The organism is Pseudomonas sp. SJZ103, assembly GCF_007828335.1.
Taxonomy (GTDB): domain Bacteria; phylum Pseudomonadota; class Gammaproteobacteria; order Pseudomonadales; family Pseudomonadaceae; genus Aquipseudomonas.
In genome coordinates this window covers 1-57,096 of sequence record NZ_VIUN01000003.1, presented here as the reverse complement: position 1 = coordinate 57,096, position 57,096 = coordinate 1, and the positions used below count along the sequence as shown (strand labels likewise).

48 protein-coding genes (1 of these 48 only partly in view) are annotated in these 57,096 nt (G+C 61.9%); 19 read left to right on the top strand and 29 right to left on the bottom strand.

The window, feature by feature from the left end:
- The 12 genes from FBY10_RS08425 to FBY10_RS08360 all read right to left on the bottom strand — a co-directional run.
- Positions 1-2,727, bottom strand: the 5' portion of a protein-coding gene (locus FBY10_RS08425) for a hybrid sensor histidine kinase/response regulator (protein ID WP_131696715.1). 45 nt of this gene lie to the left of the window's left edge; only the first 2,727 of its 2,772 coding nucleotides appear in the window; its start codon is at positions 2,725-2,727; its stop codon lies beyond the left edge, outside the window.
- 102 nt (positions 2,728-2,829) lie between these two features.
- Positions 2,830-4,122 carry a phosphoribosylamine--glycine ligase gene (gene purD / locus FBY10_RS08420; RefSeq protein WP_053134606.1) on the bottom strand — a complete coding sequence of 431 codons (1,293 nt, stop codon included), beginning with the start codon at positions 4,120-4,122 and terminating at the stop codon, positions 2,830-2,832.
- Between the two features lie 163 nt (positions 4,123-4,285).
- Entirely contained in the window at positions 4,286-5,893 is a 1,608-nt protein-coding gene (gene purH / locus FBY10_RS08410; RefSeq protein WP_131696714.1) for a bifunctional phosphoribosylaminoimidazolecarboxamide formyltransferase/IMP cyclohydrolase, read from the bottom strand.
- 81 nt (positions 5,894-5,974) lie between these two features.
- A complete protein-coding gene (fis, locus tag FBY10_RS08405; protein ID WP_002555375.1) occupies positions 5,975-6,295 on the bottom strand; it encodes a DNA-binding transcriptional regulator Fis in 321 nt (106 codons plus the stop codon).
- A complete protein-coding gene (gene dusB, locus FBY10_RS08400; protein WP_131696713.1) occupies positions 6,292-7,305 on the bottom strand; it encodes a tRNA dihydrouridine synthase DusB in 1,014 nt (337 codons plus the stop codon). The genes fis and dusB overlap by 4 nt, the downstream gene beginning before the upstream one ends.
- 185 nt (positions 7,306-7,490) lie before the next feature.
- Positions 7,491-8,738 carry a DUF3426 domain-containing protein gene (locus FBY10_RS08390; RefSeq protein ID WP_145336073.1) on the bottom strand — a complete coding sequence of 416 codons (1,248 nt, stop codon included), beginning with the start codon at positions 8,736-8,738 and terminating at the stop codon, positions 7,491-7,493.
- A 30-nt stretch (positions 8,739-8,768) separates the two neighbouring features.
- Positions 8,769-9,647: a 50S ribosomal protein L11 methyltransferase gene (gene prmA / locus FBY10_RS08385; protein ID WP_131696711.1), complete on the bottom strand. Its 879-nt coding sequence runs from the start codon at positions 9,645-9,647 to the stop codon at positions 8,769-8,771.
- A 278-nt stretch (positions 9,648-9,925) separates the two neighbouring features.
- Positions 9,926-11,287 (bottom strand): acetyl-CoA carboxylase biotin carboxylase subunit, encoded by a 1,362-nt coding sequence (gene accC, locus FBY10_RS08380; RefSeq protein WP_131696710.1) that lies wholly within the window; start codon positions 11,285-11,287, stop codon positions 9,926-9,928.
- 17 nt (positions 11,288-11,304) lie between these two features.
- Positions 11,305-11,766 (bottom strand): acetyl-CoA carboxylase biotin carboxyl carrier protein, encoded by a 462-nt coding sequence (accB, locus tag FBY10_RS08375; protein WP_145336075.1) that lies wholly within the window; start codon positions 11,764-11,766, stop codon positions 11,305-11,307.
- A gap of 24 nt (positions 11,767-11,790) precedes the next feature.
- Positions 11,791-12,246 carry a type II 3-dehydroquinate dehydratase gene (aroQ, locus tag FBY10_RS08370; RefSeq protein WP_003171482.1) on the bottom strand — a complete coding sequence of 152 codons (456 nt, stop codon included), beginning with the start codon at positions 12,244-12,246 and terminating at the stop codon, positions 11,791-11,793.
- Positions 12,247-12,483: 237 nt separating this feature from the next.
- Positions 12,484-14,445 (bottom strand): methyl-accepting chemotaxis protein, encoded by a 1,962-nt coding sequence (locus tag FBY10_RS08365; RefSeq protein WP_145336077.1) that lies wholly within the window; start codon positions 14,443-14,445, stop codon positions 12,484-12,486.
- Positions 14,446-14,498: 53 nt separating this feature from the next.
- Positions 14,499-16,169 (bottom strand): PleD family two-component system response regulator, encoded by a 1,671-nt coding sequence (locus FBY10_RS08360; RefSeq protein ID WP_131696708.1) that lies wholly within the window; start codon positions 16,167-16,169, stop codon positions 14,499-14,501.
- A 389-nt stretch (positions 16,170-16,558) separates the two neighbouring features.
- Between FBY10_RS08360 and FBY10_RS08355 the strand changes: the two genes are divergently transcribed.
- The 4 genes from FBY10_RS08355 (at position 16,559) to speA (ending at position 20,685) form a co-directional block, all read left to right on the top strand.
- Entirely contained in the window at positions 16,559-17,536 is a 978-nt protein-coding gene (locus FBY10_RS08355; RefSeq protein WP_371920967.1) for a DUF2333 family protein, read from the top strand.
- Between the two features lie 2 nt (positions 17,537-17,538).
- Positions 17,539-18,075 carry an NUDIX hydrolase gene (locus tag FBY10_RS08350; RefSeq protein ID WP_145336081.1) on the top strand — a complete coding sequence of 179 codons (537 nt, stop codon included), beginning with the start codon at positions 17,539-17,541 and terminating at the stop codon, positions 18,073-18,075.
- Positions 18,076-18,256: 181 nt separating this feature from the next.
- Positions 18,257-18,628, top strand: a complete 372-nt coding sequence (locus FBY10_RS08345; RefSeq protein ID WP_005784408.1) for a translation initiation factor Sui1 — start codon at positions 18,257-18,259, stop codon at positions 18,626-18,628.
- 143 nt (positions 18,629-18,771) lie between these two features.
- Positions 18,772-20,685: an arginine decarboxylase gene (gene speA, locus FBY10_RS08340; RefSeq protein WP_131696705.1), complete on the top strand. Its 1,914-nt coding sequence runs from the start codon at positions 18,772-18,774 to the stop codon at positions 20,683-20,685.
- 49 nt (positions 20,686-20,734) lie between these two features.
- Here speA and FBY10_RS08335 read toward each other — a convergent pair whose 3' ends face one another.
- The gene (locus tag FBY10_RS08335) at positions 20,735-22,078 is read right to left on the bottom strand and encodes an MATE family efflux transporter (protein WP_145336083.1); all 1,344 of its coding nucleotides are present in this window, start codon (positions 22,076-22,078) and stop codon (positions 20,735-20,737) included.
- Between the two features lie 233 nt (positions 22,079-22,311).
- Here FBY10_RS08335 and FBY10_RS08330 point away from each other — a divergent pair, with 233 nt between their 5' ends.
- Positions 22,312-27,207: an alpha-2-macroglobulin gene (locus FBY10_RS08330; RefSeq protein WP_145336085.1), complete on the top strand. Its 4,896-nt coding sequence runs from the start codon at positions 22,312-22,314 to the stop codon at positions 27,205-27,207.
- A 138-nt stretch (positions 27,208-27,345) separates the two neighbouring features.
- On the opposite strand, the gene FBY10_RS08325 is transcribed toward FBY10_RS08330, so the two are convergent.
- On the bottom strand, positions 27,346-27,639 hold the full coding sequence (locus tag FBY10_RS08325) for a hypothetical protein (protein WP_027607987.1): 294 nt from the start codon (positions 27,637-27,639) through the stop codon (positions 27,346-27,348).
- Positions 27,640-27,729: 90 nt separating this feature from the next.
- Between FBY10_RS08325 and pbpC the strand changes: the two genes are divergently transcribed.
- The 5 genes from pbpC to FBY10_RS08300 all read left to right on the top strand — a co-directional run bounded on the left by pbpC (position 27,730) and on the right by FBY10_RS08300 (position 32,430).
- The gene (gene pbpC / locus FBY10_RS08320; RefSeq protein ID WP_145336087.1) at positions 27,730-30,060 is read left to right on the top strand and encodes a peptidoglycan glycosyltransferase PbpC; all 2,331 of its coding nucleotides are present in this window, start codon (positions 27,730-27,732) and stop codon (positions 30,058-30,060) included.
- A gap of 90 nt (positions 30,061-30,150) precedes the next feature.
- On the top strand, positions 30,151-30,459 hold the full coding sequence (locus FBY10_RS08315) for a MazG-like family protein (RefSeq protein ID WP_131696700.1): 309 nt from the start codon (positions 30,151-30,153) through the stop codon (positions 30,457-30,459).
- Entirely contained in the window at positions 30,452-31,201 is a 750-nt protein-coding gene (locus FBY10_RS08310; protein ID WP_145336089.1) for a methyltransferase domain-containing protein, read from the top strand. The genes FBY10_RS08315 and FBY10_RS08310 overlap by 8 nt, the downstream gene beginning before the upstream one ends.
- 24 nt (positions 31,202-31,225) lie before the next feature.
- Positions 31,226-31,828, top strand: coding sequence for a DUF4136 domain-containing protein (locus tag FBY10_RS08305; protein WP_027607983.1), 603 nt, complete (start codon positions 31,226-31,228; stop codon positions 31,826-31,828).
- A gap of 44 nt (positions 31,829-31,872) precedes the next feature.
- Entirely contained in the window at positions 31,873-32,430 is a 558-nt protein-coding gene (locus tag FBY10_RS08300; protein ID WP_145336091.1) for a DUF4136 domain-containing protein, read from the top strand.
- Positions 32,431-32,433: 3 nt separating this feature from the next.
- Here FBY10_RS08300 and FBY10_RS08295 read toward each other — a convergent pair whose 3' ends face one another.
- Positions 32,434-33,312 carry a MaoC family dehydratase gene (locus FBY10_RS08295; protein WP_145336093.1) on the bottom strand — a complete coding sequence of 293 codons (879 nt, stop codon included), beginning with the start codon at positions 33,310-33,312 and terminating at the stop codon, positions 32,434-32,436.
- 2 nt (positions 33,313-33,314) lie between these two features.
- Positions 33,315-34,658 (bottom strand): 3-oxoacyl-ACP reductase, encoded by a 1,344-nt coding sequence (locus FBY10_RS08290; RefSeq protein WP_145336095.1) that lies wholly within the window; start codon positions 34,656-34,658, stop codon positions 33,315-33,317.
- A gap of 103 nt (positions 34,659-34,761) precedes the next feature.
- On the opposite strand from FBY10_RS08290, the gene FBY10_RS08285 reads away from it, so the two are divergent.
- Positions 34,762-36,039 carry an acetyl-CoA C-acetyltransferase gene (locus tag FBY10_RS08285; RefSeq protein WP_145336097.1) on the top strand — a complete coding sequence of 426 codons (1,278 nt, stop codon included), beginning with the start codon at positions 34,762-34,764 and terminating at the stop codon, positions 36,037-36,039.
- A 133-nt stretch (positions 36,040-36,172) separates the two neighbouring features.
- Positions 36,173-37,072 carry a PA4780 family RIO1-like protein kinase gene (locus FBY10_RS08280; RefSeq protein WP_131696677.1) on the top strand — a complete coding sequence of 300 codons (900 nt, stop codon included), beginning with the start codon at positions 36,173-36,175 and terminating at the stop codon, positions 37,070-37,072.
- Between the two features lie 80 nt (positions 37,073-37,152).
- Here the strand turns inward: FBY10_RS08280 and cueR are convergent, their stop codons facing one another.
- The 3 genes from cueR to FBY10_RS08265 all read right to left on the bottom strand — a co-directional run bounded on the left by cueR (position 37,153) and on the right by FBY10_RS08265 (position 40,213).
- Complete coding sequence (gene cueR, locus FBY10_RS08275; protein WP_131696676.1) at positions 37,153-37,554, bottom strand: Cu(I)-responsive transcriptional regulator; 402 nt, start codon at positions 37,552-37,554, stop codon at positions 37,153-37,155.
- Positions 37,551-39,767 (bottom strand): cation-translocating P-type ATPase, encoded by a 2,217-nt coding sequence (locus FBY10_RS08270; RefSeq protein WP_145336099.1) that lies wholly within the window; start codon positions 39,765-39,767, stop codon positions 37,551-37,553. Before FBY10_RS08270 ends, cueR begins: the two co-directional genes overlap by 4 nt.
- Before the next feature lie 65 nt (positions 39,768-39,832).
- Positions 39,833-40,213 (bottom strand): hypothetical protein, encoded by a 381-nt coding sequence (locus FBY10_RS08265; protein ID WP_145336101.1) that lies wholly within the window; start codon positions 40,211-40,213, stop codon positions 39,833-39,835.
- A gap of 147 nt (positions 40,214-40,360) precedes the next feature.
- On the opposite strand from FBY10_RS08265, the gene FBY10_RS08260 reads away from it, so the two are divergent.
- Both FBY10_RS08260 and FBY10_RS08255 read left to right on the top strand, forming a co-directional pair.
- Positions 40,361-40,558: a heavy-metal-associated domain-containing protein gene (locus FBY10_RS08260; RefSeq protein ID WP_053134724.1), complete on the top strand. Its 198-nt coding sequence runs from the start codon at positions 40,361-40,363 to the stop codon at positions 40,556-40,558.
- A gap of 85 nt (positions 40,559-40,643) precedes the next feature.
- Entirely contained in the window at positions 40,644-41,837 is a 1,194-nt protein-coding gene (locus FBY10_RS08255; protein WP_131696674.1) for a multidrug effflux MFS transporter, read from the top strand.
- An 8-nt stretch (positions 41,838-41,845) separates the two neighbouring features.
- Here the strand turns inward: FBY10_RS08255 and FBY10_RS08250 are convergent, their stop codons facing one another.
- The 3 genes from FBY10_RS08250 to FBY10_RS08240 all read right to left on the bottom strand — a co-directional run bounded on the left by FBY10_RS08250 (position 41,846) and on the right by FBY10_RS08240 (position 43,507).
- Complete coding sequence (locus tag FBY10_RS08250) at positions 41,846-42,028, bottom strand: hypothetical protein (RefSeq protein ID WP_131696673.1); 183 nt, start codon at positions 42,026-42,028, stop codon at positions 41,846-41,848.
- A gap of 147 nt (positions 42,029-42,175) precedes the next feature.
- Positions 42,176-43,189, bottom strand: coding sequence for a zinc-binding alcohol dehydrogenase family protein (locus FBY10_RS08245; protein ID WP_131696672.1), 1,014 nt, complete (start codon positions 43,187-43,189; stop codon positions 42,176-42,178).
- A gap of 24 nt (positions 43,190-43,213) precedes the next feature.
- Entirely contained in the window at positions 43,214-43,507 is a 294-nt protein-coding gene (locus tag FBY10_RS08240) for a putative quinol monooxygenase (protein WP_131696671.1), read from the bottom strand.
- A gap of 115 nt (positions 43,508-43,622) precedes the next feature.
- Here FBY10_RS08240 and FBY10_RS08235 point away from each other — a divergent pair, with 115 nt between their 5' ends.
- Positions 43,623-44,549: a LysR family transcriptional regulator gene (locus FBY10_RS08235; RefSeq protein ID WP_145336103.1), complete on the top strand. Its 927-nt coding sequence runs from the start codon at positions 43,623-43,625 to the stop codon at positions 44,547-44,549.
- Positions 44,550-44,686: 137 nt separating this feature from the next.
- Positions 44,687-45,382 (top strand): helix-turn-helix transcriptional regulator, encoded by a 696-nt coding sequence (locus tag FBY10_RS08230; protein ID WP_131696669.1) that lies wholly within the window; start codon positions 44,687-44,689, stop codon positions 45,380-45,382.
- 89 nt (positions 45,383-45,471) lie between these two features.
- Here the strand turns inward: FBY10_RS08230 and FBY10_RS08225 are convergent, their stop codons facing one another.
- Complete coding sequence (locus tag FBY10_RS08225; RefSeq protein WP_043051475.1) at positions 45,472-46,425, bottom strand: adenosine deaminase; 954 nt, start codon at positions 46,423-46,425, stop codon at positions 45,472-45,474.
- Positions 46,426-46,619: 194 nt separating this feature from the next.
- On the opposite strand from FBY10_RS08225, the gene FBY10_RS08220 reads away from it, so the two are divergent.
- Positions 46,620-47,711 (top strand): calcium:proton antiporter, encoded by a 1,092-nt coding sequence (locus tag FBY10_RS08220; RefSeq protein ID WP_145336105.1) that lies wholly within the window; start codon positions 46,620-46,622, stop codon positions 47,709-47,711.
- A 62-nt stretch (positions 47,712-47,773) separates the two neighbouring features.
- Here FBY10_RS08220 and FBY10_RS08215 read toward each other — a convergent pair whose 3' ends face one another.
- The 6 genes from FBY10_RS08215 to FBY10_RS08190 form a co-directional block, all read right to left on the bottom strand.
- The gene (locus FBY10_RS08215; RefSeq protein WP_145336107.1) at positions 47,774-49,132 is read right to left on the bottom strand and encodes an 8-oxoguanine deaminase; all 1,359 of its coding nucleotides are present in this window, start codon (positions 49,130-49,132) and stop codon (positions 47,774-47,776) included.
- A gap of 146 nt (positions 49,133-49,278) precedes the next feature.
- The gene (locus FBY10_RS08210; protein WP_131696666.1) at positions 49,279-49,965 is read right to left on the bottom strand and encodes an SDR family oxidoreductase; all 687 of its coding nucleotides are present in this window, start codon (positions 49,963-49,965) and stop codon (positions 49,279-49,281) included.
- A 56-nt stretch (positions 49,966-50,021) separates the two neighbouring features.
- A complete protein-coding gene (locus FBY10_RS08205) occupies positions 50,022-50,603 on the bottom strand; it encodes a YigZ family protein (protein WP_145336109.1) in 582 nt (193 codons plus the stop codon).
- 12 nt (positions 50,604-50,615) lie between these two features.
- Positions 50,616-51,275 carry a TetR/AcrR family transcriptional regulator gene (locus FBY10_RS08200; protein WP_027607945.1) on the bottom strand — a complete coding sequence of 220 codons (660 nt, stop codon included), beginning with the start codon at positions 51,273-51,275 and terminating at the stop codon, positions 50,616-50,618.
- Between the two features lie 87 nt (positions 51,276-51,362).
- A complete protein-coding gene (locus FBY10_RS08195) occupies positions 51,363-52,757 on the bottom strand; it encodes a uracil-xanthine permease family protein (protein WP_131696663.1) in 1,395 nt (464 codons plus the stop codon).
- Positions 52,758-52,845: 88 nt separating this feature from the next.
- Entirely contained in the window at positions 52,846-53,766 is a 921-nt protein-coding gene (locus FBY10_RS08190) for a LysR family transcriptional regulator (protein ID WP_027607943.1), read from the bottom strand.
- A 126-nt stretch (positions 53,767-53,892) separates the two neighbouring features.
- Here FBY10_RS08190 and FBY10_RS08185 point away from each other — a divergent pair, with 126 nt between their 5' ends.
- Together FBY10_RS08185 and FBY10_RS08180 are read left to right on the top strand one after the other, a co-directional pair.
- A complete protein-coding gene (locus FBY10_RS08185) occupies positions 53,893-55,242 on the top strand; it encodes an aspartate aminotransferase family protein (protein ID WP_027607942.1) in 1,350 nt (449 codons plus the stop codon).
- Between the two features lie 39 nt (positions 55,243-55,281).
- The gene (locus tag FBY10_RS08180) at positions 55,282-56,775 is read left to right on the top strand and encodes a CoA-acylating methylmalonate-semialdehyde dehydrogenase (protein ID WP_131696661.1); all 1,494 of its coding nucleotides are present in this window, start codon (positions 55,282-55,284) and stop codon (positions 56,773-56,775) included.
- Positions 56,776-57,096 lie beyond the last annotated feature (321 nt).

Genomic DNA, 57,096 nt, shown 5'->3' with positions numbered 1-57,096 from the left:
GAATTCCACCAGCTCACGCAACTGCGACAACTCCACCGGCTTGGCCATATGTCCGTCCATGCCGGCCTGGCGTGCGCGCTCTTTGTGCTCCGAGAGAATATGCGCCGTGAGCGCTACCACGGGTGTGCGAATGCGCTGGTGGCTGACTTCCCACGCCCGCAGTTGCTGGGTGGCCGAGAAACCATCGAGAACCGGCATCTCACAGTCCATCAACACCAGGTCATAACGCTGGGCCTTCATCGCCTCCAGCGCTTCTTCACCATTGCTGGCCGTGTCCGGGTTGAGGTTGAGCTTGCCGAGCATGCCGCGAATCACTTTGGTGGAGATGCTGTTGTCTTCGGCCACCAGGATCCTGAAATCGCTGGGCACGGTCACCGCCGCCGGAACACTGAGGGGCGGACGGGGCTGCGCGCCACCTTTGCTGCGCTGGGTCAACTCGTCGGCCAGGGTGGTCTTGAGGGTGTAACCGGCAACCGGCTTGGCAAGGATGCGTTTGATCCCGCAGTTCCGCGCGATGATCTTGCTCGGCGCATTGCTGATGCCGGTGAGCATGATCAGCAGGATGTCGTGGTTCAGGCTCGGGTCTTCCTTGATCTTCGCCGCCAGTTGCATGCCGGTCATGCCGGGCATGTTCTGGTCCAGCAGCACCACATCGAAGTAATCGCGCAGGTGCGCCTTGGTGCGCAGCAAGGCCAAGGCCTCTTTACCCGACGGTACGGCGCTGACATTCAGGCCCCAGGCCGAGCACTGCTGCACCAGCACTTTGCGGCACGTATCGTTGTCGTCCACGACCAGCACGCGCGCGCCTTTGAGCGGGCCGTCAAGGTCCGAGGTGGGGCGTTCCAGGCGTTCCGGGTCCAGCGGCAGGGTCAGCCATAACGTGCTGCCCTGATGGCTGCCGCTCTTGATGCCGAACTCGCCGTTCATCAACAGGATCAACTGGCGCGCGATCACCAGGCCCAGGTGGCCGCTCAAACGGGTGGCCGAGAGGAAGTTCTTGCTGTGCAGTTCGCTGTGCAGCAGTGCCTCGCGTTCGGTGGCCTCCATTGGCAGGCCGCTGTCCTGCACGGCTATGCGCAGGCGTGGATTGGTGGTGCGGTCGTCCAGGGCGACGACGATCAGCACTTCGCCTTCGTCGGTTTTGTGCAGGGCGTTTTCCAGCAGGCTCAGCAGCGCCTGGCGCAGGCGTGTCGGGTCGCCGCTGATGACGCGGGGTACCTGGGGCTGGATGAAGCTGATCAACTCGACGTTCTGCTGCTCGGCCTTGGCGCGGAAGATGCTCAGGCAATCCTCGATGAGTGCATTGAGGTCGAATTGCACGTCATCCAACTCGATCTGCCCGGATTCGAGCTTGGAGATGTCGAGGATCTCGTTGATCAATGTCAGCAGTTCGTTCCCGGCGCTGTGGATGGTTTGTACGTAGTCGCGCTGCTTCACCGACAGCGGCGTACCCAGCAGCAGTTCGGTCATCCCCAGCACGCCGTTCATGGGGGTGCGGATTTCATGGCTGATCTTGGCCAGGAATTCGGCCTTGGCAGCGATCTCGGCATTGCTGGCGGCCAGGTCGCGGCTGAGGCTGAAGCGGGCCTCGACAATCGCGCGCTGGCGCTCGCCCAGGGCCAGGCTCATCAACAGGCCGCTCAGACAGATAAAGGCCAGCAATGTGACGATCAAATCTTGGGGCGACACCATCGTCAGCCCCAGCAAGGCCGGGAGAATGATCAGCGTGCCGATGTTGAACACCACCATGCCCGCCACGAACAAGCGCGCCGGGCGGTAGCCTTTCTGCCAGTGATACGCCGAGACAAACAGCATGCTCAGGCCCGCCAAGGCCACCAGCGCGTAGGTGATGATGTTCAGCGGCAGGGTACTGACGAACAACAACAGCAGGCCGCACAGCACGATAAACAGGATGTCGGCCATCAATAGTTTGTTCAACGGGTGCGGACCCAGGGGCATGAAGAAGCGATAGGCAAACATCAGCCCGCACGGGGCGGTCAGCAGCAGGGCCAGGTAGGCGCCTGGGGTCTGGACCGCGTGCCAGTTCGGCAGCCATGGGCCTACCAGGTTGAGCAGCAGCGCCAGGCTGAGCATCAGCAGCAGTTCGCAGGCCGCCAGCCACAGGCTGCTGCGCGAGCGGTGGTAAGCGAAGCGCGTGAGGTTGTGCAGGATCAGCATCAGCAGGCAGCCGAACAGCAGGCCGTAGATCAACGTCTGGGTCTGATCGGCGGCGGCCAGCACGGCCGATTCCAAGGTGATATAGGGGCGCAGTTCGTGTTCCGAAACCAGGCGCAGGTAGACGTCGAGGGTCTTTTGGCTCTGGGGCATCGGCAGCATGAAGTCGTTGCTGGGCAGCGGGCGTTCCGCCTGGGGCTGGCGGGTGCCGCTGCTTTGTTGTTCGACCAGGGTGTCGCCGTCCAGCACATAGAGGCTCAGGTGCGCCAGGTCCGGTGCGAATACCCGCAGCACTTGCTCGTGCTTGCCGGGTTGCAGCTTGAAACGTACCCACAACGCGCCGTCCGGTTCCGCGGCGGTAATGCGGTCCAGCTCGATGGGGCTGAATTGATTGGTGTAGCGTGAGGAGCGGATGTCGCTCAGCTGCAGGTCGGCCTGTTCATCAAGCAATACTGCCCAGCCACTGCCTTGCGCGGCGGCCTGGGCCGGGAACAGGCAGAGCAGCGTCAGCAGACTGACAGTGAAACCTATGGCGATCCTGAGCCAGCGCACGGCGAAATCCCTTCGTAGGTTGATGCACGGTTAACTATGCGCGGGGAGGCCTGTATACGGCAAGGGCCAGAAGCCCTTGCCTAACCGAACGGATAGCTAGCGTTACTGGCTTTCGCCACGTTCACGGGCAATGGCGCGGTAGCCGATGTCCGTGCGGTAGAAGCAGCCTTTCCAGTCGATTTTCGCGGCCAGCTTGTACGCCTGTTGCTGTGCAGCGTCGACGCTGGCCCCCATTGCGGTGGCGCACAGCACACGGCCGCCGGCGGTCACGACCTTGCCGTCCTTGAGCGCGGTGCCCGCATGGAACACCTTGCCTTCCAGGGTGGCCGCCGCGTCCAGGCCTTCAATCACATCGCCCTTGGCGTAGTCGGCAGGGTAACCGCCGGCTGCCAGCACGATGCCAACGCTCGGACGTGGATCCCACTGCGCTTCAACCTTGTCCAGGGCCTGGGCGAGGGCGGCTTCCACCAGCAGCACCAGGCTCGATTGCAGGCGCAGCATCACCGGTTGGGTTTCCGGGTCGCCGAAGCGGCAGTTGAACTCGATGACTTTCGGGTTGCCGGCTTTGTCGATCATCAGGCCGGCGTACAGGAAGCCGGTGTACACATTGCCTTCGTCGGCCATGCCGCGCACGGTCGGCCAGATCACCAGGTCCATCACGCGCTGATGCACGTCGGCAGTGACCACCGGGGCCGGGGAGTAGGCACCCATGCCGCCCGTGTTCGGGCCGCTGTCGCCGTCGCCGACGCGTTTGTGGTCCTGGCTGGTGGCCATCGGCAGGACGTTCTTGCCGTCGACCATCACGATAAAGCTGGCTTCCTCGCCGTCGAGGAATTCTTCGATGACCACACGCGACCCGGCGTCACCAAAGGCATTGCCGGCGAGCATGTCACGCACGGCGTCTTCGGCTTCCTGCAAGGTCATGGCGACAATCACGCCTTTACCGGCGGCCAGGCCATCGGCCTTGATCACGATCGGCGCACCTTTTTCACGCAGGTAGGCCAGGGCCGGCTCGATCTCGGTGAAGTTCTGGTAGTCGGCCGTCGGGATCTTGTGGCGCGCCAGGAAATCCTTGGTGAAGGCTTTCGAGCCTTCCAGCTGGGCAGCGCCGGCGGTAGGGCCGAAGCAATCCAGGCCGCGGCTGCGGAACAGGTCCACAACACCCGCCACCAATGGCACTTCCGGACCGACGATGGTCAGGGAGACGTTTTTCTCGGCGAAGTCGGCCAGTTGCTCAAGGGCCAGTACGTCGATGGCGACGTTTTCGCACTTGGCTTCGATGGCGGTACCGGCGTTGCCGGGGGCGACGAAGACTTTCTGGACCCGTGGGTCCTGGGCAACTTTCCAGGCCAGGGCGTGTTCACGGCCACCGCTGCCAATGATCAAAACATTCATTTCAAAAACCTCTGTGAAACGCTGTGCTTTCTGTAGGAGCGAGGGGGACGCCTAGTTCTTGCTCGCGAGGATCGTCAACGATAACGGGGGGTATCTGACTCCCCGTGGCGTTCTCGGGCTTTTCGCGAGCAAGCTCGCTCCTACAGTAGGAAAGCAGGGGTGTTTAGTGACGGAAGTGGCGCATACCGGTGAAGACCATGGCGATGCCGGCTTCATCAGCAGCGGCAATCACCTCGGCATCACGCATCGAGCCGCCCGGTTGGATCACGGCAGTCACGCCCGCTTTGGCGGCGTTGTCCAGGCCATCACGGAACGGGAAGAATGCATCGGACGCCATCACCGAACCGGCCACCTGCAAACCGGCGTGCTCAGCCTTGATCGCGGCGATACGCGCCGAGTTCACGCGGCTCATCTGGCCAGCGCCGACACCGATGGTCTGGCGGTTCTTGGCGTAGACGATGGCGTTGGATTTAACGTACTTGGCCACTTTCCAGGCGAAGATCAGGTCGTTGATCTCTTGCTCGGTCGGGGCGCGCTTGGTCACCACTTTGAGGTCTGCGCTGCCGATCATGCCGATGTCGCGGCTCTGTACCAGCAAGCCGCCATTGACGCGCTTGTAGTCCCAGGCAGCGGCACGTTCAGCCGACCACTCGCCGCAGGCCAGCAGGCGCACGTTGGCTTTAGCCGCCACGATGGCGCGGGCTTCCTCGCTCACGGAAGGGGCGATGATCACTTCGACGAACTGACGCTCGACGATGGCCTTGGCGGTCTCGGCATCCAATTCACGGTTGAACGCGATGATGCCGCCGAAGGCCGATTCGGTGTCGGTGGCGTAGGCCAGTTCGTATGCCTGGCGGATGCCGCCTTCAGCATCCGGGCTCACGGCCACGCCGCACGGGTTGGCGTGCTTGACGATCACGCAGGCCGGCTTGACGAAGCTCTTCACGCATTCCAGCGCGGCGTCGGTGTCGGCCACGTTGTTGTAGGACAGTTCTTTGCCTTGCAACTGGGTCGCGGTGGCGATGCCCACTTCGGCAGGCTTGGCTTCCACGTAGAACGCCGCGCTCTGGTGCGGGTTCTCGCCGTAGCGCATTTCCTGGGCCTTGATGAACTGGCTGTTGAAGGTGCGCGGGAATTGGCTACGCCCTTCAGTGCTCAGGGTTTCGGCGGCCTGGTTCACGGTGCCCATGTAGTTGGCGATCATGCCGTCATAGGCGGCGGTGTGTTCGAACGCCTTGAGCATCAGGTCGAAACGCTGGGCGTAGGTCAGGCCGCCGGCTTTCAGGCTTTCCAGCACTTGGGCGTAGTCGCCGGCGTTGACCACGATGGCCACGTCTTTGTGGTTCTTGGCCGCCGAGCGAACCATGGTCGGGCCGCCGATATCGATGTTTTCGATGGCGGTCGGCAGGTCGCAGCCTGGCTTGTTGATGGTGGCTTCGAACGGGTAGAGGTTAACGGCCACCAGATCGATCGGCTTGATGCCGTGCTCGGTCATGATGGCGTCGTCGATGCCGCGACGACCGAGGATGCCGCCGTGGATTTTCGGGTGCAGGGTCTTGACGCGACCGTCCATCATTTCTGCGAAGCCGGTGTAGTCCGCCACTTCCACTGCGGCCACGCCGTTGTCCTGCAGCAGTTTGAAGGTCCCGCCCGTGGAGAGGATTTCCACACCCAGGGCTTCCAGCTCCCGGGCAAATTCGAGGATCCCGGTCTTGTCGGAGACACTGATCAAGGCGCGGCGGATCGGCAGGCGGGTAGTCTGGTCGGTCATTTCAATTTCCATCAAAAGCAAAGGAGTCAGCAAAAAAGGCGACCGGTTTTACGCGGGCGCCTTTCTGGTTTGATTGAATGCTTACAGCAAATCGTATTGCTTGAGCTTTTTGCGCAAGGTGCCACGGTTGAGGCCCAGCAGCTCACTGGCTTTGGTCTGGTTGCCCTTGACGTAGTTCATCACGCTTTCGAGCAGGGGCGCCTCGACTTCGGAGAGCACCAGGTTGTACACGTCCGTGACGGAAGCGCCCTCAAGGTGGGCGAAATAATTATGCAGCGCCTTCTCGACACTCCCGCGAAGGGTCTGGCCTTCTTCGCTCGGCGTGTTGAGGTGCTGTTTTAAATTGACGTTGTCGCTCACGGGTGTTGTTCCACTCACTAAAGTCTCGGTCATCATCGTCATGCGGCCACCCATTCTCCGTCCCCTGCTCTCAGGCTCTTGTCTCGTTCGGCAAAAAACTCACGAACGGCGGTGACCTGTGCTTGCGTTTCATCCAAACGATTGAAGCCGGCGCGAAACTCCCTGGCGCCCGGCAGGGTTGCGAGATACCAACCCACATGCTTGCGAGCAATACGCACGCCCATCACCTCTCCATAGAAGGTGTGAAGTGCAGCCAGATGCTCTAGCAGAATACGTTCCACCTCGACCAGTTCCGGCGCCGGCAGGACTTCACCCGTACGCAGAAAATGCTCGATCTCACGAAAAATCCACGGTCGCCCCTGTGCGGCCCGGCCAATCAACACACCATCGGCACCGGTGGCTTGCAGCACGCGCCGGGCTTTTTCGGCTGAGTCGATGTCGCCATTGGCAAATACCGGCATCGACACCGCCTGCTTGATCGCGGCGATGGTGTCGTACTCGGCTTCACCGGTGTAAAGGTCGGCGCGGGTGCGGCCATGCACTGCCAGCGCTGTAATGCCTGCCTGTTCGGCGATCTTCGCCACCGTCAGGCCGTTCTTGTTGTCCCGGTCCCAGCCGGTACGAATCTTCAGGGTCACCGGCACATCCACTGCGGCAACAACGGCCTGCAGGATCTCGGCAACCAACTGCTCATCCTTCAACAGCGCGGAACCGGCGGCCTTGTTGCAGACCTTCTTGGCCGGGCAGCCCATGTTGATATCGATGATCTGTGCGCCCAACTCCACGTTGGCTCGGGCCGCATCCGCCAGCATTTGCGCATCACCGCCGGCGATCTGTACCGAGCGGGGCTCGGGATCACCTTCGTGGATCATGCGCATCCGCGATTTGCGGGTGTTCCACAAGCTCATGTCGCTGGTGACCATTTCCGAGACTACTAGACCCGCGCCCAAACGCTTGCACAGCTGACGAAAGGGCTGGTCGGTGACGCCCGCCATCGGGGCGAGAATCAAGCCGTTCTGCAATGTATATGGGCCGATGCGTACCGCCGACATAGGACTTCCCTGTTGTGGGGCCGGATCATTAGAGTTCGAAAAAGGGTTGGCATGATACCCGCTCTCGATGACTGGATAAAGGCTGAATTGGATAAAATCTGAACAGTTATTTCTTTATCGCCGCCGGTTTGGATGGGCGGCGCCCAGTCAATAATCCACCGTCAAGCTTCGGTGCGTGAGCCGATTCACTCGGGCGAGTGGAAGCTCAAGCTGTAATTCACGGCTTTATTGCCCGGATCGAGGATGTCCAGGGAGATATGGATCGGGGTCTGTGATGGCATTTCGCTCACCCCAGCCAACTCGCCACTCAGGTATTCGGCGGGCTTGAAGCGACGACTGGCAATCAGGTTGCCGTTGATGTCGGCGAAACGCAGCTCCAGCAGCGGAAAGGGCTGGGAGAACGTCGCGCGGTTATAGATGATCGCATCCACCACCAGCGCCCCGGCGAACTCGGGGTGGCTGCGTACCACCAGGTTGCTGCTCTTGATATGGGCGATATCGACCCGCGACGGCACCGTGCAGCCCAGTGTGGGGCACAGTTGCTGGAACCACGGGCGGTAAGCGTCCTGGCGGGCCAGATCGTCGAATTGATAGGCAATGTACTGCGCGGCCAGGCCGGCGGCGGCGATGAGTACCAGCAGCATCCAGATCAGGCGGCGTCCCAGGCCCTGCGGGCGTTTTTGCGCGTACAAGTGCAGAGGGTCGTCTTCCAGGTCCTGGAGCAGGTCGTCATGGACGCCGGCCTCGGGGCGTGGGCGCTTGCGACGGGATTGCGCGCGCTCTTCGGGCTGCGCTTCATCCGCTGCTGCTGTCAGGGGCGTGAACGGCGGGTCGGTGTGTTCATCGTCCGGGGTTGAGCGCAGCGCTGGCTCATCGTCGCTGTCGTCGATGTGCAACGACACGGATGGCTCGGTGCGTTGCCTGGTCGCAGGGGCTTTGCTCGGTTCAGGTTCTTCTTCGGAAGCGTTGGCGCGTTCTTCAGCCGGCTCGCTGAACAGGCTGGCGGCCCATTTTTCTTCTTCGGCCTTGACGGTTTCGCGGCTGGCGCTGAGGGCGTCTTCTTTCTGCCGACGGTCGGCGCCGGGCTGGCGGCGTTCCGCGCCTACGGGCTGGGTATGCTGAATCTCGCGGCGTTCCAGCTTGGCCAGTTCCTTGTCCAGGTCCAGGTTGTCCAGGTCCAGCTCTTCGGCGCTCCACTGCTTCTGGCTGATTGCCCGCTGTGGCTCAGGCGCTGCTTCGCGCGCGGGCTCGATCGCGGCCGGTTGCTCCGGCGCAGGCGCCTGGGCGCGCTGCTCCAGCAACTGGCGGGCAGCGTTGAAGACTTGCAGGCACGAGCCGCAGCGAACCACGCCGCGAGCCACGCTCAATTGGGCGTGATTGACGCGAAAGCGGGTTTGGCAATGCGGGCATTGGGTGACGAAACTGTCGGTCATGCGGCCATCCGATTCAGGCAAGCGCTCATTCTAGCGCCGACGTCCGCTGATGCGTACCCAGCCATCACGGTTAGCGATCGGATCCAGCTCGAAATCCTTGGCGTAGGCGGCGGCGACGTCTTCGCCTTGCTCGGCGAGGATGCCCGACAGCGCCAGGCGCCCACCCGGCTTGACCAGGCTCGACAGTTGCGGCGCCAGGGAAACCAGCGGGCCGGCGAGGATATTGGCGACCAGCACGTCGGCCTGCACCTGGGGCAAATCCTGCGGCAGGTAGAGCGGGAATTTACCTTCAGGAATGTTGTTGCGCCCGGCGTTATCGCGGGAGGCTTCCAGGGCCTGCACGTCGATGTCGGTGCCCACGGCTTCTTTGGCGCCCAGCAACAGGGCGGCAATCGCCAGGATCCCCGAGCCGCAGCCGAAATCCAGCACGTGGCTGTCAGTCAGGTCCTGGCCGTCCAGCCACTCCAGGCACAGCGCGGTGGTGGGGTGGGTACCGGTGCCGAATGCCAGGCCCGGATCCAGCAGCAGGTTGACCGCGTCCGGCTCCGGGGCGGCATGCCAGCTCGGCACGATCCACAGGCGCTGGCCGAAGCGCATCGGCTGGAAGTTGTCCATCCAGCTGCGTTCCCAGTCCTGGTCTTCGATGATTTCGCTGTGATGCTCAGGCAATGGGCTGCCGGTGAGCAACTCCATATGGGCCAGCACGGCGGCGGCATCGGCGCCGTCTTCGAACAGGGCCAGCAGGTGAGTGTGGGACCACAGCGGGGTGGTGTTCAGCTCGGGTTCGAAGATCGGCTGGTCTTCGGCGTCCATGAAGGTGACCGAGACGGCGCCCACTTCGAGGAAAGCGTCTTCGTAGGTTTCGGCTTGTTCTGGGCTGATGGCGAGACGGACTTGCAGCCAAGGCATGGCGGGCACCTTTGAAAAAATGAGTGTGCAGCCGGGTAGGCTGCGAAAGCGCGCAAGTTTACGCGAGCGGCGGGCAGAAGACGACACTACTGACTGCACGCCGGTCAAATGTGGGAGGGGGCTTGCCCCCGATTGCAGTGTGTCAGTCTCAGTATCTGTAACTGATCCACCGCTATCGGGGGGCAAGCCCCCTCCCACATTTGGACTGTGTACATCTTCAAAATAGAGGGCCCACAAACAACAAAGCCGCCCGAAGGCGGCTTTGTTGGGTGGAGCACTTACTGGTTGGCCAGCTTGTGTTCCAGGTAGTGAATGTTCACACCACCTTCGCAGAAGCCTTCATCACGAACCAGGTCCCGGTGCAGCGGGATGTTGGTCTTGATGCCGTCGACCACGATTTCGTCCAGGGCATTGCGCATACGGGCCATGGCCTCGTCGCGGGTGGCGCCCCAGGTGATCAGCTTGCCGATCAGCGAGTCGTAGTTGGACGGAACCTTGTAGCCGCTGTACAGGTGCGAATCGACGCGAACGCCGTTGCCGCCCGGAGCATGGAAGTGCTTGACCAGGCCTGGACTTGGGATAAAGGTCTTCGGGTCTTCGGCGTTGATCCGGCACTCCAGGGAGTGGCCATGGATCTTCACGTCGTCCTGGGTGAAGGACAGCACGTTACCGGCGGCGATGCTGAGCATCTCCTTGACGATGTCGATACCGGTGACCATCTCCGACACCGGGTGCTCTACCTGCACACGAGTGTTCATCTCGATGAAGTAGAAGCGGCCGTTCTCGTAGAGGAACTCGAAGGTGCCGGCGCCGCGGTAGTTGATGTCGATGCACGCCTTGACGCAGCGAGCCAGGACTTCCTGGCGAGCGGTTTCGTCCAGGCCCGGTGCCGGTGCTTCTTCCAACACCTTCTGGTGACGACGTTGCAGCGAGCAATCGCGGTCGCCCAGGTGGATGGCGTGACCCTGGCCGTCGGACAGTACCTGCACTTCCACGTGACGTGGGTTGGTCAGGTACTTCTCGAGGTAGACCATCGGGTTGCCGAACCAGGCAGCCGCTTCGGAGCGAGTCTGCTTGGCCGCTTCGATCAGCTCTTCTTCCTTGTGCACCACGCGCATGCCGCGACCACCACCGCCACCGGCGGCCTTGATGATCACTGGGTAACCGACTTCGCGACCAATGCGCAGTGCGGTTTCCTCGTCTTCAGGCAGTGGGCCGTCGGAGCCCGGAACGGTTGGCACGCCGGCGGCGATCATGGCGTCCTTGGCCGATACCTTGTCGCCCATCAGGCGAATGGTTTCGGCTTTCGGGCCGATGAAGGCAAACCCGGATTTTTCCACCTGTTCGGCGAAATCGGCGTTTTCCGCGAGGAAGCCGTAGCCCGGGTGGATGCCATCAGCGCCGGTCACTTCTGCTGCGGCGATGATGTTCGAGACTTTCAGGTACGAGTTCGTGGCCAGTGGCGGGCCAATGCAGATGCTTTCGTCCGCCAGTTTCACGTGCATCAATTCGGTATCGGCCGTCGAGTAAACAGCGACGGTCTTGATGCCCTCTTCCTTACAGGCGCGCAGGATACGCAGCGCGATCTCGCCGCGGTTGGCGATCAGGACTTTTTGCAGTTTCTTCGCAGGTTTCAACATCGAAGGCGCTCCGCGGTTCAAACGATGGTGAACAGCGGCTGGTCGTACTCAACCGGCTGACCGTTTTCTACCAGGATGGATTCGATGACGCCGGCTTTTTCGGCCGTGATGTGGTTCATCATCTTCATCGCTTCAACGATGCAGATGGTGTCGCCCACTTTCACGGTCTTGCCCACTTCAACGAAGGCTGGCGAGGTCGGTGCCGGGGTGCGGTAGAACGTACCGACCATTGGCGACTTGACCACGAAACCGTTCAGCGCAGGGGCTGCCGGTGCGGCAGGTGCAGCGGCAGCAGCAGGCGCGGCGACCGGAGCAGCAGCTGGTGCCGGTGCCTGCATCTGTGGCGCGTAGAACTGTTGGGCCGGGGTCTTGCTGTGGCGGCTGATCCGTACGGACTCTTCGCCTTCCTTGATTTCCAGCTCGTCGATACCGGATTCTTCCAGCAGTTCGATCAGTTTCTTAACTTTACGGATATCCATGAATCATCAACTCCCAAGGGTCGGTCAGGGGCGCTTGGCCTGTTCTTCAAGCTGTTCCAGGGCGGCCTCCAGGGCCAGTCGGTAACCGCTGGCGCCAAGGCCGCAGATCACTCCTACCGCAACGTCGGAGAAGTAGGAGTGATGGCGGAAAGGTTCGCGTTTGTGCACGTTCGATAAATGCACTTCGATGAATGGGATGCTCACCGCCAGCAGCGCGTCACGTAATGCAACACTTGTGTGCGTAAAAGCGGCGGGATTGATCAGGATAAAGTCCACGCCTTCGCCACGCGCGGCATGGATGCGATCAATCAATTCATACTCGGCATTGCTTTGCAGGTAGAGCAGATGGTGGCCGGCTTCACGTGCCCGTCGTTCCAGGTCAAGGTTGATCTGATCGAGGGTTACTGCCCCGTAGACGCCCGGTTCACGGGTGCCGAGCAGGTTCAGGTTGGGTCCGTGAAGAACCAGTAAGGTCGCCATCGGCTGTTCCTTGTTATTGATGTGGGCAAGGCAGAACCCGGCGACTATGCCGCAAAGCCTTTGTGACTGTCCAGTTCTATGCAGTAGGCGGCACGATTAGCGAGGATTGCGCAAAATTTGTGACTGGGGGTCGGGATCCGGTCATTGGTAATACGCCCTTGAATCCCGTGGAGATCAAATGTGGGAGGGAGCAAGCCCCCTCCCACATTATTTGATTTTGGATCTTCAGGGGGCAGGTCAGACACGGAACGCCTGCACAGCCGTATTAAGCTGCCCACCCAGCACCAGCAAATGCTCACCCTGGCTGCGGCCCTGGCCGATGCGCAGCAGGTTGTCCTCACCCAGCTGATGAATCCGTTCGCTGTTATCGCGAATCTCACTCACGGCGCCACTTTGCTGCGCCGTTACATCGGCAATGCGCACGGCGGTGGCGGAAATGGTCTGGATCGCGCCGACGATTTCATCCAGTGCGCCATCTGCCGCCTGGGCTTGCTGGGCGGTGGCCTCGGCGTGTTCGACCTGGGCGCGCATGCCCTGCACCGATTGGTGTGCAGCGGTTTGCAGGCCGGTGATCAAGCCCTGGATCTCGGCGGTGGCGCCAGCGGTGCGTTGGGCCAGGGTGCGCACTTCGTCGGCGACTACGGCAAAACCGCGCCCGGCCTCACCGGCGCGTGCGGCTTCGATGGCGGCGTTGAGCGCCAGCAGGTTGGTCTGGTCGGCAATCGAGCGAATCACGGTCAATACGCCGCCAATGGTGGCGGACTCTTCGGCAAGTTTCTCGATCATCTGCGCATTTTGCTGCACTTCACCCACCAGCGCGTGCAGGCCGGTCAGGCTCAGGCCGATCACGCGCTGACCTTGCTCGACCGCCTGGCCTGCGCTGCGGCTGGCACCGGCGGCCTGGCTGGCATCGCCGGCGACTTGCTGGATGGTGGCTTCCAGTTCGCCCAGGGAATCACGAATCTGCGCGGTATCCCCGGCCTGGCGTTCGGCTCCGTCGTGCAGGCCACTGCTCAGTTCGGCCAAGGCGCGGCTGCTGCCGGCCACTTCTTCGGCATTGCCACGGATGGTACCCACCAGGTCCACCAGATAGGCGCGCAAGCGGTTAAGGGATGCTTCGATGTCGCGCAGTTCGCGATTGGTCTTGCCCACGATAATCGGCTGGCTGAAATCGCCTTCGCCCCAGGTCGACAAGGCCGGGGCCAGGTTGGTCAGCACCCGCGCCAGGCGGCGTTGCAGGGTGTCGATCAGCAGGGCGATCAGCAGGATCAGGCCGATCATCACGCCTTGTATCAGGCGCACTTCGCCCTGGATCTTGCCGTGTTGCGCGCGCACCACCGGCTCCAGGCCGGCGATCGCCTGTTGAACGGCAGCGATTTTCAAATGGGTGGCAGCGGCCAGGTCGGCGCGTTGCTGGATCTGCGTGCGGGTGCGCTGGAGTTCGGCGGGGTAGCGGGCCAGCAGGCCGTTGAGTTCGCGCTTGAGGTCGACGCCGGTGTCCTGGACTTCGGCTTTTTGCGTATTTTCCAGGCCCATCAAGGCCGAAAAATCATCGGTGTTGGATTCTGCGCTGGCTTTTACCCCGAGCAGTGGCAGTTGTTCGAGCAGATCTGCCTGGCTGCGCATATTGCCGACTTCACGCTCTACATCGTCCGCCAGTTCCGCGCGACCGCTGCTCACCAGTTTGCCGCGGGCCAGGGACAGCTTGCCCAGGTGTTGCGAGGCGGCCAGCAGTGGTGGCAGGTAGCGCGCGGCTTCGGGGGTGTTGACGCCCATTGCGTACTGGCTCAGTTGCTCCAGATTGGCGCCCAGCTCCCGCTCGGCTTGCAGCAACAAGGCTTGCGGGTCGCCCGCCAACTTACCGGCCGCCAGCAGGTCGGTCTTGCTGAAGGTATCCAGGTCCGCGAGGCTGGGGCGCAGGTTTTGCGCGAGGTCGGTTGGCAGTTCATCCAGGTGCTGCAACAGGCTTTCCAGGCTCTGGCTGGCGCTGCTCAAGCGCAATGCATCACCGCTGGCCAGGTAGTCGTCGATATTGCGCGCGGCCTGGTTCTGAAAGGTCTGTGACAGACCGAGGTAGCGTTCCATCAGCAAATAAGGGCGTTCCAGCGCCCGTTGCGACCACCACAGCGTCGCTCCAAGCGCCAGGCAAACGGCCACCAGCAGGAGGGTATTGAGATTGGTCAGCAGCTTCAGGCGCATGCGGGATATCAACCGACGGCAAAAGGTAAGTGCCTGAAGTTATTGCGTTTTCATTACAGGGTTATGACGGAATCACTGGATTCTGGTGAAAAGATGGCACTTTGCCTTTGCGTGCGCGCCGCTTGCACGCGGTTACGCCCGGCATGCTTGGCGCGGTACAGCGCCTCGTCGGCCTGGGCGGCCATCATCAGGCTGTCGGAGTCGTCGCACAGCTCCACCACCCCGGCGCTGAAGGTGCACCACAAGTCCTGGGGCTGGGCCGGGTAGTGAATTTCGGCAAAGCGCCCACGAATTTCATCCAGCACCTTGCAGGCCGATTCCAGGTCGGTGTCGGGCATCACGATGGCGAACTCTTCACCGCCATAGCGGCCGATGTAATCGGTCTTGCGCAGGCGTTGCTTGAGAAACAGCGCCAGGCTCTTGATCACGCGGTCACCCATGGGGTGGCCGTGGCTGTCATTGACCCGCTTGAAGTGGTCGATGTCGAGCATGGCAAAGCTCAACGGCTTGTTCTCGCGGCGCGCGCGGAAGCTGCAGTCTTCGAGCAATTGCAGGATATGGGTGTGGTTGTACAGCCCGGTCAGGCTGTCGCGCACCATCCGCGCCTTGAGGTTACGCGCACGGGCGGCGCGGTTGCGCACCGTGGTGATCAGGTGGCGCGGCTTGATCGGTTTGGTGAGAAAGTCGTCGCCGCCTTCGCTCATGGCGTCCAGCTGCTTGTCCAGGTCGTCTTCGGCCGACAGGTAGATGATCGGCACACTGACGTAACGGTCATTGTGGCGAATGACCTTGGCCAGTTCGGTGCCGGTACAGGCCGGCATGTACATGTCGAGGATAATCAGGTCGGGCTGGAAGTCCGCCAGCTCGGCCATGGCCTGGATCGGCTCGATCAAGGTACGGGTGACGATGCCGGCACTGTTGAGCAACCGCTCAGTGTGCAGCGCCTGGGCCCGCGAGTCATCGATGATCAGCACTTTGTATGGTTCGTACTGGGCGACGCAGGTCAGCACTTCGATCTTTTCCAGCAGGCTGGAGGCTTCCAGCGTGCCGGTGAGGAATTCCTGGCCGCCGGCGCGCACGGCGGCGAGGCGAGTGGGGGTGTCGGTTTCATGCAGGCTGAAAAACAACAGCGGCAGCTTATGCTCCAGGCCTTCCTGGGCCTCGGCCGCGAGCCTGAGGCCCAGACCGGCGCCACAGAAATCCACGTCCATGACAATGACTGAGGGCAGGCGCTCGCTCATCGAGGTGCGAAACGCCGCCACGCTGTCCAGGGAGTGGGCGCTCATGCCAAAGAATTCCAGCTGCTTGGCCAGGCGCTCGGCGCGGTCGTGATCGGCCAGCATCACGTAGATCGGCTTGCGCATCGGCGGCAGGAAGGTTTGTTCCAACTGGTCGCCCTGGCGCAGGCCGGTGCGGGACAAGCGCTGCATCAAGCGGTTGAGTTCGGTGATCAAGTGGCTACTCAAGCGTCCGCGGTTTTCGTCCACCGCCTTGAGTGAGTCACCGATGTGCCGCGCCAACTGGCCGTGCTCGGGTTGTTCGAAGCGCTCGGCAAAGCGCAGCAGGCGCAGGTTGGCTTCGCTGAGTTCGGAGAGGTCGGCGCTTGACCATTCGCTGCGTTGCAGGCGCTGCCAGATCTCAAGAATTTGACGTGCCTGATGAATTACCCGCTGGGCAAAATGCTGCTTGAGACGCTCACGGCTGGGGTCTTCTGGCTCGGTCATATCCTGACTACTAGTTAGGGTGCATGCTGAGGTCGAACTGATGGCTCTATGCTAGCACCTCTTTTCAATGGGATGAGTGTCATATGTCAATTAACTGCGTGTCCCTGATATTCAGTGGGTGACCTGATGGTCGCGCAGCTTAAAAGGCGTGCATCCTTTATAGTCGAATGCTTCCCGTCTGCACGTTTGGTGAAAAGCCCCGCATGGGCGGGCACGATGGGGTAGGGTTGTGGTCGGAGTGTTTGAACGCACGCCCTCAATTCAAGTGCATGAACTCAAGTGATTGAAAGGATATCGCCATGCTGGACTGGAAAAACCGTGCGGGCAGTGCCAAAGGCCCTGCCCCTGAGCCCAAGTCGGCCAACCGCAGCTATTTTCGTACTTTGCTGATGAGCCGAGCCATGCTCAGCGTGCTCGGCCTGTATCTGTTGGTCACCGGCGCCCTGGGCTGGTACTGGAGCGAAGAGCCGGCGCTGTTCCCGGTCCAGCAGAATGCGCAGCTTGCCGCCGAGAAGGAAGGCAAGCAGATGGTGTTGGGCTATACCACCGTCGAAACCCTCAAGACCGTGGTCGGCACGTTGCTGAACAAGCCCGGTGGCTATATTTCCAACGACCGTTTCCCGCCGGGCCTGTGGATGGACAACATGCCGAGCTGGGAGTACGGCGTGCTGGTGCAGGTGCGCGACCTGACCCGCGCCCTGCGTAAAGACTTCGCCCGCTCCCAGTCGCAGTCGGCCGAAGACGCCGATCTGGCCAAGGCCGAGCCGCGTTTTAACTTCGACAACAAGAGCTGGGTGCTGCCCTCCAGTGAGTCGGAGTACCAGGAAGGCATCAACTCCCTGAACCGCTATGAAGCGCGCCTGTCCGACCCGAATCAGCGTGGCGCCTTGTTCTATGCCCGCGCCGACAACCTGAACAACTGGCTGGGCGATGTGGCCACCCGCCTGGGTTCGCTGTCGCAACGCCTGTCGGCCAGCGTGGGCCGGGTCAAATTGAACACCGCACTGAAAACCGAAGCCCTGGCGCCGGGTGAAGTGCCGCAGGTCGACGAAGAAGTGGTGGAAACCCCATGGATGCAGATCGATAACGTGTTCTACGAAGCCCGTGGCCAGGCCTGGGCGCTGTCCCACCTGTTGCGTGCCATCGAAGTCGACTTTGCCGACGTGCTGGCCAAGAAAAACGCCACCGTCAGCGTGCGCCAGATCATTCGTGAGCTGGAGGCTTCGCAAGAGCCGGTATGGAGTCCGATGATCCTCAACGGCAGCGGCTTTGGCGTGTTGGCTAACCATTCGCTGGTAATGGCCAACTACATTTCCCGGGCCAACGCGGCGGTGATCGATTTGCGTCAACTGCTCAACCAGGGTTAATGATGGACGCGACTCAAAAGGAGGCTGCGCACCGCGTAGCCTCCGATGCCGAACTGATCTGCTGGGTCGACGAGCAGGACAACCTGCTCGGCCACCTCGTCAGGTCAGACCTGCGCCAGCGCGGCCTGATCGGCCGTTGCACCTTTATCTTCCTGTTCAATTCCAAGGGTGAGCTGTGTGTGCATCGGCGCACCCTGAGCAAGGCCCTGTACCCGGGTTTCTGGGATACGGCGGCGGGCGGGATGGTCGCGGCGGGCGAATCCTACGCGTTGTCGGCTGCCCGCGAGCTCGAAGAGGAACTGGGTGTCGGCGGGGTGGAATTGATCGAACATGACCATTTCTATTTCGAAGATGGCGACAGCCGACTCTGGTGCAAATCCTATTCCGCGACCTGGCACGGGCCTCTGCGCCTGCAGCCTGAAGAAGTCATGGAAGCGCGCTTTTTGCCCGTTGAAACGGTCCTGCAGGAAGCGCAGCAAAAGCCTTACTGCCCGGACGCCCAAGAGGGGCTGCGGCGCTATCTGGCCTCACGTCGCTAAAGCTGCATAAATTGGCGCCATTTGGCTCTTAGCAAGTCGGCTTTTTGCCGTTACACTGCGCGACTTTTCACCCGAACCGCCTTGGCGGCTCGGTAGCGCTGCCCCTGCCTGAGTGGGGCTTCGCGGTCGGTCGTCCCTTAGCGGAGGCCGATCAGTCTTTGTCCTCCCGAGAGGATTGCCGGTGGCCAAAAAAGCCGCATCCTTCGCCGCCCTCGGCGGCCTGGTATTTTCCACCGACGCAGGTCGACACTGCCCGGACTGTCGTCAGCCCGTGGATTCGTGTACCTGCAAACAGACCCTGATCCCCGAAGGCGACGGTATTGCCCGCGTGCGCCGCGAAAGCAAAGGCCGTGGCGGCAAGACGGTGACCACTATCACCGGCGTGCCCCTGGCTGAAGACGCGCTCAAGGAATTGGCCACCACGCTGAAAAAGCGCTGTGGCACCGGTGGCGCGTTGAAAGACGGGGTTATCGAGATCCAGGGCGATCACGTCGAACTGCTGTTGGCCGAGCTGATCAAGCTCGGTTACAAGGCCAAGAAGTCCGGCGGCTGAAAGCCTCTTCCCAACCTGTGTCTAAACTCTGTCCTGCGAGTGGGGTCTACCTTGCTTACAGGCAAATCGTCATTTTCATTCTTTAGACTGCGCCAGCCTCGAACGCGAGGCGGCGCCTTCGCCTTCATTTATAGGGGACTTCGATGTCCGTACGACGCACACGCAAAGACGATGGCAGCCAATGGACAGTTGCGGACAGCCGCAGTGTTTACGGGATTCGCCATTGGGGGGCCGGGTATTTCGCGATCAATGATGCCGGTCGCGTTGAAGTCCGTCCGAACGGCCCGAACAGCACGCCTGTCGACCTGTACGAACAAGTCGACCAGTTGCGCAAGAGCGGCCTGTCGTTGCCATTGCTGGTGCGCTTCCCCGATATCCTGCAAGACCGTGTCCGCCAGTTGACCGGTGCCTTTGACGCCAACATCGAGCGCCTGGAATACCAGAGCAAGTACACCGCGCTGTACCCGATCAAAGTGAACCAGCAGGAAGCGGTGATCGAAAACATCATCGCCACCCAGAACGTGTCTATCGGTCTGGAAGCCGGTTCCAAGCCTGAGCTGCTGGCCGTACTGGCCCTGGCGCCGAAGGGCGGCACCATCGTCTGCAACGGTTATAAAGACCGCGAGTTCATCCGCCTGGCGCTGATGGGCCAAAAGCTCGGCCACAACGTATTTATCGTGATCGAGAAAGAATCCGAAGTTGAACTGGTGATCGAGGAGGCCGCCAGCCTCAAGGTCAAGCCACAGGTGGGCCTGCGTGTGCGGCTGTCGTCCCTGGCGTCGAGCAAGTGGGCGGACACCGGTGGCGAGAAGTCCAAGTTCGGTTTGTCGGCGGCGCAACTGCTGTCGGTGGTCGAGCGCTTCCGCGCGGCGGGCCTGGACCAGGGCATCCGCCTGCTGCACTTCCACATGGGTTCGCAGATCGCCAACCTGGCCGACTACCAGCATGGGTTCAAGGAAGCCATTCGTTACTACGGCGAATTGCGCAACCTCGGCCTGCCGGTGGACCACATCGACGTGGGCGGCGGCCTGGGCGTGGATTACGACGGTACTCACTCGCGTAACGCCAGCTCGATCAACTACGACATGGACGACTACGCCGGTGTGGTCGTGGGCATGCTCAAGGAATTCTGCGACGCGCAGAGCCTGCCGCACCCGAATATCTTCTCCGAAAGCGGCCGCTCCCTGACCGCCCACCACGCCATGCTGGTGGTGCAGGTGACCGACGTCGAGAAACACAACGACGAAATCCCGGTCATCGAAAACAAGGAAAGCCTGCCTGAAACCGTGCAATGGCTGGTAGACCTGCTCGGCCCGACCGACATCGAAATGGTCACCGAAACCTACTGGCGCGCCACTCACTACATGAGCGACGTGGCCACCCAGTATGCCGACGGCAAACTGACCCTGGCCGAGAAAGCCCTGGCCGAACAGTGCTACTTCGCCGTGTGCCGTCGCCTGCATAACTCGCTCAAAGCCCGCCAGCGCTCGCACCGCCAGGTGCTGGACGAACTCAACGACAAGCTGGCCGACAAGTACATCTGCAACTTCTCCGTGTTCCAGAGCCTGCCGGACACCTGGGCCATCGGCCAGGTCCTGCCGATTTTGCCGCTGCACCGCCTCGACGAAGAACCGCTGCGCCGCGCGGTGCTGCAAGACCTGACCTGCGACTCCGACGGCAAGATCAAGCAATACGTCGACGAGCAGAGCATCGAGACCAGCCTGCCGGTCCACGCCTTGAACGACGGTGAAGACTACCTGCTGGGTATCTTCCTGGTTGGCGCCTATCAGGAAATCCTTGGCGACATGCACAACCTGTTCGGCGACACCGACTCGGTGAACATCTATCAGCGCGAAGACGGCTCGGTGTACAGCGCCGGCATCGAGACCCACGACACCATCGAAGACATGCTGCGCTATGTGCACTTGTCGCCGGAGGAGTTGATGACTCACTACCGTGACAAGTGCGCCAGCGCGAAGATCAGTGCCAGTGAGCGTACGCAGTTCCTCGACGCGTTGCGTCTTGGCTTGACTCGTTCTTCCTACTTGTCCTCGTAAAAAATGTGGAAGGGGGCTTGCCCCCCTTCCACATTAGGATTGCATTTCTTCAGTTAACCCCCAGCCACAGCCCCTGCCGATTCAGACGCCAGGCTATCGCCCACAGCGTCAGGCTGCGCACTGCCATGAACAGCAGGAAGGTTATCCACAGCCCGTGGTTACCCAACCCCTGTAATGCCCAAGCGATTGGCAGCGTCAGCAATACCGTCAGCAACATTCCATCGCGCATCTCTCGTGCCCGAGTAGCGCCGATAAACAACCCATCCAACAGATAACTCCACACCGCAATCAACGGCAGTACCGCCAGGTATGGCAGGTAGATATCGGCGGTTTCGCGCACGCTGGGGATATCGGTCTGCATGGCGATAAACAGGTGGCCGGCGACAGTGAAGAGCAGGGCGAAGCCGACGCTGGCGATCAATGACCAGCCGCCGGCAACCACCAGGGAGCGGCGTAAGGATTGGCGATCATGGGCGCCGATGGCATGGCCGTATAGGGCCTCGACCGCATGGGCCAGACCGTCCAACGCATGAGCGGTCAGTAACAAGCCATTGAGCAATAGAGCATTGGCCGCCACGGTGGCATCGCCCAGGCGTGCGCCTTGCACCGTGATCATGAAAAACACCGACTGCAACGCCAGGCTGCGGATAAAAATGTCGCGGTTCACCGCGAGCAACGGGCGCCAGCTTTCCCAAAGCTTCAACGCGGCCCAGGCGATATGCCCGGGGTAGGCGCGCAGGGCTTTTCGCGTGAGGGCCAGACCGAGCAAGGCGCCGGTCCATTCGGCGATCACCGACGCGCGGGCGGAGCCGACCACACCCCAGTCCAGCCCGAGGACGAACCACAGGTTGAGGGCAATATTCACCAGGTTGGTGGTCAATAGAATCGCCAGCGGCGCGCGGGCGTTTTGCGTGCCCAGGAACCAGCCCACCAGCGCATAACTGGCCAGCGCGGCAGGCAGGCCGAACAGGCGGGTGTGGAAGAACTCGCGGGTCAGTTGGTTGAGTTCGGGGGAGGGCTGCATCCACTCCAGGGCTAGATGGCTCAGTGGAATGCCGACGGTGCCGAGCAGCATCGCCAACCCCAGCGCCAGCAACAGGCCTTGCAGCAGGATTTGCCGCAGTGCCGCACCATCACTGCGCCCGGCGGCCTGGGCGGCGAAACCGGTGGAGCCCATGCGCAGAAAACCCATGGCCCAGGCGAGGAAGGTATAGAGGCTGGCACCGACGGCTACGGCGCCCAGTTGGTGGGCGTGGGGCAGGTGGCCGATGACCATGCTGTCGACCAGTGCCACCAACGGCACGGAGATGTTCGAAAGAATCATCGGTGCAGCCAGAGCCCATACACGGCGATGGGTAGGGCGATCGCGCCAGTCGGTCAGTAAGGTGGACATGCAGGCTCCTTGGGGGAGCGGCATTGTAACCGTCCATTGGCACCGCAACAGGGTCAATGTGGAATGGGGCCCCTCCCACATATTAATCTCCAATGTCCGTGGGATTTGGCTGGAACGCGAAACACGCCCAGAACCAAACCACCCTCCGTCGGTCAATGTGACCAGCGCCACATCGGCTTTGCCGACGCTGATATATAGTTCATCCCTCGGTTCCCTCTGACGACGAGTGCCCCATGCTTAACAAAGGATTGTTCCTGGCCTGCGCGCTGGCCCTGCTGAGCGCCTGCGATTCCTCCGATAAACCGGCTGCACCGCCTGCGCCCACCGTGGCGGCAGCGCCGAAACCGGCCAAGGCGGCGGTGGATGTGGCGGCGCTGAAACATCGTTATGCCGGGCGTGAGCTGAGTGTGGTGGACGTGTCGGAGGTGCAGCTGGACGGGGCCAGTACCTTGTCGGTGAGCTTTTCCATTCCGTTGGATCCGGAGCAGAAGTTTGCCGACAAACTCCATCTGGTCGACAGCAAGTCCGGCAAGGTCGACGGCGCCTGGGAGCTGTCCGATAACCTCATGGAACTGCGCCTGCGCCACCTGGAGCCCCAGCGCAAACTGGTGCTGACGGTGGATGCCGGGGTGAAGGCGGTCAACGCCAACACGCTCGCCGCCGAGTACAGCGCGCGCCTTGAGACCCGCGACCTGCAAGCCACCGTCGGCTTCGCCAGCCGTGGCACGCTGTTGCCGACGCGCCTGGCCGAAGGCCTGCCGGTGATCGCGCTGAACGTCGACAAGATCGACGTTGAGTTCTTCCGGATCAAGCCCGAATCCCTGCCGTCGTTCCTGGCGCAGTGGGGGCGCAATACCAGCCTGCAAAGTTATGAGTCCCGCGAATTGCTGCCGCTGGCTGACCTGGTCTATGGCGGCCGTTTCGACCTGAACCCGGCGCGCAATACCCGCGAAACGCTGTTGCTGCCGATCGCCGGCCTCAAGCAATTGCAGCAGCCGGGCGTGTACCTGGCGGTGATGCGCGCCTCGGGCACCTACAACTATTCGCAACCGGCCACACTGTTTACCTTGAGCGATATTGGCCTGTCGGTGCACCGCTACGCCAATCGCCTGGATGTGTTTACCCAGGCGCTGGAAGGTGGCAAGGCATTGGATGGCGTCGACCTCGAAGTGCTCGATGCCGACGGCCGTGTTTTGGGCCAGGGCAAGACCGAGAAGGGCGGTCACGCTGAACTGCCATTGCCGAAAAAGGCCCAGGTGTTATTGGCCAAACAGGGCGAGCAGACCAGTTTGCTGCGCCTGGACAGCGCCGCCCTTGACCTGGCGGAGTTCGACATTGGCGGCCAACCTTCGCACCCCCTGCAGTTCTTTGTGTTCGGCCCGCGCGACCTGTATCGCCCCGGCGAAACCGTGTTGCTCAACGCCCTGCTGCGCGACAAGGACGGCAACGCCGTCAAGCCGCAACCGGTGAGCGTCGAAGTGCGTCGCCCGGATGAACAGGTGAGCCGCAAGTTTGTATGGGATGCCGACGCCTCCGGCCTCTATCAATATCAACTGCAACTGGCCGGTGAAGCCCCGACCGGGCGCTGGCAGTTGGTGTTCGACCTGGGTGATGGCAAGCCGCAGCTGTATGAATTCCTCGTCGAAGACTTCCTGCCCGAGCGCCTGGCGCTGGAACTCAAGGGCAGCGACACGGCATTGAGCCCGGCGGATAACCCGGTGATTAAGGTCAATGGTCGCTACCTCTATGGTGCGCCGGCGTCGGGCAACCGCGTCAGCGGGCAAGTCTATGTGCGACCGTTGCGCGAAGCGGTCAAGTCGCTGCCGGGCTATCAATTCGGCTCCGTCACCGAAGAAGAACTGAGCCAGGACTTCGAGCTGGACGAAAGCGTACTCGACGCCAAGGGCCAGGAAGAACTGACCCTGGAAAGCAAATGGGCCGACGCCAAATCCCCTCTGCAACTGATCGTGCAAGCCAGCCTGCAAGAGTCGGGTGGGCGGCCGATCACCCGGCGCCTGGTGCAGCCGATCTGGCCGGCCGAGCAATTGCCGGGCCTGCGCGGCCTGTTTGACGGCAAGGAAACCAATGGCGATGGCCCGGCGGAATTCGAAGTGCTGTTGGCCAACCAGGACGGGCAGAAACTCGCCACGCAAAACCTCAAGGTCCGCCTGGTGCGCGAGCGCCGTGACTACTACTGGAATTACTCGGACAGCGATGGCTGGAGCTATCACTACAACGAGAAATTCCTCAACCTCGACGAACAGACCCTGAACATCAAGGCCGGCGATACCGCCAAGGTCAGCTTCCAGGTGGAGTGGGGCCCGTACCGTGTCGAGGTCGAGGACCCGCAGACCGGGCTGGTCAGCAGCCTGCGTTTCTGGGCCGGTTACCAGGCCCAGGACAACACCGAAGGCGGCGCCGTGCGCCCCGACCAGGTCAAGCTGGCGCTGGATAAACCCGCGTATGGCGACGGCGACACCGCCAACGTCACGGTCACGCCGCCGGCTGCCGGTAAAGGTTACCTGCTGGTGGAATCCGCCGAAGGGCCGCTGTGGTGGCAGGAAATCGACGTGCCGGCCGAGGGCAAAAGTTTTGCCGTGAAGCTCGACCCGAAATGGTCGCGCCATGACCTGTACGTCAGCGCCCTGGTGATTCGCCCAGGTGAGCGCAAAGCCAATATCACCCCGAAACGCGCGGTGGGCCTGCTGCACCTGCCGCTGGATCGCACCCAGCGCAAGCTTGGCGTGACCCTGACCGCGCCGGAAAAAATGCGCCCCAAACAACCGCTGACGGTGAAGATTGCCGCCAAAAACGCCGATGGCAGCGTGCCGAAACAGGTGCACGTACTGGTGGCGGCGGTGGACGTGGGCATCCTCAATATCACCGAATACCCGACACCCGACCCTTACTCCAGCCTGTTCGGTCGCAAGGCTTACGGCGTGGACCAGTTCGACATCTACGGCCAATTGATCGAAGCCGGGCAGGGCCGCCTGGCCAGCCTGGCTTTTGGTGGTGACGCCGCGCTGGCCAAGGGTGGCAAGCGCCCGGACACCAGCGTGACCATCGTTGCCCTGCAAAGCGCGCCGGTGACCTTGAATGAGCAGGGCGAGGGTGAAGTCAGCGTCAATATCCCCGACTTCAACGGCGAGCTGCGCCTGATGGCCCAGGCCTGGAGCGATGACCGCTACGGCATGGCCGAAGGCAAGACCGTGATCGCAGCACCGCTGATCGCCGAGCTGTCGGCGCCGCGCTTCCTCGCTGGCGGTGACCAGACAACGTTGGCCCTGGACCTGTCCAACCTGTCGGGCAAGGCGCAGAAACTCGACGTGCAATTGAGTGCCGAAGGGCAGTTGGAGCTGGTCAACGGTGGTGCTCAAACCGTCGAACTCAAGCAAGGCCAGCGCACCACCCTGCGTATCCCGGTGAAAGCCTGGGGGGGCTTGGGTCAAGGCAAGGTGAAGGTCACCGTCAATGGCCTGGACCTGCCCGGTGAGAACCTCCCGCCGTTCAGCCGCGAATGGACCCTGGGTGTGCGCCCGGCGTATCCCGCGTTGCTCAAACATTACCGGGCAGTACTCAAAGGCGAGCCGTGGAGCCTGCCAGTGGGCACACTTGATCAGTTCGATGCCTCTGGGCGTGAGGCGCTGCTGAGCCTGTCGAGCCGGCCACCGCTGAACCTCGGCGCGCAGATCTCGGCACTCAAGGCCTACCCCTATGGTTGCCTGGAGCAGACTGCCAGTGGTCTGTACCCATCGCTGTATGCGGACGATGCGTTGCTCAAGCGCCTGAGTATCAAGGGTGAGCCGGATGCCGAGCGCAAACGCAAGATTGAGCTGGGCATCGAGCGCCTGCTGGGCATGCAACGCTACAACGGCAGCTTCGGTTTGTGGGGCGCGGATGGCGAAGAGGAATATTGGCTGACGGCCTATGTCACCGACTTCCTGTTGCGTGCCCGTGACCAGGGCTTCGCGGTACCGCCCGAAGCGTTGAAGAAAGCCAGCGAGCGCCTGCTGCGTTATGTGCAGGAACGCAACCTGATCGAAGTCGACTACAGCGACAACGCCGACCACACGCGCTTTGCCGTGCAGGCCTACGCTGGCATGGTGCTGGCGCGCAGTCAGCAGGCGCCGTTGGGCGCATTGCGCAGTATTTTCGAGCGACGCAGTGACGCGCGCTCCGGGTTGCCGTTGGTGCAACTGGCCATCGCCTTGCAGAAGATGGGTGACCAGCCGCGCGCGGATCAAGCCTTGCTGGCCGGCCTGGCGGCGCAACGCAGCGCCAAGGAATGGCTGGCCGACTACGGCAGCCCGCTGCGCGACCAGGCGATGATCCTGGCGTTGCTGGAAGAAAACGACTTGGCCAAGGGCAAGCGTGAGGAGCGTTTGTTTACCCTGTCGGACCAATTGGCAGCCAGCCCGTACCTGTCGACCCAGGAGCGCAATTCGCTGTTCCTGGCCGGGCGCCTCGGGTTTGCCAAGCCGGAGTCGGACTGGCAGGTGTCCCTGACCGGCAGTGGCGGTGTGCATGAGTTGAATAATCAGCAATCGACCCTGGAGCTCGAAGGCAAGCTGCTGTCCAGCGACCTGGCCTTGAGCAATCAGGGGGATACGCCGGTGTACCAGCAACTGACAATCTCGGGTTATCCACAGCTGCCGCCGGCGCCGGGCGGCGACAACCTGAGCATCCGCCGTGAATACCTGGGCATGAATGGCCAACCGCTGAACCTGCGCAACCTCAATAGCGGCGACCTGGTGCTGGTGCACCTTGCCGTGAGCGCCAAGCAGCGCGTGCCGGATGCCTTGGTGGTCGACCTGTTGCCTGCGGGCCTGGAGCTGGAAAACCAGAACCTGGCACAAAGCGCGGCCAGCCTGGAAAACGCCAGCAGTCAGGTGAAGGAGTGGCGCGAGTCGATGCAGAACGCGGCGCTCAAGCATCAGGAGTTTCGTGATGACCGTTACGTAGCGGCCATCAACCTTGACGGTGACGGCACCACGCACTTGCTGTATCTGGCCCGTGCCGTGACACCGGGTACTTACCGCGTGCCACCGCCGCAGGTGGAGTCGATGTACCGGCCGAACTGGCAGGCAGTGGGGGAGACGCCGGCAGATCTGGTGATCAAAGGGCGCTGATCTCTCAACTTGGAATCGAAACTAATGTGGGAGGGGGCTTGCTCCCGATAGCGGTGGGTCAGTTGCCAGGTGCATTGACTGAAACACTGCTATCGGGAGCAAGCCCCCTCCCACACAGGATTAGGGGCATTCTTGGGTTTAGTGGACGACCCAACTGAGCAGCCACAGGCCAAGTATCAGCCAGATCACCCCGAAGATGATCGAAGCGCGCATGAAGGCGCGTACGGCCGAGTACAGAAACAGCAGGCCGACGATCAGGGTGAGGATGCTGATGATCGAGGTGTCCATGCCCAACGTGCGTGACAGGCCTTCGACAAAGTTGCCGCCGGCGTGGGTCAAGGCTCCGAACAATCCGCTGAGCCCGTCGACGATAAAGCGGATGACGGAACCGAGCGCCTGGCCCAACCATTCGAAAAAGCTCTCTACCTGCATATGTGTGTCCTGATAAGAAGATGGGCGTATCTGTGCCTTTGGTTGTTATTGCAACAGGCTAGTTCCCTACAAGCATAGAGGTTTGCCCGTTTGAATTTGCGTTTAGTTGCCCGTTGGACCCTCGCGAGCCTGTTGCTGGTGATCGCCCTGCTGTGGCTGGCTGATCGCATCTGGCCCTTGCCGTTGCCCAAGGATGATCTGGCACGGGTAGTGCTGGCCGAGGATGGCACGCCGTTGTGGCGGTTTGCCGATGCCAACGGCGTGTGGCGTTACCCGGTGCAAACCAGCGAAGTGTCGCCGTATTACCTCGATGCACTGCTCACCTACGAAGACCGCTGGTTCTACCAGCACCCCGGTGTTAACCCGTTGGCGCTGGTGCGGGCGACGTGGCAGAACCTGACGGGCGCGCGGGTGGTGTCGGGCGGCAGTACGTTGTCGATGCAGGTGGCGCGCCTGCTCGACCCGCACTCGCGTACTTTCCACGGCAAGTTGCGCCAACTGTGGCGCACGGCGCAGTTGGAGTGGCACCTGTCCAAGGAACAGATTCTCAACCTGTACCTGAACCGCGCACCGTTTGGCGGCACATTGCAGGGCGTGGCGGCCGCCAGTTGGGCGTATCTGGGCAAGTCCCCGGCACACCTGACCCACGCCGAAGCGGCCTTGCTCGCGGTCTTGCCCCAGGCGCCGAGTCGCCTGCGTCCGGATCGGCACCCGCAGCGCGCCCAGGAAGCCCGCGACAAAGTCTTGCGTCGCCTCGCCGAGTTCCAGGTGTGGCCGCAGTCGGCGGTGGATGAAGCCCTCGAAGAACCATTGCTGCTCGCGCCGCGCCTGGAGCCCAGCCTGGCGCCGCTGCTCGCCCGCCGCCTGAACCGTCCCGACAGCCCGCCGCTGATTCGCACCACGCTGGATGCCACCCTGCAACGCCGTCTTGAAGACCTGTTGCTGGGCTGGCGTGCGCGGTTGCCGGAACACACCTCTGCCGCGATCCTGGTGGTGGAAGAAGAAAGCATGGCCGTGCGGGCTTATCTGGGGTCTGTGGACATCAACGACGCCAAGCGTTTTGGCCATGTGGACATGATCAGCGCGCTGCGTTCGCCGGGTTCTACCTTGAAGCCCTTCCTGTATGGCATGGCCCTGGACGAGGGCTTGATTCACTCCGAATCGCTGTTGCAGGACGTGCCCCGGCGTTATGGCGATTATCGGCCGGGCAACTTTTCCATGGGCTTTACCGGCGCAGTGCCAGCGAGCACGGCGCTGTCCAGTTCACTGAACCTGCCAGCGGTGCAGTTGTTGGAAGCCTACGGGCCGAAGCGCTTTGCCGCGCAGATGCGCATCGGTGGCGTGCCATTGGCCCTGCCGGCGTTGGCCGAACCCAATCTGGCGCTGATCCTCGGTGGTGCGGGCAGCCGGCTGGAAGATCTGGTCAGCGGTTACAGTGCCTTCGCCCGTGCCGGCAGGAGCGCAACGATTCGATTACAACCAGACGACACGCTGAGGGAACGGCCATTGCTGTCGCCAGGGGCCGCGTGGATTGTGCGGCGCATCCTCAGTGGCCAGGCGCGGCCTGATCGCGACCCGCGTGCCGAACTGGTGCAGCGCCCGGTCCTGGCCTGGAAAACCGGGACCAGCTACGGCTTTCGCGATGCCTGGGCGATTGGCGTGGGGCCGCGCTATTTGATCGGTGTGTGGATCGGTCGCCCGGACGGCACGCCGGTGCCGGGGCAGTTCGGTTTGGCCTCGGCGGCGCCGCTGATGTTGCAGGTGCACGACGTGCTGACCAATCGCGACAGCCAGCGCGGCATCAGCGCGCAGGTTTTACCGGTGCCGGCCAATGTCGGCGTGGCGGCGATCTGTTGGCCGCTGGGCCAGCCCATGAACCGCAGCGATCCGAATTGCCGCCGCCAGCGCTTTGCCTGGACCCTGGACAACACCACGCCACCGACCTTGCAGGCGCTGGATCAACCGTTGAGCGTCGGTTTGATGGAAAGTGTCTGGGTCAACGCCAAGGGCTTGAGGGTGGATGCTCATTGCCCGGGCGCCGTGCCCAGGAACATCGCCCTGTGGCCCGCACCGCTGGAACCGTGGCTGCCGAGGGTCGAGCGCCGGGAAGCGCGGATTCCCGCTGCCGACCCCGATTGCCCACCACCGGCGCTGGCGGCGTCTTCGCCGTTGTCGATTGTCGGCGTGCGCGAAGGCGACCAACTGCGCCTGCCTGCCGCCAGCCAGCAGACCCTGCGCGTGAAACTCTCAGCCCTGGGCGGCAGCGGCCGGCGCTGGTGGTTCCTCAATGGCGCACCGCTGGGCGACAGCGCCAACCAGGACTTTATCAACGCCAGCTTCGAACGCTTGGGCCGCTATCAGCTCAGTGTGTTGGATGAGGCCGGTCAAACCGCCAGGCTTGAATTCAGCGTGGTGGATTAGGGCCGCCGATGGCGTCGCTGGGCACACCACCGCTATTCACTTGCCTTCACTCTCCATCCCCCTGAAGCTATACCCCTTCAGGAGCCCCCTATGAACCTCGAACACCTCACCGAACGCCTGCACCGCATCCGCGATACCAACAACTGGAAGCAATTCCACAGCCCGAAAAACCTGGCCATGGCCGCCAGCGTGGAAATGGCCGAACTGGTGGAAATATTCCAGTGGCTCAGCGAAGACCAGTCCCGCCAGTTGCCCGCCGACAAACTCGCCCACGCCGGCCAGGAAGTGGGGGATATCGTGCTGTACCTGCTGTTGCTGTGCAGCGAGCTGGGCCTGGACATGAACGAGGTGGTGCGCGCGAAGCTGGCCGACAGCGAGCGGCGGTTTGCCCATGAGTGACCGGCATTTCGACCAGTTGGCCACGCGCTTCGCCGAGAAAATCTACGGTGGCGCAAAAGGTGCCATTCGCCTGGCGGTACTCCAGGCAGACCTGGCTGAGGCCCTGCCGGACCGGCCGTTGCGCGTGCTGGATATCGGCGCGGGCCTGGGGCATATGTCGCTGTGGCTGGCCGAGCGCGGCCATCAGGTGACCCTGGCCGAACCCGCCGAGCCGATGCTCGAAGGCGCGCGCCAGCGCTTCGCCGAGGCCGGACAGAGCGCCACCTTCATCCATGCGCCCTGGCAGGACCTGCTCGGCCAGATCACCGAGCCCTACGACCTGGTGCTGTGCCATGCCGTGCTGGAATGGCTGGCCGAACCCCACGCGATCCTGCCGGTACTGCACCAGCTCACGCTGCCCGGTGGCTGGTTGTCGCTGGCGTTCTACAACCGCGATGCGCTGATTTATCGCAACCTGCTCAAAGGCCACTTCCGCAAAATGCGCAAGAATGACATGGCTGGCGAAAAGCAGAGCCTGACCCCGCAACAGCCCCTCGACCCGCGCGAGTTGGCGGCGCAACTCGAAGGGCTTTGGCAGGTCGAAAGCCAAAGTGGCGTGCGGGTATTCCACGACTATATGCCGGTGGAATTCCAGGCCCGCGCGAACCTACCGGACCTTATCGAGATGGAACTCGCTCACCGTCGTCACCCAAGCTTTGCCGGACTTGGGCGTTATTTGCACTGGATCTGCCGTCCGGTATAAGCGGCCCAGTCTGCGGAGGTCGAAATGCGTCGTCTCTGTTTGATCCTGTTATCCCTCGGGCTGGGCGCCTGCTCCAGCCCTAACCCTTACGTGGCGGCGTCTGCGCCCATGCCGCCGGCGCCCGCGCAGGCGGCCACGACCTTCGACGCCAGCGCCTACCCGGCGCCGGTGCGCGACTATGGCGCCTACCGCAATTGGGCCTGGCGCAACGGCCAGTTGCCGGCAGGTACGGCCTGGGCGGATTCGGCGCAAGTCGCCGAAGCGGTCAGCGGTGCCCTTGACCAACGCGGCCTGCGCCCCTTGCACGACAACCGCCCGGCGGACCTGCTGGTGAGCGCCGATGTGCGCCTGGAGAAACGTCTCAAGCAAGTCCAGGACGATTACGGCTACGGATACGGCGGCTATAACCGCTACGGTCCGGGCTACGGGATGTACAACTCGGTGCCGATCGTGCGCACCTATGAAGTGCAAGTGGTGGTGGTGCGCGTCAACCTGTTCGACGCCCGCAGCGGCCAGCCGGTATGGAGCGCCAGCGCGGAAACCGGCAGCCAGGGCAGCCTCAGCGAGCGCGCCGATGCGTTGCGCCAGGCCGTGCAAAAGGCGATGACGGCGTATCCTCCGAGTTAACAGCTATTCTCATCTAAAGCCCGGTCGCTTGTTGGAGATAAACCATGTTTCGTCGTATCGCTACGCTAGCTTTTGTTGTGCTGCTGGGCGGTTGCCAGACCAGCCAGGTCAACCATGATTTTGATGCCAGCCGCGACTTCGGCGCCTACCGCAGTTGGGCCTGGAAAGACCCGGCCCTGCAATACCGCCCCGACGATCCGCGGATCAAGAGCGACCTTACCGAGCAACGCGTCCGCCAGGCGGTGGGCGAACAGCTTGATCAACGCGGCCTGCGCCCGGCATCCGCAGGCACCAAGGCTGACCTGAACGTGCAGGCCTACCTGATCGTCGAAGACCGCCAGCAACAAGTCACCACCAACTATGGCGGCGCCTGGGGCGGGCCGTGGAACGGCTACTGGGGCGGCCCGATGTACAACGAAACACGCAACGTCACCTACAAGGTGGCGACCCTCCAGATCGACCTGCTCGACGGCAAGGACGGCAAGCTGGTGTGGCGCGGCAGTGATGAACAGATGATGAGCAGCACGCCCAACCCGCAGGATCGTGATAACGCGATCCGCACGACGGTGACCCGCATCCTCTCCAGCTATCCCCCACGCTGACAATCAGTCCGCGCCCGCTTCAGGGGCGGCAAGCGCTGCTATCGGTTGCCATGTGCCTACCATGTGCTCAATATCGCCGGCCCCTTTCAATAACAGCTCTCCGCTGGAACCGGCGGCGCTGGCCAGCAATGTCACCTCACTGGGCAGGCGCACCGGTTTCCTGAATTCGACGTCTATTTCGATATTGGCGGCCGGCAAGTGTTCGCCCAAGGCGGCGAGGGTGTGCGCCTTGTTCCACAGTCCGTGGGCGATGGCCTGGGGGAAGCCGAACAGTCTGGCGGTCAGGGCGCTGAGGTGGATCGGGTTGTAGTCGCCGGATACTCTCGCGTAGCGGCGGCCGATATCGGCTGGGGCCTTCCAGCGAGTCAATTCGCTGATCTCGGCGGGGCTGGGACGGGCATCATCGGTCGCTTCGCCTTCGAGCTTTACACCCCGGCACAGCATACGGCTCTCGGCTTCCCACAGCAGGCCGAGAGAGTCTTCAACCGTGGTGACCACTTCAAAGGTCGCGCCCTTTGGGTGGGGCTTGAGGTTCTGCGTGTGCACGCCGATGGACAATTCGCTGACACCGCCCAGCGGGCGATGGATGCGGATGCGGTTGCTCAGGTGAATCAACCCCAGCAGCGGGAAGGGAAACTTTTTGTCGGTGAGCAACTGCATTTGCAGACCGAACGCGAGGATGTGCGGATAAGTTGCCGGCAGCAGGGGGCTCTCGGTAAACCCGCAGACTTTGCGGTACGCCGCCACCTGCTTGGGGTCGACGCTCACCCGGCAGCGCAACCCTTGCTCGGGCAGCGTGTTGCCGGTGATCTTGCGCTTGAGCGCCGCTCGCCAATACAACGGCGGCAGAAACGGCGTACTGCCTAAGGTTTGCCAATCCATGCTCATGCTCCCAACAGACTTTGGCCACACACCCGCAGCGCTTGGCCGCTGACCGCACCGGACCCCGGCTGGCCCAGCCAGGCCACGGCTTCGGCGACGTCCTGCGGCAAACCGCCCTGGCCCAGCGAGCTCATGCGGCGTCCGGCTTCACGCAGTGCAAATGGAATATGCGCGGTCATCTGGGTTTCGATAAAGCCTGGGGCTACGGCGTTGATACTGATCCCGCGTTCTTCCAATAACGGCGCCCATGCCTGCACCAGGCCGATCAAACCGGCCTTGCTCGCGGCATAGTTGGTTTGCCCACGGTTGCCGGCGATGCCGCTGATGGAGGCCAGCACCACCACGCGGGCGTTGTCGTGCAGGGTGCCGCTGTCGAGGAGTGCCTTGGTCAGCACTTGCGGGGCATTGAGATTGACCGCCAGCACCGCGTCCCAGTATTCCGGGGTCATGTTGGCCAGGGTTTTGTCACGGGTGATCCCGGCGTTGTGCACCAGGATGTCGAGGCCGTCGGGCAGGTGTTCGATCAACTGGCCGGCGGCGTCTGCGGCGCAGATGTCCAGCACGATTGTGCGCGCACCCAGGCGTGCGGCCAGGGCTTCGAGGTCGGACTTGGCCTGGGGCACGTCGAGCAGGATCACTTCGGCGCCGTCGCGGGCCAGGGTTTCGGCGATGGACGCGCCAATGCCACGGGCTGCGCCGGTGACCAATGCCTTGCGCCCGGCGAGGGGGCGGGTCCAGTCTTCGACGGGCGTGGCACAGGCCTTCAGGCGAATCACCTGGCCGGAGATATAGGCGCTTTTCGGTGACAGGAAAAAGCGCAGTGCGCCTTCCAGTTGGTCTTCGGCACCGTCGCCGACGTAGAGCAATTGCAACACGCCGCCGTTGCGCAGCTCCTTGGCCAGGGACCGGCTGAAACCTTCAAGGGCGCGCTGGGCGCTGGCGGCGAACGGGTCGCTGAGACTCTCGGGTGCACGGCCAAGAATCACCAGGTGGGCACTGTTATCCAGGTTTTTCAGCAACGGTTGGAAAAACTCACGCAGTTGCTTGAGCTGGTCGGTGTGGTGGAGGTCGCTGGCATCGAACACCACGGCCTTGAGCTTGGGGCCGTGGCCGGGAATCCACGTCGACGCCTCGGCGCCGTAGGTGTAAATGGCGTCGGTGAGCTTGTTGGCAAACGCCTGTACGTTGCTTGCCAGCGCGCCACCTCCCAGCAGCAATGCACCTTCCACCGGACGCAGGCGCCCGGCTTGCCAGCGTTCCAGGCGTACCGGTGACGGCAGGCCAAGGGCGGCGACCAGGCGATGGCCGAGGCTTGAGTTGGCGAAGTCGATATAACGGTCAGACATGGAACGCTCTCCGAAGGCTGGGGTTCAAAGGGTTGACCATCCCAGGGTAGCAGTCGTTCGACTAGGCTCAGTTATCCAGACCACAACCGACAGGGAGCTTTCCATGACTCAATTGCGCCGTGTAGCGATCATTGGCGGTAACCGCATTCCCTTCGCCCGCTCCAATGGCCCTTACGCCACGGCAAGCAATCAGGCGATGCTGACCGCGGCCTTGGAGGGCCTGATCGAACGCTACAACCTGCACGGCCTGCGCATGGGCGAGGTGGCCGCCGGCGCGGTGCTCAAGCATTCCCGTGACTTCAACCTCACCCGTGAATGCGTGCTGGGTTCACGCCTGTCGCCGCAAACCCCCGCCTATGACATTCAGCAGGCATGCGGCACGGGACTCGAGGCGGCGTTGCTGGTGGCCAACAAGATCGCCCTGGGCCAGATTGAATGCGGGATTGCCGGTGGGGTGGATACCACCTCCGACGCCCCTATCGGCGTGAATGAAGGGCTGCGCAAGATCCTGCTGCAAGCCAATCGCAGCAAATCCATGGCGGATAAGTTAAAAGTCTTGTTACAACTTCGCCCCCATCACCTCAAGCCCGAGCTGCCGCGTAACGGCGAGCCGCGCACCGGTTTGTCCATGGGCCAGCATTGCGAATTGATGGCGCAGAACTGGCAGATTCCCCGTGTCGAGCAGGATCAACTCGCCCTCGAGAGCCACCAGAAAATGGCCGCTGCCTATGCCGAAGGCTGGCATAACGATCTGCTCACGCCGTTTCTGGGCCTGACCCGCGACAACAACCTGCGCCCCGACCTGAGCCTGGAGAAACTCGCCGCACTCAAGCCCGCGTTCGAACGCAGCGAAAAGGGCACGCTCACGGCCGGCAATTCCACGCCGCTCACCGATGGCGCCTCTCTGGTGTTGCTCGGCAGTGAAGCCTGGGCCCAAGAGCGTGGTCTGCCGATCCTGGCCTACCTGCGCGATGGCGAGGCGGCGGCGGTGGATTTCGTCAACGGCGCCGAAGGCCTGCTGATGGCGCCGGTGTATGCGGTGCCACGTTTGCTGGCGAGGAATGGCCTGACGCTGCAGGACTTTGATTACTACGAGATTCATGAAGCCTTCGCTGCCCAGGTGTTGTGCACGCTCAAGGCGTGGGAGGATGCGGATTACTGCAAGACGCGCCTCGGGCTGGACGCACCGTTAGGGGCCATCGATCGCAGCCGCCTGAACGTCAAAGGCAGTTCGCTGGCGGCCGGTCACCCGTTTGCCGCCACCGGTGGGCGCATTGTCGCCAACCTGGCCAAGCTGCTCGACGCGGCGGGCAAGGGGCGCGGGCTGATTTCGATCTGCGCCGCCGGCGGGCAGGGCGTGACGGCGATCATCGAACGTTGAATTCGCCGAAATTGGCATATTGGATGCATTCTTGAGTGGTCAGAGGTCGGTAGCCCCTCCCACCGGCGAGCCGATTGCCGTATAACGAGTGCCATACGCGTATTTGGTAATAAAGGACCCACAATAAAAGCTGATGAAGACTCCTAAACGCATTGAACCCCTGATCGAAGACGGTCTGGTCGACGAAGTGCTGCGCCCACTCATGAGTGGTAAAGAAGCAGCTGTTTATGTGGTGCGCTGCGGCAATGAATTGCGTTGCGCCAAGGTTTACAAGGAGGCGAACAAACGAAGTTTTCGTCAAGCGTCCGAATACCAGGAAGGCCGTAAGGTCCGTAACAGCCGGCAGGCCCGGGCCATGGCCAAGGGCTCAAAATTCGGCAAGAAAGAAACCGAAGATGCCTGGCAGAACGCCGAAGTAGCGGCGTTGTTCCGTCTGGCCGGTGCGGGCGTTCGCGTGCCCAAGCCGTACGACTTCCTCGAAGGCGTGTTGTTGATGGAACTGGTGGCCGACGAGTACGGCGATGCGGCGCCACGCCTGAATGACGTGACGTTGGAGCCGGACCAGGCGCGTGAATACCACGCCTTCCTGATTTCCCAGATCGTGCTGATGCTGTGTACCGGCCTGGTGCACGGTGACCTGTCCGAGTTCAACGTACTGCTCACGCCGACCGGTCCGGTCATTATCGACCTGCCCCAGGCAGTGGATGCGGCGGGCAACAACCACGCGTTCAACATGCTGGAGCGGGATGTGGGCAACATGGCTTCCTACTTCGGGCGTTTTGCCCCGGAGTTGAAGAAGACCAAGTACGCCAAGGAAATGTGGGCGCTCTACGAAGCCGGCACCTTGCACCCGGCCAGCGTATTGACCGGCGAGTTCGACGAGCCGGAAGAGCTGGCGGACGTGGGCGGTGTGATCCGCGAGATCGAAGCGGCGCGGCTGGATGAAGAACGGCGCCAGGCTGTTCGGGCGGCGGATGATGCGCCACCGAGCAAAGCGTCGGAAGAACCACCGCCGCCGCCCTGGATGCAGTGATCTTCGGGTACATGAAGATCAAAATGTGGGAGGGAGCAAGCCCCCTCCCACATTGGTTTTGTAGTTAGTCAGTTAGAGCCTCACGCGCAGCAGCTTCCCGACGCCAACTCCTTGAGAATCGGACAATCCGGCCGGTGATCACCCTGGCAGTGTTCGACCAGGTCCTGCAACGTATCGCGCAGTTGCCCCAACTCCAGAATCTTCTGGTTCAGCTCATCGATATGTTGGCGCGCCAAGGCTTTCACATCGGCGCTGGCTCGCTGCCGGTCCTGCCACAGGGTCAGCAGTTTGCCGACCTCTTCCAATGAAAACCCCAGGTCCCGCGAGCGTTTGATAAACGCCAGGGTGTGCAGGTCATCGGCGCCGTAGATGCGGTAGCCGCTGTCGGTGCGATGGGCCGCTTTGAGCAGGCCGATGGATTCGTAGTAGCGAATCATTTTCGCGCTCAGCCCGCTTTGCCGGGCGGCTTGGCCGATGTTCATGGGCGTTGATCCTCCAAATCTGACGGTTTCCAAGTGCTTGGTTTCCAGGTTTTCAACAGCAAGGCATTGCTCACGACGCTGACGCTGGACAAGGCCATGGCCGCGCCCGCGAGCACCGGGTTGAGCAGGCCGAACGCGGCCAGGGGAATGCCGATCAAGTTATACACAAAGGCCCAGAACAGGTTCTGGCGGATTTTGGCGTAGGTCTTGCGGCTTATCTCCAGGGCGGCCGGGACCAGGCGTGGGTCGCCGCGCATCAGGGTGATACCGGCGGCATGCATGGCCACGTCGGTGCCGCCGCCCATGGCGATACCGATATCGGCGGCGGCCAGGGCCGGCGCGTCGTTGATGCCGTCGCCCACCATGGCTACCACGCCGGTTTTTTTCAGTTCGGCGACGGTGGCGGCTTTATCGGCTGGCAGGACTTCGGCGTGTACGTCGTCGATGCCCAACGCTTCGGCGACGACGCGGGCGCTGCCGCGATTGTCGCCGGTGAGCAAGTGACTGCTGATGTGTCGGGCCTTGAGTTGTGCCACCGCTTCCAGCGCGCCAGGCTTGAGCGTGTCACCAAAGGCAAACAGCCCGAGCACACGCGGTTGCGCGCCTTGCTCGATCAGCCAGGACAAGGTGCGGCCCTCGGCTTCCCAGGCCGTGGCGGAGTCGGCCAGCCCACCCGCGTCCAGGCCGCTTTCTTCCAGCAGGCGCCGATTTCCCAACGCCAGTTGGCGCCCGTCGAGGGTACCGGCAATGCCGCGCCCGGTCAGGGATTGGCTGGCACTTACATCCGCCACCGTCAGCCCTTGCTCGCTGCAAGCATCCAGCACGGCCTTGGCCAGCGGGTGTTCGCTGCCGCGTTGCAGCGCGCCGGCCTGTTGCAGCAGCAAGGCTTCATTGCCATCCACCGCGACCAAGTGGGCGATTTTTGGCGTGCCGGAGGTGAGGGTGCCGGTCTTGTCGAACACCACGGTGCTCACTTCATGGGCGCGCTCCAGCGCTTCGGCGTCCTTGATCAGGATGCCGTAGCGTGCGGCGACGCCGGTGCCGGCCATGATGGCGGTCGGTGTGGCCAGCCCGAGGGCGCAAGGGCAGGCGATCACCAGCACCGCCACGGCGTTGATGATCGCGGTCTCCAGCGGCGCACCGTATAACCACCACCCCACCAGCGTAATTAACGCCAGCACCAGCACGGTTGGCACGAATACCTGGCTGACTTTATCCACCAGCTTCTGGATCGGTGCCTTGGCGGCCTGGGCGTCTTCCACCAGGCGGATGATGCGTGCCAGTACGCTTTCGGCACCGAGTGCGGTGGTGCGCACCAGCAGGCGGCCTTCGCCATTGATGGCGCCGCCGGTCACGGCGTCGCCAGGTTGTTTCGGCACCGGCAGGCTTTCGCCGCTGATCAGCGCTTCATCGGCATGGCTTTGGCCTTCTACCACTTCGCCGTCCACCGGGAACCGCTCGCCGGGTTTGACCAGCACCCGGTCATCGAGCTTGAGCGCGCTGATGGCGACATCGTCCTCGCGGCCATCCTGTACACGAATGGCGCGTTCAGGGCGCAGGGCTTCCAGGGCGCGGATAGCGCTGGCGGTCTGGCGTTTGGCGCGGCTCTCCAGGTATTTACCGAGCAACACCAGGGCGATCACCACGGCCGACGCTTCGAAGTACAGATGGGGCATGGTGCCCACGGGCGCGGTCAGCCATTCATAGAGACTCAAGCCGTAACCGGCGCTGGTGCCGATGGCCACCAGCAGGTCCATATTGCCAGCGCCGGCACGCACGGCTTTCCACGCCGCGATATAGAAACGCGCGCCGAAGATGAATTGCACAGGGGTCGCCAGGGCGAATTGCACCCAGGCCGGCAGCATCCAGTGCAGGCCGAAGGGTTGTACCAGCATCGGCAAAACCAGAGGCAATGCCAGCACAATCGCCAGCAGCAGCGACCAGCGCTCGCGGTGCAGGCGTTGGGCCTGATCGGCTTCGGTCTTGGTTTCGCTTTGCGGCAGGCTGGCGGTGTAGCCGGCTTTGTCGACGGCGGCGATCAGCACGGCCGGATCGATCTGGCCCAGCACTTCGACGTGCGCGCGCTCGTTGGCCAGGTTGACGCTGACGCTTTGCACCCCCGGCACTTTGCCCAGTGCGCGCTCGACACGCCCGGCACAGCTGGCGCAGGTCATGCCGCCGATGGGCAGGTCAAAGGTGGTGGGTCCATTCATGGGGCAGTCCTCAAGAGAAGTTGCCCCTAGGATCAACCTTGACCTGTGGGGAAGGTCAAGCGTCTTCAGTATTCCAGTGCGGCGGGTTTGAGGTACATGCCGTCCTGGCCTTGGGCAATGCGTAATTTGCGTACGTCACCGGCCTTGAGCGTGATGTTCTGCGCCGGCGGTGCGAGCAGGCCCGGCAGGCAGCCCGCGGCCTGGCCTGGCAGCAGCTTGAGGCGCAGCGAAACATTGCCGGGCGCCAAGTTGAATGAGGTGGACTGTTCCTGGAACAGCCGGCCCGCGAGCTGGTCATTGAGGTACAGGCCGATCTCGCAATTGGTCGGTACTTCCAGGCGTTCGCGGGAAATGATCAGCACCGCATAGTCTTCTGCGGCGAGGGCCTGGGGCGCAGCGGCAGATAAGCTCATCAGGCCGACAAGGCCAAAAAACGACCAGCGCATGGCGAATGCTCCGTGGTTTGAATCAAAGATGGGTGAAGCTTGGCCGACGGAGCGGTGTAATACCAGCCCGGCCGAAAGTTTCAGAACTTGACCTTGCCATCGTGGCAAGGTCGAGACTGGGTTCAACCTCATCAAAGGAGTCATGTCATGCAAATATTCAGCGTTGAAGGAATGACCTGCGGCCATTGCGTTCGGGCGGTCACCCAGGCGGTGCAGAGCCAGGACCCCGCGGCCAGCGTGAAGGTCGACCTGGCGGCGAAAGAGGTGGGCGTCGAAAGCCGTCTGTCTGCCGATGAAGTGATCAGCCTGATCACCGAAGAGGGCTACACCGCCAAGCTGGCCTGACCCATTCAAATAGTTAGCGAGCTATCGTATTCAATGCACCCAAGCGCGGCTAAACTGTCGGGCTGCCGACACACTTGGGTGCCTGATGAACCTTCGCATAATCCTGATTCTGGGTGCCTTGAGCGCCTTCGCGCCGTTGGCGATCGACTTCTATCTGCCGGGCTTTCCTGCCATGGCGACGGCCTTCGGTACCGACGAAAAACATATCCAGTTGACCCTGGCGGTGTATTTCGCTGGCTTGGCCATCGGCCAGTTGATCTACGGCCCGCTGGCGGACCGCTTCGGTCGGCGCGGCCCGCTGCTCAGCGGCGTGACCCTGTTTACCCTGGCGTCCTTTGCCTGCGCGTACGCGCCCTCCCTGGAGTGGCTGATTGGCGCACGCTTCGTGCAAGCCCTGGGCGGTTGCGCAGGCATGGTGATTTCCCGTGCAGTGGTCAGTGACAAATGTGATGCGGTGGGCTCGGCCAAGGTGTACTCGCAACTGATGCTGGTGACCGGCCTGGCGCCGATCCTGGCGCCATTGGCGGGTGGTGTGATGGTCGGGTTGTGGGGCTGGCAGTCGATTTTCCTCGCGCTGTCGATCTTCAGCGTGATGGCGGCGATCGCCGTGGCGGTCGGTTTGCCGGAGACCTTTCCGGCCCATCAGCCGCGTCAACCCTTGTCCGGGTCGCTGCGTCGCTATGGTGCGCTGTTGTCAGACCGGGTCTACCTCGGTTACGCCCTGACCGGGGGCATTTCGATTGCCGGGATGTTTGCCTACATCGCCGGCTCCCCGTTCGTATTTATCAAACTCTATGGCGTGCCCGCTGAGCATTACGGCTGGCTGTTCGGCTCCAACGCCGCCGGCTTCATCCTGGTTGCACAGGTTAACGCGCGGCTGCTGGCCAAACGTGGCCCGGCGTTTCTGCTGTCGCGTACGGTGTGGGTTTATCTGCTGGCAGCGCTGTCACTGCTGGGCATCGCGGCCTTGCGCACCGATGCGCTATGGCCGTTGCTGGTACCGCTGTTCATCTGTATCGCCAGCCTGGGCTGCATTCTGCCCAACACCTCGGCCTGCGCCATGAGCGGGCAGGGCGCCCGGGCCGGCAGTGCGTCGGCCTTGCTCGGTTGCATTCAGTTTGGTGTGGCGGCAGGGGCGGCTTCGTTGGTGGGCGTGCTGCACGACGGCACGGCGATGCCGATGGCGATGGTCATCAGCTTGTGCGGGGTGTTGGCGGTGACGATTGCGATGTTGACCCAGCGCCTGCAACGGGCAAGGGCCACGCAGGCGCAGGGCTGAAATGCAGGTCAGCCAGCGGCGGAGCGTTGCTGGCTGAGTGGGAAACGGTGGGGGGCCCGGATACGGGCTTGCAGGGTATCGGCAAAGGCGCGAGCCTCGGCCTCGCTGCGGAAGGTGAATGCATCGCCGTCGAGACGAACCTGCCATTTGTTGCCTGGGGATTTTGCTAACGCTTTTATCAGGATTTTCATTGCTGACTTCCTCACGTAAAAGAATCGTGGCAAAGGCGGCCAATATAAACCCGAATACGCTCACAAATATGACAAAGATCAACTCTCTGACTAGTGGTGTCGTCCATCACTCACACGAATAACGGACGACACTGACAGACGTTATCTTCAGAACCCTTCCAGCACGATCTTGCCCTTGGCCTTGCCGCTTTCCAGCAGCGCATGGGCACGGCGCAGGTTCGCCGCATTGATCACACCGAAGTGCTCGCCCAGCGTGGTTTTCAAGGTGCCGGCGTCGATCAGTTCGGCCACGCGATTGAGCAGGTTGTGCTGTTCGATCATGTCCGGCGTCTCGAACATCGAGCGCGTGTACATGAACTCCCAATGCAGTGACAGGCTCTTGCGCTTGAGTTTGCTCACGTCCAGCGCCTTGGGGTCGTCGATCAGCGCCAGCTTGCCTTGGGGTTGCAGCGCTTCGACCAGTTGGTCCAGGTGATGCTCGGTTTGGGTCAGGCTGGCGACGTGGGTTACCTGCGGGTGGCCGGCTTGTTTCAACGCTTCGCTCAGCGGTTGGCTGTGGTCGATCACCAGGTCGGCGCCGAGTGCCTTGGTCCATTCCTGGGTTTCCGGGCGCGAGGCGGTGCCGATCACCGTCAGTGCGGTGAGCTGGCTGGCCAGTTGGGTCAGGATCGAACCCACACCACCGGCGGCGCCGACAATGAGCAGGCTCTGGCCTTCAGCCTCTTTACCTTCACGCACTTGCAGGCGTTCGAATAGCAGCTCCCAGGCGGTGATGGCGGTCAGCGGCAGCGCGGCGGCTTCGGCATAGCCCAGGCTCTTGGGCATGTGGCCGACAATGCGCTCATCGACGGTGTGCAGTTCGCTGTTAGCGCCTGGGCGTATCAGGGAACCCGCGTAGAACACCTTGTCGCCGACTTTGAACAGGCTCACTTCGCTGCCGACGGCCTTGACCACACCGGCCACGTCCCAGCCCAGCACTTTGGCCGCGCCGTTTTCGGGGGCGACGTTCTGGCGCACCTTGGTGTCCACCGGGTTGACCGAGATGGCTTTGACTTCCACCAGCAAGTCGCGGGGGCCGGCAACGGGCTCCGGCAGTTGGATGTCTTGCAGGGATTTTTCATCGTTGATCGGCAGTGATGCGTAGTAGGCAATGGCTTTCATGGGGGCTCCGGAAAAAGGCGGTGATCAGGCGAGAAACTTCAGGCGCTTGAGTTCGAAGTGTTCGATGACATCAGCGGCTTTAGCGCGAAAACTTTGGATATGCGCGCTCTGGTCGTGGTCGGCCAGTGCTGCGTCATCGCTCCAGCGTTCGAGCATGTAGAAGGTCTCAGGGTGCTGCAGGTCCTGGTGCAGGTCGTATTGCTCGCAGCCGGCTTCAAGACGCGTGGGTTCCAGCAAGTCGCGCAGCAGCGGCTCCAAGGTGGCCTGTTGGCCAGGTTTGGCGATCAGCGTGGCGATGACGTTAAAGGCTGTGGACATATTCAACTCCAGACACGTGATAACGGGATGGGTAGATGATTGGCCATTTCCCTGCAAGATAAAAGCGGCTAAAACAGCACGCTGTTTCAATAATATTTTGATAATGGGTGGGTGAATGCTGCGTTTTGACGATTTGCAGTTGTTTGTACGCGCGGCGGACCTGGGCAGTTTGTCGGCGGCGGCGCGGGTGATGGACCTGTCGCCCGCCGTGGCCAGTGCGGCGCTCAAGCGCATCGAACAGCAATTGGGCGCGCGTCTGCTGGCGCGCTCCACCCGCAGCCTGCGCCTTACCGCCGAAGGTGAAGGCTTCCTGCAATATGCCCGCGCTGCGCTGAGTTCCCTGGACGAAGGACGGCGCTTATTGGCCAGTGGTCAGGACCATGTCAGCGGGGTATTGCAACTCTCGGCCCCTTCGGATTTCGGCCGCAACCAATTACTGCCCTGGCTGGACGAATTTCAGTACGAGTACCCGCAACTCACCGTACGCCTGCTGTTGGGTGATCGGATTGCCGACCTGTTCCGCCAGCCGGTGGACATTGCCCTGCGCTATGGCGAACCCGAAGACTCGAGTCTGATCGCCCTGCCCGTCGCGCCGCACAACGTTCGTGTGTTATGCGCAGCCCCCAGCTACCTCGCGCGTTATGGCGAGCCGCGACACCTGGAGCAATTGGCCCAGCACAATTGCTTGCTTTACATGCTTGGCAGCCGAGTCCATGACCACTGGACCTTTCACGATGGCAAACGTGAAATCAGCCTCACAGTCAGTGGCGACCGCTTCAGCGATGATGCCGATGTGGTGCGCCGCTGGGCGGTGGCGGGCGTGGGCATTGCCTACAAATCCTGGCTGGATGTGAGCACCGATGTACTGGCCGGGCGCTTGCGCCTGGTCTTGCCTGAGTTGCGTGGCGAGCGCACACCGCTCAATTTGCTGTGCGCCCACCGGGCCCAGTTGAGCAAACCTATCAACCTGCTGCGGGAAATGCTCGTGTCGCGCTGTGCGATATTGACCGCTCAATTGCCGGATCGATTGTGTACGACGTAATAGCCTCCATCAGACAAGGAAATTTCACTCAGCTCCTGTCCCTACTCACGCTGTCAGACACCGCGGAACCGCTGGTTTACGCACCTATACTTTGGCGCCCACCGCATCAGAAAAATAATTCGATAGGGAGTGAATCGATGGAAGAAGCACCATGCATCAGTCAGATCGCCAGCTTGCTCGCCGAGCCCAAACGCACCGCCATGCTCTGGTCCCTGATGGACGGCTCGGCCAAGTCCTCGGAGGAATTGGCAACGCTTGCCGGGCTGTCACCCGCCTCGGCCAATGCTCATCTGGCACGACTGACGGGGAGTGGCTTGCTGCGTACCGAGGGCGGGCGTGGCAAGCGACTGTTCCGCGTGGCGGCTGCCGATGTCAGCGTCGCCATCGATGCCTTGGCCAGTACGACCCTGGCCAGCGCAGCACGTAGCGCACCGCATGCTTCACCGCCGGTGTTGGTGGCGCCGCCACTGTTGCGACATGCGCGGCTGTGCCAGGGCCACCTCGGCGGCGAAGTGGCGGCGCAGCTGTATGAGCGGATGTTGGCGGCGGGGTGGATCGAGCGTCATGAACAACGCATTGAAGTCACGGTCAAGGGCGCACGGCACTTGGCGGGCCTGGGTATTTACACCCAGGCGCTGGCGTCGCCACTGGTGTGCGACTGCTTCGATTGGAGCCAGCGGCAACCGCACCTGGGCGGCGCGCTGGGTGCGGGGCTGTTGCAGCTGTTCCTGCAATCGAACTGGATCAGCCTGGTCAACGAGTCCCGGGCGGTGCAGCTCAACCATAACGGGCTGGCAGAAATCGCCCGATTGGCCATGTCCGAACAACCCTAGCGCCGACGGTTACCGCCGCGTACTCCTTATCATCATCGCCCTGGATTTTTTCGATTCCATGGACCTGGCGATGATGACATTGCGTGCAGTCAGGGTTTTACCAGGCGCGCATCCAGGCTGTTCTGCGCCAGGCGTTTGGCCTGGTCCTGGGTCATGCCCAGCGAGGTGTACAGCGCGTGGAAGTTTTCGGTGACATAGCCGCCGAAGTACGCCGGGTCATCCGAGTTCACCGTTACCTTCACGCCACGTTCGAGCATGTCGAGGATGTTGTGCTGGGCCATGTCGTCGAACACGCAGAGCTTGGTGTTGGAAAGCGGGCAAACGGTCAACGGGATCTGCTCGTCGATGATGCGCTGCATCAGGCGCTCGTCTTCGATGGCGCGTACGCCATGGTCGATACGCTGGATTTTCAGCAGGTCGATGGCTTCCCAGATGTACTCGGGCGGACCTTCTTCGCCGGCGTGGGCGACGGTGAGGAAGCCTTCGTGTCGGGCACGGTCGAACACACGCTGGAACTTGCTCGGCGGATGACCCATTTCCGAACTGTCCAGGCCCACGGCCACGAACGCGTCACGGAACGGCAGTGCCTGGTCGAGGGTTTTCTCGGCTTCGGCTTCGCTCAGGTGACGCAGGAAGCTGAGGATCAAACCGCTGGTGATGCCCAACTGCTGCTCGCCATCTTTAAGCGCGGCGGCGATGCCGTTGAGCACCACTTCGAACGGCACTCCACGGTCGGTGTGGGTTTGCGGGTCGAAGAAGGGTTCGGTGTGGATCACGTTCTGGGCTTTGCAGCGCAGCAGGTAGGCCCAGGTCAGGTCGTAGAAGTCCTGGGAGGTGCGCAGCACATCGGCGCCCTTGTAATACAGGTCGAGAAACTCTTGCAGGTTGTTGAAGGCATAGGCCTTGCGCAGGGTTTCGACGTCGTTCCACGGCAGCGCGATCTTGTTGCGCTCAGCCAGGGCGAACAGCAGCTCAGGCTCCAGCGAGCCCTCCAGGTGCAGGTGCAATTCAGCCTTGGGCAGGGCGTTGAGCCAATCGTACATTTTCTAAATTCTCATCAGGTGCAATGGCGGCATTCTACAGGCCATGGCTGAAATAATCGGCAAAACCTGACCAGCAGGAGAGTATTCGATTTGTTCACGCAAGGACCGTGTGAACTAAGGTGTAACGAAACGTTAGCGGCTTGGCGCAGTCTGTACCCCATCAATGACTGATTTGCCGTACTAAAAGGCCCGGAATGCTCACATCCCTCAAGCAAGAAAAATTCATGTTGCTGGCGCTGATTGCCGCCATCGCCGCCTACCCGTTGGAGCACTGGATGCTGCACAGCGGGCAAATGGTGGCGTTGTTGGCCGGCGTGGTGTTGATCGGTTTTATCGTGGTGGCATCGATGCGTGTGGCCCACCACGCCGAGCAACTCGCAGAAAAGGTCGGCGACCCCTACGGCACCATGATCCTGACCCTCGCCGCCGTGCTGGTGGAGGTGGTGATCCTGGCGATCATGATGAGCAACGAGCCGTCACCCACCTTGGTGCGCGACACCATTTATTCGGCGGTGATGCTCGATATCAACGGCATCCTCGGTCTGGCAGCGTTGATGGGCGGCATCAAGCATGGCGAACAGTCCTACAATGATGATTCGGCACGTACCTACAGCGTAATGATCCTGACCGCCATGGGCGTGTCGATGGTGGTGCCGGAGTTTATCCCCGAAGCCGACTGGAAGATTTACTCGGCCTTCACCATCGGCGCGATGGTGGTGCTCTACACCTTGTTCCTGCGCATGCAGGTGGGGCCGCACAGTTATTTCTTCAGCTATAGCTACCCGGAAAAGCGCCGCAAGAAACTTCCTGAGGAAGACGCGTCGCCGCCGGTGAACCTGGCGTTTTCCATCGGTACCCTGGTGTTCGGCGTGATTGTGATTGGTGCGCTGGCCGAGGTGATGTCCAAGACCCTCGACCTGGGCCTGGAAGGCACGGGCGCACCGCCGGTGATCACGGCGATCGTGGTGGCGGCTATTTCGGCGGCACCGGAGATTCTGACGGCCTTGCGTGCTGCGCTGGCCAACCGCATGCAGTCGGTGGTGAACATTGCCCTGGGCGCGTCGTTGTCGACGGTGATCCTGACGGTGCCGGTGATGGAAGCCATGGCGCTCTACACCGGCCAGCCGTTCCAGATGGCGATGACGCCGGTGCAAACGGTGATGGTGTTGATCACGCTGATTGTCAGCGCGATCAACCTCAACGATGGCGAAACCAATGCCATCGAAGGGATGACCCATTTTGTGTTGTTTGCGACCTTTATCATGTTGTCGCTGTTGGGCTTGTAAGCACCGCGCACTCCAATGTGGGAGGAGGCAAGCCCTCTCCCACATTTTGACCGGTGTTTGACTTAGGTTCCGGCGATCAGTTGCCGCGCCGCCTGGCTGTGATCGGCGATCAAGCCTTTCAGGTCCAGGCCTTCCACCTGCCCGTCGATGACCCGCCATTTGCCGCCGATCATCACGCGGTCCGCCCGATCCGCGCCGCACAGCAGCAGTGCGGAGATCGGATCATGGCTGCCGGAGAAGCGCAGTTCATCCAGTTTGAACAGCGCCAGGTCGGCCTGTTTGCCTACGGCCAGTTCACCAATATCCGTACGCCCCAGTAGCTGCGCCGATCCTTTGGTCGCCCAGCCCAGCACGCCTTCGGGAGTGATCTTTTCGGCGCCGTAACGCAGGCGCTGGATGTACAGGGCCTGGCGGGTTTCAAGAATCATATTTGACGCATCGTTGGAGGCAGAACCGTCCACACCCAGGCCGATGGGCGCGCCGGCAGCGATCAGGTCCAGGGTCGGGCAGATGCCGGAGGCCAGGCGCATGTTGGAACTTGGGCAATGGCAGATACCCGTACCGGCGGCGCCAAGGCGCGCAACTTCATCCGGGTTGAAGTGAATGCCATGGGCCAGCCAGGTGCGCGGGCCGAGCCAGCCGACGCTGTCCAAGTAATCCACCGTGCGCAGGCCGAAGCGCTGCAGGCAGAAATCTTCTTCGTCGAGGGTTTCGGCCAGGTGGGTGTGCAGGCGCACATCCAGGCTGTTGGCCAGTTCGGCGCTGGCCTGCATGATTTGCGGGGTGACGGAAAACGGTGAGCAGGGTGCCAGGGCAATCTGGATGTGCGCACCGTCGCCGCGCTGGTGGTATTCGCGGATCAGGCGCTGGCTGTCGTCGAGGATGACCTGGCCCTGTTGCACCGTCTGTTGCGGTGGCAGGCCGCCGTCGGCTTCGCCCAGGCTCATGGAACCGCGGGTGAGCATGGCACGCATGCCCAGCTCGCGCACGCTGTCGACTTGCACATCGATGGCGTTTTCCAGGCCGTCGGGGAACAGATAGTGGTGGTCTGCCGCCGTGGTGCAGCCCGAGAGCAGCAACTCCGCGAGTGCCACCTTCGACGCCAGGGCGAGTTTTTCCGGAGTCAGTCGCGCCCAGACCGGGTACAGGGTTTTCAACCAGGGAAACAATGGCTGATTGACTACCGGCGCCCAGGCGCGGGTCAGGGTTTGATAGAAGTGATGGTGGGTGTTGATCAGCCCGGGCAGTAACACATGCTCACGCGCATCGAACACTTGGGCGCAGGGCTGTGCGGGCTCTTGGCCTTGGGCCAGCACTTCGGTGATCACACCGTCTTGCAGCACCAGGCCGCCACGGGCGTCGAGGCCGTTGGCGGTGAAAATCGCGAGGGGGTTTTTTAACCAGATACGGGTCGCAGGCATTGGCCGGCTCCTCTGAATAATGGGTTCAGGTTTGCCAGCTCAGTGATGCCCTGTCTGCTGATCCAGGGTCGCCGGTGAGGGCGAGGTGGGCAGTCTACGCGTGGATCGTTATCGACGGCAATCGCTCGATAACGACCCTGTGCGGCTTACCAGGCGATGGTGTCGCCTTTGTAGTCCACGAAGTGATGGCCGCCCTTACCGGTGTAGGCGTTCACTTGGTCCACCAGGCCGCGCACGCTGGTGTCGACATCAATGTGCGCGTTTTCGCCGCCCATGTCGGTCTTCACCCAGCCAGGGTGCAGCGACAGCACGGTAAGTTTGTGATCGCCCAGTTGGGTAATGAAGCTGTTGGTCATGGAGTTGAGTGCGGCCTTGCTGGCCTTGTACAGCGCCAGGTCCGAGCCGTCGGGGATGGTCACGCTGCCCAGCACCGAACTCATGAACGCCAGCACGCCGCTGTCCTTGCGGATCTGCCCGACGAAGCGCTGGGCCAGGTTGATCGGCGCCACGGCGTTGGTGAAGAACAGCTGGCCGACTTCCGCCAGGGTGGCATGGCCAGGTTCTTGATTGGCGGGGCCCTTGACGCCTGCGTTGACGAATAACAAGTCGAAGGTGCGGTCCTTGAGGCGTTGGTTCAGGGCGATCACGGCCTGCTGATCGTCCATGTCGAGTTTCTCGATCTGCACCGGGCCCACGGCTTTCAGGGCATCGGCCTTGTTCGGGTCACGCACGGTGGCGGTCACGTCCCAGCCGTCCTGGAGCAATTGCTTGACCAGGCCAAGGCCCAGCCCGCGTGAGGCGCCGATGATCAGTGCGGTTTTTGGCGTAGGCATGAAGGCTTCCTTTAAAAGTCGCGGTTCAGGGTGTTCAGCGGACAACATTAGCAGTTTCAGCGTTGCAGCAGGATGCGCCCACGGCTCAGGTCGGCGAGCTGGGTTTGCAGGGTGCCGATGTGGGCTTCGCCCAGGGCCAGTTGTAACTCCACGCCATTGGCGGTGAAGGTTTCTTCCAGCACCAGCCCGCCCAACTCGGCGACGCGCAGTTTGACCAGGTTCAACTCGGAGAAAGCGCAGGCGCAACTCAGCGGCACGCGGCTGATCAGTTCGATGCGCTCGGCATTTTGCAGGCACTTGTTCGCACCGCCACCATAAGCGCGGGCCAGGCCGCCGGTACCGAGTTGTATGCCGCCATACCAGCGAATCACCAGCACTGCGACCTGATCAAAACCTTGGGCCTCGATGGCCGCCAGGATCGGCCGCCCTGCGGTGCCGCCGGGTTCGCCGTCGTCACTGCTGCGGTATTGATCGGCCAGCTTCCAGGCCCAGCAGTTGTGCGTGGCGTTGAGGTCGCTGTGCTGCTCGAAAAATGCCTGGGCTTCTTGCGGGCTGGTGATCGGTGCGGCCAGGGTAATGAAGCGGCTTTTGCGAATTTCTTCGCGGAACTCGCAAAGGCCGGTGAGCGTGAAAGACATAAATAGCTTCGTCTAGAGGGCCGGCTTGATGCCGCAGCCCTTGAGAATGATGTGGATCAGGTTGGTGCCGGCGTCTTCCATATCTTGCTTGGTCAGCTTGGTGCGACCGGTGACGCGGCAGATCTGGGTGGCGAAGTCGGCATAGTGCTGAGTGCTGCCCCACAACAGGAAGATCAGGTGCACGGGGTCGATGGGGTCCATCTTGCCGGCGTCGATCCAGGCCTGGAACACCGCCGCCCGACCACTGAACCAGGCGCGGTAATCCTGGCTGAAGTATTCGGTCAGGCATTCGCCACCGCTGATGATTTCCATGGCGAAAATCCGCGAGGCCTGGGGCTGGCGCCGCGAAAACTCCATCTTGGTGCGGATGTAGCGGGAGAGGGCCACGGCCGGGTCGTCCTCGGCGGTCAGCGTGTTGAAGGTGCTGTCCCACAGTTCGAGGATATTGCTGAGCACTGCGATATACAGGCCCAGCTTGTTCGTGAAGTAGTAGTGCAAGTTGGCTTTGGGCAGCCCGGCGCTGGCAGCAATGGTGTTCATGCTGGTGCCCTTGTAGCCATGGCGCGCGAACTCATCTTCAGCAGCCTGGAGAATCGCTTGTTCGTTCTTTTGCCGGATGCGGCTGGCGGGCTTACCGGCGTGGTTGCTGTGGGCAGGAACTTCGAGGCTCATGGAGGTTTCCGTGCTGATCGATAGAGACGACGTGTGCACAGATAACCCACCCTCAAGCCTCAGACAAGTCCCGATGCAATAAAACCGTCAAAGCGGTTCCAGGGTGTCGCTTTCCTGCGCGTGGTTTGCGGCAGGAGCGGGCACCTTGGATTCCGGCAGTAACAGGCACAACACGATGGCGGTCAGGCCGCCGCTGGTGATGGCTGAGTCGAACAGGTTCTGCACCAGGGTTGGCATCAGGTGCAGCAGGTTCGGTTGTGCGGCGATGCCCAGGCCGACGCCGAACGAGGTGGCGATGATCAGCATGCTGCGACGGTCCAGGGGTGCCTGGGCGAGGATGCGTACGCCGGCGGCGGCCACACTGCCGAACATCACCAGGGTTGCGCCGCCCAACACGGGCTTGGGGATTTGTTGCAGCACGGCACCGATCAACGGGAACAAACCCAGGCAGAACAGCACCACGCCGATGTACAGGCCGACGTAGCGGCTGGCCACGCCGGTCAGTTGGATCACGCCGTTGTTCTGGGCAAAGGTGGTGTTGGGGAAGGCGCTGAACGTGGCGGCGATCATGCAACTGACGCCATCGCCGAGGACGCCGCCTTTGAGTCGGCTTATATAGGAAGCCCCGCTGATGGGCTGGCGCGCGATCATGCAGTTGGCGGTGAGGTCGCCGACGGTTTCGATGCTGCTGATCAGATAAATCAGCGCGATCGGCAGGAAGGCGCTCCAGTCGAAGTTGAAGCCGAATCGAAAGGGGATCGGCAGGCTGACTAAAGGCAAGTCGCCCAGTGCCTGGGGGACCAGCTTGCCACTGAACCAGGCTGCGAGGCTGCCGAGGGCGAGACCGATGATGATCGCCGAGAGGCGCACCCAGGGTGTGTTGGAGCGGTTGAGCAAGATGATTGTCAGCACCACGAACAGGCCCAGGGCAAGGTTGGTCGGTGCGCCGAAGTCCGGTGCGTTGAAACCGCCGCCCAGGTCAGTGATACCGACCTTGATCAGGCTGATGCCGATCAGGGTAATGACAATCCCGGTCACCAGCGGGGTGATCACTCGGCGCAGTTGACCAATAAAGCGGCTGAGAATGACCTGCACTGCTGCGCCGAAAAAGCACACGCCGAAGATCATCGCCATGATGTCTTCCGGGCTGCCGCCGCGTTGCTTGACCAGAAAGCCGGCCGACAGCACTGCGCCCAGAAACGCAAAGCTGGTGCCTTGCAGGCAGATCATCCCGGCGCCGATCCCAAATGGCCTACGGGCCTGAATGAATGTGCCGACGCCGGACACCATTAACGCCATGCTGATCAGGTAGGGCAAGTGTGCGGTCAGGCCCAGGGTGGAGCCGATGATCAGCGGTGGCGTGATGATGCCGACAAAAGCGGCCAGCACATGTTGCAGTGCGGCCAGCAAGGCAGGGGCGGGTTTGGGGCGGTCATTGAGACCGTAGATCAGGTCACTGGGGCTGGAGGATTCTGGTGGCATGGCAAGCAAACTCGAGGCGGACGGTTCTAGGTCCTAGTGTCCTTGCAAAAAGCTGTCCAGGTGCTCAGCTTTTTGCGTAAGGCCCGAGTTAGCGCGTTGCCGCCAGACTTTCCAGGAAGCTTTCCAGCACCAAATGAGGGCGACGGCCTTTGCGCGTGACCGATGCGAGGCTTAAATCGTAAAAGCGCGTAGCCGGTTTCAGCGCGCGCAGTCGGCCTTGTTGCACCCATAGGCTCGCGTAGTGGTCGGGCAAGTAACCGATGTAGCGACCGGTGAGAATCAGGAATGCCATGCCTTCGCGGTCCGAGGCGCTGGCGGTGCAGTTGAGTGCCTGGTAATGGGCCTGGATCTCGGCGGGCAGGCGGAAGGTGGGGGCGATGGCGTCCTGGGCGTCGATGCGCTCGTCGCCCAGTTGCTTGTCGTCGGCATAAAACAGGGGGTGGCCAACCGCGCAGTAAAGCAGTGAGCGTTCGCTGTACAGCGCCTGGTATTCCAGGCCGGACAGGGCGCTGGCCTGGGGCACCACGCCGACATGCAGACGGCCGTCGAGTACGCCTTGTTCGACTTCATTGGGGGCGATCATGCGGATCTGGATTTGTACGTCCGGTCCACGCTCCTTTAGCTGTGCCAGGGCGTGGGTGATGCGCATGTGGGGCAAGGTGACCAGGTTGTCGGTGAGGCCGATGATCAACTCGCCGCGCAAGTGCTGGTGCAGACCGTTGACCTCGGTGCGGAAACTTTCCAGGGCGCTTAGTAGTTGCAGGGCCGATTGGTAGACCTCGCGGCCTTCTTCGGTCAGCGAGAAACCGGCACGGCCGCGTTGGCAGAGTCTTAATCCGAGCCGCTGCTCAAGATCGCTCATTTGCTGGCTGATGGCGGAGCGGCCGATACCGAGCACAGTTTCCGCCGCCGAGAAGCCGCCGCACTCCACTACGCTGCGAAAGATGCGCAGCAGGCGGATATCGAAGTCGCTGACTTGGGCCAGGGGATCGGGTCGACGGCTGCTCATAGTTTAGTGAAGCCCTGACTGAAGGTTAGAAGAGTTGGATTTCACCGACTTTATGCCCGTGGCAATTTAGCTGCAACAACGCTTTTTCAATCCCGACGCTGCCTGTTGCCCTGCGAGGTTTTGCTGATGAACATGCCCGAAAACGCCCCATCGTCCCTGGCCAGCCAATTGAAGTTGGACGCTCACTGGATGCCTTACACCGCCAACCGTAACTTTCAGCGTGACCCGCGTCTGATCGTAGCCGCCGAAGGCAGCTGGTTGACCGATGACAAGGGGCGCAAGGTGTACGACTCGTTGTCGGGCCTGTGGACCTGTGGCGCCGGGCATACGCGCAAGGAAATCCAGGAGGCGGTCGCCAAGCAGCTGGGCACGCTTGACTACTCCCCAGGCTTCCAGTACGGCCATCCATTGTCTTTCCAACTGGCGGAAAAGATCACCGATTTGACCCCAGGCAACCTGAATCACGTGTTTTTCACCGACTCCGGTTCCGAGTGCGCCGATACTGCGGTGAAGATGGTGCGTGCCTACTGGCGCCTGAAGGGCCAGGCCACCAAGACCAAGATGATCGGCCGCGCCCGTGGTTATCACGGTGTGAACATCGCGGGTACCAGCCTGGGCGGCGTCAACGGCAACCGTAAGATGTTTGGTCAGGCGATGATGGACGTTGACCATCTGCCTCACACCTTGCTGGCGAGCAATGCTTTCTCTCGCGGCATGCCGGAGCAGGGCGGTATTGCTTTGGCTGATGAGTTGCTCAAGCTGATCGAACTGCACGACGCGTCGAACATCGCCGCTGTGTTTGTCGAACCGATGGCCGGCTCCGCTGGCGTGCTGGTGCCGCCGCAGGGTTACCTGAAGCGCCTGCGTGAGATCTGCGACCAGCACAACATTCTGCTGGTGTTCGACGAAGTGATCACCGGCTTCGGTCGTACCGGCTCGATGTTCGGCGCTGACAGCTTCGGCGTGACCCCGGACCTGATGTGCATCGCCAAGCAAGTCACCAACGGTGCGATCCCAATGGGTGCGGTGATTGCCAGCAGCGAGATTTATCAGACCTTCATGAACCAGGCCACGCCGGAATACGCGGTGGAGTTCCCCCACGGCTACACCTATTCGGCGCACCCGGTTGCCTGCGCGGCGGGCCTGGCGGCATTGGACCTGTTGCAGAAGGAAAACCTGGTGCAGAGCGTGGCCGAAGTCGCGCCGCACTTTGAGAATGCGCTGCACGGTTTGAAGGGCAGCAAGAACGTGATCGACATCCGTAACTACGGCCTGGCCGGTGCGATCCAGATTGCCCCACGTGACGGTGATGCCATCGTGCGCCCATTCGAGGCCGGCATGGCTCTGTGGAAAGCGGGCTTCTATGTGCGCTTTGGCGGTGACACCCTGCAGTTCGGGCCAACCTTCAACAGCAAGCCGCAGGACCTGGATCGCCTGTTCGATGCGGTCGGCGAAGTGCTGAACAAGATCGACTGATTTCTCCTTCTATATAGAACAACTTTTCAGGAGCCCTGCATGAGTCTTATCCAGCATTTGATCAACGGTGAGTTGGTCAGTGAGTCCGGCCGTACTGCCGATGTGTATAACCCGTCCACGGGCCAGGTGATTCACCAAGTGCCACTGGCCAGCCGCGAAACCATTCAACGTGCTATCGACTCGGCCAAGGCGGCCTTTCCGGCTTGGCGTAACACGCCGGCGGCCAAGCGCGCGCAGGTCATGTTCCGGTTCAAGCAATTGCTGGAGCAGAACGAAGCACGTATTTCGCAGCTGATCAGCGAGGAGCATGGCAAGACGCTGGAAGATGCCGCTGGCGAACTGAAGCGCGGGATCGAGAACGTTGAGTATGCGTGCTCGGCGCCGGAGATTCTCAAGGGCGAGTACAGCCGCAATGTCGGGCCGAACATTGATGCCTGGTCGGACTTCCAGCCTTTGGGCGTAGTGGCCGGTATTACCCCGTTCAACTTCCCGGCGATGGTGCCGCTGTGGATGTATCCGCTGGCGATTGTTTGCGGTAACTGCTTCATCCTCAAGCCTTCGGAGCGTGATCCGAGTTCGACGTTGTTGATCGCGCAACTGCTGCAGGAAGCCGGTCTGCCTAAAGGTGTGCTGAGTGTTGTGCACGGCGACAAGGGCGCGGTGGATGCGTTGATCGAGGCGCCGGAAGTCAAGGCGCTGAGTTTTGTGGGGTCGACGCCGATTGCCGAGTACATATATTCCGAAGCGACCAAACGCGGTAAGCGCGTACAGGCACTGGGTGGGGCGAAGAACCATGCTGTGCTGATGCCGGATGCAGACCTGGATAACGCGGTCAGTGCTTTGATGGGCGCGGCCTATGGTTCCTGTGGCGAGCGCTGCATGGCGATCTCGGTGGCGGTGTGCGTAGGTGATCAGGTGGCGGATGCGTTGATCGCCAAGCTGGTGCCACAGATCAAGGCGCTGAAGATCGGTGCGGGCACGACATGTGGACTGGATATGGGGCCACTGGTGACGGGCCAGGCGCGGGATAAGGTCAGCGGCTACATAGAAGACGGTGTTGCGTCTGGTGCGGAGTTGGTGGTTGATGGTCGTGGACTGAGTATTGCCGGGAATGAAGACGGCTTCTTCCTGGGGGGTAGTCTGTTTGACCATGTGACGCCTGAGATGCGCATCTATAAGGAAGAGATCTTCGGGCCGGTATTGTGCGTGGTCCGGGTGAGCAGCCTGGAAGCGGCGATGCAACTGATCAACGATCACGAGTATGGCAACGGTACGTGCATCTTCACCCGTGACGGTGAAGCGGCGCGTCTGTTCTGTGACGAAATTGAAGTGGGTATGGTCGGTGTGAATGTTCCGTTGCCTGTGCCGGTGGCTTATCACAGCTTTGGCGGCTGGAAGCGTTCGTTGTTTGGCGACTTGCACGCCTATGGGCCGGATGGGGTGCGTTTCTACACCCGTCGTAAGGCGATCACCCAGCGTTGGCCGCAGCGGGCCAGCCATGAAGCGTCGCAATTCGCTTTCCCTAGCTTGTAAGCCTCTGTAAGCAGAAAGCCGGCCCCTTGGGGCCGGCTTTTGCGTTTTTGACTTATATGACAGAAAGATGAAAAAGAAGGTTGACGGCAGATTCTGGAAGTCTATAATTCGCCCCACTTCCGGCGCAGTCGAAACGTAAAACTCCTTGGTAAACAAAGAGTTATGCAGGATTAGACGGCGAATTGCTTCATTTCATCGAAGCCCAGAAGGAGTTGATAGAGTCGTACTGTTTGGCGCTATTAACGATTCGATCTTCTCGGTCGAAAGCGGAGAAAAAGAGGTGTTGACAGCAGCGTGTAACGCTGTAGAATTCGCCTCCCG

What these genes read in the sequence shown, in the direction of transcription:
- FBY10_RS08200 (WP_027607945.1), bottom strand. Translation starts at nt 51,275, where the DNA reads ATGAGCCTCGAAGTTCCTGCCCACAGCAACCACGCCGGTAAGCCCGCC.
- FBY10_RS08390 (WP_145336073.1), bottom strand. Translation starts at nt 8,738, where the DNA reads ATGACCGACAGTTTCGTCACCCAATGCCCGCATTGCCAAACCCGCTTT.
- FBY10_RS08205 (WP_145336109.1), bottom strand. Translation starts at nt 50,603, where the DNA reads ATGTCTTTCACGCTCACCGGCCTTTGCGAGTTCCGCGAAGAAATTCGC.
- FBY10_RS08250 (WP_131696673.1), bottom strand. Translation starts at nt 42,028, where the DNA reads ATGAAAATCCTGATAAAAGCGTTAGCAAAATCCCCAGGCAACAAATGG.
- FBY10_RS08360 (WP_131696708.1), bottom strand. Translation starts at nt 16,169, where the DNA reads ATGACCGAGCCAGAAGACCCCAGCCGTGAGCGTCTCAAGCAGCATTTT.
- accB (WP_145336075.1), bottom strand. Translation starts at nt 11,766, where the DNA reads ATGGATATCCGTAAAGTTAAGAAACTGATCGAACTGCTGGAAGAATCC.
- FBY10_RS08195 (WP_131696663.1), bottom strand. Translation starts at nt 52,757, where the DNA reads ATGCCACCAGAATCCTCCAGCCCCAGTGACCTGATCTACGGTCTCAAT.
- FBY10_RS08285 (WP_145336097.1), top strand. Translation starts at nt 34,762, where the DNA reads ATGACTCAATTGCGCCGTGTAGCGATCATTGGCGGTAACCGCATTCCC.
- FBY10_RS08355 (WP_371920967.1), top strand. Translation starts at nt 16,559, where the DNA reads ATGAGCCGAGCCATGCTCAGCGTGCTCGGCCTGTATCTGTTGGTCACC.
- FBY10_RS08185 (WP_027607942.1), top strand. Translation starts at nt 53,893, where the DNA reads ATGAACATGCCCGAAAACGCCCCATCGTCCCTGGCCAGCCAATTGAAG.
- FBY10_RS08215 (WP_145336107.1), bottom strand. Translation starts at nt 49,132, where the DNA reads ATGCCTGCGACCCGTATCTGGTTAAAAAACCCCCTCGCGATTTTCACC.
- FBY10_RS08330 (WP_145336085.1), top strand. Translation starts at nt 22,312, where the DNA reads ATGCTTAACAAAGGATTGTTCCTGGCCTGCGCGCTGGCCCTGCTGAGC.
- FBY10_RS08230 (WP_131696669.1), top strand. Translation starts at nt 44,687, where the DNA reads ATGGAAGAAGCACCATGCATCAGTCAGATCGCCAGCTTGCTCGCCGAG.
- cueR (WP_131696676.1), bottom strand. Translation starts at nt 37,554, where the DNA reads ATGAACATCGGCCAAGCCGCCCGGCAAAGCGGGCTGAGCGCGAAAATG.
- FBY10_RS08280 (WP_131696677.1), top strand. Translation starts at nt 36,173, where the DNA reads ATGAAGACTCCTAAACGCATTGAACCCCTGATCGAAGACGGTCTGGTC.
- speA (WP_131696705.1), top strand. Translation starts at nt 18,772, where the DNA reads ATGTCCGTACGACGCACACGCAAAGACGATGGCAGCCAATGGACAGTT.
- FBY10_RS08365 (WP_145336077.1), bottom strand. Translation starts at nt 14,445, where the DNA reads ATGCGCCTGAAGCTGCTGACCAATCTCAATACCCTCCTGCTGGTGGCC.
- FBY10_RS08315 (WP_131696700.1), top strand. Translation starts at nt 30,151, where the DNA reads ATGAACCTCGAACACCTCACCGAACGCCTGCACCGCATCCGCGATACC.
- FBY10_RS08240 (WP_131696671.1), bottom strand. Translation starts at nt 43,507, where the DNA reads ATGTCCACAGCCTTTAACGTCATCGCCACGCTGATCGCCAAACCTGGC.
- purD (WP_053134606.1), bottom strand. Translation starts at nt 4,122, where the DNA reads ATGAATGTTTTGATCATTGGCAGCGGTGGCCGTGAACACGCCCTGGCC.
- FBY10_RS08335 (WP_145336083.1), bottom strand. Translation starts at nt 22,078, where the DNA reads ATGTCCACCTTACTGACCGACTGGCGCGATCGCCCTACCCATCGCCGT.
- fis (WP_002555375.1), bottom strand. Translation starts at nt 6,295, where the DNA reads ATGACGATGATGACCGAGACTTTAGTGAGTGGAACAACACCCGTGAGC.
- purH (WP_131696714.1), bottom strand. Translation starts at nt 5,893, where the DNA reads ATGACCGACCAGACTACCCGCCTGCCGATCCGCCGCGCCTTGATCAGT.
- FBY10_RS08260 (WP_053134724.1), top strand. Translation starts at nt 40,361, where the DNA reads ATGCAAATATTCAGCGTTGAAGGAATGACCTGCGGCCATTGCGTTCGG.
- accC (WP_131696710.1), bottom strand. Translation starts at nt 11,287, where the DNA reads ATGTTGAAACCTGCGAAGAAACTGCAAAAAGTCCTGATCGCCAACCGC.
- FBY10_RS08210 (WP_131696666.1), bottom strand. Translation starts at nt 49,965, where the DNA reads ATGCCTACGCCAAAAACCGCACTGATCATCGGCGCCTCACGCGGGCTG.
- FBY10_RS08255 (WP_131696674.1), top strand. Translation starts at nt 40,644, where the DNA reads ATGAACCTTCGCATAATCCTGATTCTGGGTGCCTTGAGCGCCTTCGCG.
- FBY10_RS08295 (WP_145336093.1), bottom strand. Translation starts at nt 33,312, where the DNA reads ATGGATTGGCAAACCTTAGGCAGTACGCCGTTTCTGCCGCCGTTGTAT.
- FBY10_RS08325 (WP_027607987.1), bottom strand. Translation starts at nt 27,639, where the DNA reads ATGCAGGTAGAGAGCTTTTTCGAATGGTTGGGCCAGGCGCTCGGTTCC.
- dusB (WP_131696713.1), bottom strand. Translation starts at nt 7,305, where the DNA reads ATGTCGGCGGTACGCATCGGCCCATATACATTGCAGAACGGCTTGATT.
- FBY10_RS08300 (WP_145336091.1), top strand. Translation starts at nt 31,873, where the DNA reads ATGTTTCGTCGTATCGCTACGCTAGCTTTTGTTGTGCTGCTGGGCGGT.
- FBY10_RS08225 (WP_043051475.1), bottom strand. Translation starts at nt 46,425, where the DNA reads ATGTACGATTGGCTCAACGCCCTGCCCAAGGCTGAATTGCACCTGCAC.
- FBY10_RS08235 (WP_145336103.1), top strand. Translation starts at nt 43,623, where the DNA reads ATGCTGCGTTTTGACGATTTGCAGTTGTTTGTACGCGCGGCGGACCTG.
- FBY10_RS08180 (WP_131696661.1), top strand. Translation starts at nt 55,282, where the DNA reads ATGAGTCTTATCCAGCATTTGATCAACGGTGAGTTGGTCAGTGAGTCC.
- FBY10_RS08270 (WP_145336099.1), bottom strand. Translation starts at nt 39,767, where the DNA reads ATGAATGGACCCACCACCTTTGACCTGCCCATCGGCGGCATGACCTGC.
- FBY10_RS08190 (WP_027607943.1), bottom strand. Translation starts at nt 53,766, where the DNA reads ATGAGCAGCCGTCGACCCGATCCCCTGGCCCAAGTCAGCGACTTCGAT.
- FBY10_RS08290 (WP_145336095.1), bottom strand. Translation starts at nt 34,658, where the DNA reads ATGTCTGACCGTTATATCGACTTCGCCAACTCAAGCCTCGGCCATCGC.
- FBY10_RS08220 (WP_145336105.1), top strand. Translation starts at nt 46,620, where the DNA reads ATGCTCACATCCCTCAAGCAAGAAAAATTCATGTTGCTGGCGCTGATT.
- FBY10_RS08350 (WP_145336081.1), top strand. Translation starts at nt 17,539, where the DNA reads ATGGACGCGACTCAAAAGGAGGCTGCGCACCGCGTAGCCTCCGATGCC.
- aroQ (WP_003171482.1), bottom strand. Translation starts at nt 12,246, where the DNA reads ATGGCGACCTTACTGGTTCTTCACGGACCCAACCTGAACCTGCTCGGC.
- prmA (WP_131696711.1), bottom strand. Translation starts at nt 9,647, where the DNA reads ATGCCTTGGCTGCAAGTCCGTCTCGCCATCAGCCCAGAACAAGCCGAA.
- FBY10_RS08245 (WP_131696672.1), bottom strand. Translation starts at nt 43,189, where the DNA reads ATGAAAGCCATTGCCTACTACGCATCACTGCCGATCAACGATGAAAAA.
- FBY10_RS08310 (WP_145336089.1), top strand. Translation starts at nt 30,452, where the DNA reads ATGAGTGACCGGCATTTCGACCAGTTGGCCACGCGCTTCGCCGAGAAA.
- FBY10_RS08265 (WP_145336101.1), bottom strand. Translation starts at nt 40,213, where the DNA reads ATGCGCTGGTCGTTTTTTGGCCTTGTCGGCCTGATGAGCTTATCTGCC.
- FBY10_RS08305 (WP_027607983.1), top strand. Translation starts at nt 31,226, where the DNA reads ATGCGTCGTCTCTGTTTGATCCTGTTATCCCTCGGGCTGGGCGCCTGC.